General features: G+C 63.6%; 54 protein-coding genes and 3 pseudogenes (1 of these 57 running past the window's edge). 31 read left to right on the top strand and 26 right to left on the bottom strand.

Annotated features, from left to right (window positions below; translation table 11 throughout):
- The 3 genes from RM2_RS18280 to RM2_RS18270 form a co-directional block, all read left to right on the top strand.
- Window positions 1-241 carry part of the coding region annotated (locus RM2_RS18280; protein WP_139277826.1) for a non-ribosomal peptide synthetase on the top strand (this coding region is incomplete at its 5' end). 2619 nt of the annotated region lie to the left of the window's left edge, so 241 of the 2860 annotated nt are shown.
- Between the two features lie 137 nt (window positions 242-378).
- A complete protein-coding gene (locus tag RM2_RS18275) occupies window positions 379-1419 on the top strand; it encodes an alpha/beta hydrolase (RefSeq protein ID WP_072690969.1) in 1041 nt (346 codons plus the stop codon).
- An 89-nt stretch (window positions 1420-1508) separates the two neighbouring features.
- Complete coding sequence (locus RM2_RS18270; protein ID WP_072690963.1) at window positions 1509-3347, top strand: alpha/beta fold hydrolase; 1839 nt, start codon at window positions 1509-1511, stop codon at window positions 3345-3347.
- 16 nt (window positions 3348-3363) lie between these two features.
- On the opposite strand, the gene paaI is transcribed toward RM2_RS18270, so the two are convergent.
- From paaI to paaZ, 3 genes are read right to left on the bottom strand one after another with little or no spacing between them, the layout of a single operon-like run.
- The gene (gene paaI / locus RM2_RS18265; RefSeq protein ID WP_072690962.1) at window positions 3364-3774 is read right to left on the bottom strand and encodes a hydroxyphenylacetyl-CoA thioesterase PaaI; all 411 of its coding nucleotides are present in this window, start codon (window positions 3772-3774) and stop codon (window positions 3364-3366) included.
- Between the two features lie 7 nt (window positions 3775-3781).
- A complete protein-coding gene (locus tag RM2_RS18260) occupies window positions 3782-4099 on the bottom strand; it encodes an EthD family reductase (protein WP_072690961.1) in 318 nt (105 codons plus the stop codon).
- Entirely contained in the window at window positions 4096-6135 is a 2040-nt protein-coding gene (paaZ, locus tag RM2_RS18255) for a phenylacetic acid degradation bifunctional protein PaaZ (RefSeq protein ID WP_072690960.1), read from the bottom strand. The genes RM2_RS18260 and paaZ overlap by 4 nt, the downstream gene beginning before the upstream one ends.
- A gap of 221 nt (window positions 6136-6356) precedes the next feature.
- On the opposite strand from paaZ, the gene RM2_RS18250 reads away from it, so the two are divergent.
- From RM2_RS18250 to paaK, 10 genes are all read left to right on the top strand, one after another.
- On the top strand, window positions 6357-7082 hold the full coding sequence (locus RM2_RS18250) for an enoyl-CoA hydratase/isomerase family protein (RefSeq protein WP_072690959.1): 726 nt from the start codon (window positions 6357-6359) through the stop codon (window positions 7080-7082).
- Entirely contained in the window at window positions 7079-7933 is an 855-nt protein-coding gene (locus RM2_RS18245; RefSeq protein WP_072690958.1) for a 3-hydroxyacyl-CoA dehydrogenase family protein, read from the top strand. The genes RM2_RS18250 and RM2_RS18245 overlap by 4 nt, the downstream gene beginning before the upstream one ends.
- A 63-nt stretch (window positions 7934-7996) precedes the next feature.
- On the top strand, window positions 7997-8788 hold the full coding sequence (locus RM2_RS18240) for an enoyl-CoA hydratase-related protein (RefSeq protein ID WP_072690968.1): 792 nt from the start codon (window positions 7997-7999) through the stop codon (window positions 8786-8788).
- Window positions 8789-9334: 546 nt separating this feature from the next.
- Window positions 9335-9682 carry a hypothetical protein gene (locus tag RM2_RS18235; RefSeq protein ID WP_072690957.1) on the top strand — a complete coding sequence of 116 codons (348 nt, stop codon included), beginning with the start codon at window positions 9335-9337 and terminating at the stop codon, window positions 9680-9682.
- Window positions 9683-9841: 159 nt separating this feature from the next.
- Window positions 9842-10795: a 1,2-phenylacetyl-CoA epoxidase subunit PaaA gene (gene paaA, locus RM2_RS18230; RefSeq protein ID WP_072690956.1), complete on the top strand. Its 954-nt coding sequence runs from the start codon at window positions 9842-9844 to the stop codon at window positions 10793-10795.
- A complete protein-coding gene (paaB, locus tag RM2_RS18225; RefSeq protein ID WP_072690955.1) occupies window positions 10792-11097 on the top strand; it encodes a 1,2-phenylacetyl-CoA epoxidase subunit PaaB in 306 nt (101 codons plus the stop codon). Before paaA ends, paaB begins: the two co-directional genes overlap by 4 nt.
- A gap of 49 nt (window positions 11098-11146) precedes the next feature.
- Window positions 11147-12064 (top strand): 1,2-phenylacetyl-CoA epoxidase subunit PaaC, encoded by a 918-nt coding sequence (paaC, locus tag RM2_RS18220; RefSeq protein ID WP_072690954.1) that lies wholly within the window; start codon window positions 11147-11149, stop codon window positions 12062-12064.
- A gap of 1 nt (window position 12065) precedes the next feature.
- Window positions 12066-12590 (top strand): 1,2-phenylacetyl-CoA epoxidase subunit PaaD, encoded by a 525-nt coding sequence (gene paaD, locus RM2_RS18215; protein WP_072690953.1) that lies wholly within the window; start codon window positions 12066-12068, stop codon window positions 12588-12590.
- 2 nt (window positions 12591-12592) lie between these two features.
- Complete coding sequence (gene paaE / locus RM2_RS18210; protein WP_072690952.1) at window positions 12593-13690, top strand: 1,2-phenylacetyl-CoA epoxidase subunit PaaE; 1098 nt, start codon at window positions 12593-12595, stop codon at window positions 13688-13690.
- A gap of 35 nt (window positions 13691-13725) precedes the next feature.
- The gene (gene paaK / locus RM2_RS18205) at window positions 13726-15066 is read left to right on the top strand and encodes a phenylacetate--CoA ligase PaaK (protein ID WP_072690951.1); all 1341 of its coding nucleotides are present in this window, start codon (window positions 13726-13728) and stop codon (window positions 15064-15066) included.
- Here the strand turns inward: paaK and RM2_RS18200 are convergent.
- The 6 genes from RM2_RS18200 to RM2_RS18175 form a co-directional block, all read right to left on the bottom strand.
- Entirely contained in the window at window positions 15011-15421 is a 411-nt protein-coding gene (locus RM2_RS18200; RefSeq protein WP_072690950.1) for a hypothetical protein, read from the bottom strand. The two genes, paaK and RM2_RS18200, sit on opposite strands and share 56 nt — an antisense overlap.
- 25 nt (window positions 15422-15446) lie before the next feature.
- The gene (locus RM2_RS18195) at window positions 15447-15872 is read right to left on the bottom strand and encodes an NAD-dependent epimerase/dehydratase family protein (RefSeq protein WP_084721870.1); all 426 of its coding nucleotides are present in this window, start codon (window positions 15870-15872) and stop codon (window positions 15447-15449) included.
- 28 nt (window positions 15873-15900) lie between these two features.
- Entirely contained in the window at window positions 15901-16746 is an 846-nt protein-coding gene (locus RM2_RS18190; RefSeq protein WP_072690948.1) for a fumarylacetoacetate hydrolase family protein, read from the bottom strand.
- A gap of 34 nt (window positions 16747-16780) precedes the next feature.
- Entirely contained in the window at window positions 16781-17515 is a 735-nt protein-coding gene (locus RM2_RS18185) for an SDR family NAD(P)-dependent oxidoreductase (RefSeq protein WP_072690967.1), read from the bottom strand.
- A gap of 97 nt (window positions 17516-17612) precedes the next feature.
- Window positions 17613-18647 (bottom strand): mannonate dehydratase, encoded by a 1035-nt coding sequence (locus RM2_RS18180; protein ID WP_072690947.1) that lies wholly within the window; start codon window positions 18645-18647, stop codon window positions 17613-17615.
- A gap of 56 nt (window positions 18648-18703) precedes the next feature.
- Window positions 18704-19435, bottom strand: coding sequence for a GntR family transcriptional regulator (locus RM2_RS18175; RefSeq protein ID WP_072690946.1), 732 nt, complete (start codon window positions 19433-19435; stop codon window positions 18704-18706).
- A gap of 47 nt (window positions 19436-19482) precedes the next feature.
- Here RM2_RS18175 and RM2_RS18170 point away from each other — a divergent pair, with 47 nt between their 5' ends.
- The 3 genes from RM2_RS18170 to RM2_RS18160 all read left to right on the top strand — a co-directional run bounded on the left by RM2_RS18170 (window position 19483) and on the right by RM2_RS18160 (window position 22477).
- The gene (locus RM2_RS18170) at window positions 19483-20292 is read left to right on the top strand and encodes an SDR family NAD(P)-dependent oxidoreductase (RefSeq protein ID WP_072690945.1); all 810 of its coding nucleotides are present in this window, start codon (window positions 19483-19485) and stop codon (window positions 20290-20292) included.
- Between the two features lie 10 nt (window positions 20293-20302).
- Window positions 20303-21157, top strand: a complete 855-nt coding sequence (locus RM2_RS18165; protein WP_072690944.1) for an SMP-30/gluconolactonase/LRE family protein — start codon at window positions 20303-20305, stop codon at window positions 21155-21157.
- 75 nt (window positions 21158-21232) lie between these two features.
- On the top strand, window positions 21233-22477 hold the full coding sequence (locus tag RM2_RS18160; RefSeq protein ID WP_072690943.1) for an AGE family epimerase/isomerase: 1245 nt from the start codon (window positions 21233-21235) through the stop codon (window positions 22475-22477).
- A gap of 73 nt (window positions 22478-22550) precedes the next feature.
- On the opposite strand, the gene RM2_RS18155 is transcribed toward RM2_RS18160, so the two are convergent.
- Together RM2_RS18155 and RM2_RS18150 are read right to left on the bottom strand one after the other, a co-directional pair.
- Window positions 22551-23516 carry a hypothetical protein gene (locus RM2_RS18155; protein WP_072690966.1) on the bottom strand — a complete coding sequence of 322 codons (966 nt, stop codon included), beginning with the start codon at window positions 23514-23516 and terminating at the stop codon, window positions 22551-22553.
- On the bottom strand, window positions 23513-23893 hold the full coding sequence (locus RM2_RS18150; RefSeq protein ID WP_169846760.1) for a hypothetical protein: 381 nt from the start codon (window positions 23891-23893) through the stop codon (window positions 23513-23515). The genes RM2_RS18155 and RM2_RS18150 overlap by 4 nt, the downstream gene beginning before the upstream one ends.
- Window positions 23894-24397: 504 nt before the next feature.
- On the opposite strand from RM2_RS18150, the gene RM2_RS18145 reads away from it, so the two are divergent.
- Window positions 24398-25165 (top strand): hemerythrin domain-containing protein, encoded by a 768-nt coding sequence (locus RM2_RS18145; RefSeq protein ID WP_072690941.1) that lies wholly within the window; start codon window positions 24398-24400, stop codon window positions 25163-25165.
- 88 nt (window positions 25166-25253) lie between these two features.
- Here the strand turns inward: RM2_RS18145 and RM2_RS18140 are convergent, their stop codons facing one another.
- Window positions 25254-25847 carry a TetR/AcrR family transcriptional regulator gene (locus RM2_RS18140; RefSeq protein WP_072690940.1) on the bottom strand — a complete coding sequence of 198 codons (594 nt, stop codon included), beginning with the start codon at window positions 25845-25847 and terminating at the stop codon, window positions 25254-25256.
- 79 nt (window positions 25848-25926) lie between these two features.
- Here RM2_RS18140 and RM2_RS18135 point away from each other — a divergent pair, with 79 nt between their 5' ends.
- On the top strand, window positions 25927-26313 hold the full coding sequence (locus RM2_RS18135) for a DUF1304 domain-containing protein (protein WP_072690965.1): 387 nt from the start codon (window positions 25927-25929) through the stop codon (window positions 26311-26313).
- Between the two features lie 28 nt (window positions 26314-26341).
- On the top strand, window positions 26342-27349 hold the full coding sequence (locus tag RM2_RS18130) for an NADP-dependent oxidoreductase (RefSeq protein WP_072690939.1): 1008 nt from the start codon (window positions 26342-26344) through the stop codon (window positions 27347-27349).
- Between the two features lie 4 nt (window positions 27350-27353).
- On the opposite strand, the gene xylB is transcribed toward RM2_RS18130, so the two are convergent.
- Genes xylB through RM2_RS18110 form a run of 4 tightly spaced genes read right to left on the bottom strand, consistent with a single transcriptional unit; the run spans window position 27354 to window position 32161 of the window.
- Complete coding sequence (gene xylB / locus RM2_RS18125) at window positions 27354-28748, bottom strand: xylulokinase (RefSeq protein ID WP_072690938.1); 1395 nt, start codon at window positions 28746-28748, stop codon at window positions 27354-27356.
- Window positions 28745-29668 carry a carbohydrate kinase family protein gene (locus RM2_RS18120; RefSeq protein ID WP_072690937.1) on the bottom strand — a complete coding sequence of 308 codons (924 nt, stop codon included), beginning with the start codon at window positions 29666-29668 and terminating at the stop codon, window positions 28745-28747. The genes xylB and RM2_RS18120 overlap by 4 nt, the downstream gene beginning before the upstream one ends.
- Window positions 29665-31146: a mannitol dehydrogenase family protein gene (locus RM2_RS18115; RefSeq protein WP_072690936.1), complete on the bottom strand. Its 1482-nt coding sequence runs from the start codon at window positions 31144-31146 to the stop codon at window positions 29665-29667. The genes RM2_RS18120 and RM2_RS18115 overlap by 4 nt, the downstream gene beginning before the upstream one ends.
- Window positions 31147-31156: 10 nt before the next feature.
- Window positions 31157-32161, bottom strand: a complete 1005-nt coding sequence (locus RM2_RS18110; RefSeq protein ID WP_072690935.1) for an NAD(P)-dependent alcohol dehydrogenase — start codon at window positions 32159-32161, stop codon at window positions 31157-31159.
- A 154-nt stretch (window positions 32162-32315) separates the two neighbouring features.
- Between RM2_RS18110 and RM2_RS18105 the strand changes: the two genes are divergently transcribed.
- Complete coding sequence (locus RM2_RS18105) at window positions 32316-33338, top strand: sugar-binding transcriptional regulator (protein WP_084721869.1); 1023 nt, start codon at window positions 32316-32318, stop codon at window positions 33336-33338.
- Between the two features lie 25 nt (window positions 33339-33363).
- A pseudogene (locus RM2_RS18100) lies at window positions 33364-34072 on the top strand (ABC transporter substrate-binding protein); the annotation flags it as partial.
- Between the two features lie 457 nt (window positions 34073-34529).
- Here RM2_RS18100 and RM2_RS18095 read toward each other — a convergent pair.
- Window positions 34530-35033 (bottom strand): hypothetical protein, encoded by a 504-nt coding sequence (locus RM2_RS18095; protein WP_139277825.1) that lies wholly within the window; start codon window positions 35031-35033, stop codon window positions 34530-34532.
- Window positions 35034-35248: 215 nt separating this feature from the next.
- On the opposite strand from RM2_RS18095, the gene RM2_RS24615 reads away from it, so the two are divergent.
- Window positions 35249-35389, top strand: a complete 141-nt coding sequence (locus RM2_RS24615) for a hypothetical protein (RefSeq protein ID WP_169846759.1) — start codon at window positions 35249-35251, stop codon at window positions 35387-35389.
- Window positions 35390-35417: 28 nt separating this feature from the next.
- Here the strand turns inward: RM2_RS24615 and RM2_RS18090 are convergent, their stop codons facing one another.
- Window positions 35418-35639 carry a transposase gene (locus RM2_RS18090; protein ID WP_072690932.1) on the bottom strand — a complete coding sequence of 74 codons (222 nt, stop codon included), beginning with the start codon at window positions 35637-35639 and terminating at the stop codon, window positions 35418-35420.
- Window positions 35640-35772: 133 nt separating this feature from the next.
- Between RM2_RS18090 and RM2_RS18085 the strand changes: the two genes are divergently transcribed.
- The 5 genes and pseudogenes from RM2_RS18085 (at window position 35773) to RM2_RS18065 (ending at window position 39715) form a co-directional block, all read left to right on the top strand.
- A complete protein-coding gene (locus tag RM2_RS18085; RefSeq protein WP_072690931.1) occupies window positions 35773-36153 on the top strand; it encodes a DUF4180 domain-containing protein in 381 nt (126 codons plus the stop codon).
- A 94-nt stretch (window positions 36154-36247) separates the two neighbouring features.
- Window positions 36248-36940, top strand: a complete 693-nt coding sequence (locus tag RM2_RS18080) for a formylglycine-generating enzyme family protein (RefSeq protein ID WP_245814035.1) — start codon at window positions 36248-36250, stop codon at window positions 36938-36940.
- Window positions 36941-36978: 38 nt separating this feature from the next.
- Window positions 36979-37533, top strand: a pseudogene (locus RM2_RS18075) (MFS transporter); the annotation flags it as partial.
- 281 nt (window positions 37534-37814) lie between these two features.
- A complete protein-coding gene (locus tag RM2_RS18070; protein ID WP_072690930.1) occupies window positions 37815-38270 on the top strand; it encodes a MarR family winged helix-turn-helix transcriptional regulator in 456 nt (151 codons plus the stop codon).
- 5 nt (window positions 38271-38275) lie between these two features.
- The gene (locus tag RM2_RS18065; protein WP_139277827.1) at window positions 38276-39715 is read left to right on the top strand and encodes an MFS transporter; all 1440 of its coding nucleotides are present in this window, start codon (window positions 38276-38278) and stop codon (window positions 39713-39715) included.
- Window positions 39716-39767: 52 nt separating this feature from the next.
- Here RM2_RS18065 and RM2_RS18060 read toward each other — a convergent pair whose 3' ends face one another.
- The 6 genes from RM2_RS18060 to RM2_RS18035 all read right to left on the bottom strand — a co-directional run bounded on the left by RM2_RS18060 (window position 39768) and on the right by RM2_RS18035 (window position 47104).
- Window positions 39768-40601, bottom strand: a complete 834-nt coding sequence (locus RM2_RS18060; RefSeq protein ID WP_072690928.1) for an oxidoreductase — start codon at window positions 40599-40601, stop codon at window positions 39768-39770.
- Between the two features lie 276 nt (window positions 40602-40877).
- On the bottom strand, window positions 40878-42338 hold the full coding sequence (locus RM2_RS23550) for an RICIN domain-containing protein (protein WP_084721867.1): 1461 nt from the start codon (window positions 42336-42338) through the stop codon (window positions 40878-40880).
- Window positions 42339-43280: 942 nt separating this feature from the next.
- Window positions 43281-44114: an oxidoreductase gene (locus RM2_RS18045; protein WP_072690925.1), complete on the bottom strand. Its 834-nt coding sequence runs from the start codon at window positions 44112-44114 to the stop codon at window positions 43281-43283.
- Window positions 44115-44305: 191 nt separating this feature from the next.
- Window positions 44306-45427, bottom strand: coding sequence for a thiamine pyrophosphate-dependent enzyme (locus RM2_RS18040; protein WP_245814034.1), 1122 nt, complete (start codon window positions 45425-45427; stop codon window positions 44306-44308).
- Window positions 45428-45916: a thiamine pyrophosphate-binding protein gene (locus RM2_RS25350; protein WP_245814033.1), complete on the bottom strand. Its 489-nt coding sequence runs from the start codon at window positions 45914-45916 to the stop codon at window positions 45428-45430. It abuts the gene before it with no gap.
- Between the two features lie 105 nt (window positions 45917-46021).
- Window positions 46022-47104, bottom strand: coding sequence for a nitric oxide synthase oxygenase (locus tag RM2_RS18035; protein ID WP_072690924.1), 1083 nt, complete (start codon window positions 47102-47104; stop codon window positions 46022-46024).
- A gap of 247 nt (window positions 47105-47351) precedes the next feature.
- Here RM2_RS18035 and RM2_RS25990 point away from each other — a divergent pair.
- Window positions 47352-47625: pseudogene (locus tag RM2_RS25990) on the top strand (hypothetical protein); the annotation flags it as partial.
- Window positions 47626-47751: 126 nt separating this feature from the next.
- Here the strand turns inward: RM2_RS25990 and RM2_RS18030 are convergent.
- On the bottom strand, window positions 47752-48357 hold the full coding sequence (locus tag RM2_RS18030; RefSeq protein WP_072690923.1) for an RICIN domain-containing protein: 606 nt from the start codon (window positions 48355-48357) through the stop codon (window positions 47752-47754).
- A 516-nt stretch (window positions 48358-48873) separates the two neighbouring features.
- On the opposite strand from RM2_RS18030, the gene RM2_RS18025 reads away from it, so the two are divergent.
- Window positions 48874-49857: an MDR family oxidoreductase gene (locus RM2_RS18025; protein WP_072690922.1), complete on the top strand. Its 984-nt coding sequence runs from the start codon at window positions 48874-48876 to the stop codon at window positions 49855-49857.
- Window positions 49858-49865: 8 nt separating this feature from the next.
- Here the strand turns inward: RM2_RS18025 and RM2_RS18020 are convergent, their stop codons facing one another.
- Window positions 49866-53084: an acetyl-CoA carboxylase family protein gene (locus RM2_RS18020; protein ID WP_072690921.1), complete on the bottom strand. Its 3219-nt coding sequence runs from the start codon at window positions 53082-53084 to the stop codon at window positions 49866-49868.
- Window positions 53085-53854: 770 nt separating this feature from the next.
- Between RM2_RS18020 and RM2_RS18015 the strand changes: the two genes are divergently transcribed.
- Window positions 53855-54340 (top strand): transglycosylase family protein, encoded by a 486-nt coding sequence (locus RM2_RS18015; protein ID WP_072690920.1) that lies wholly within the window; start codon window positions 53855-53857, stop codon window positions 54338-54340.
- 519 nt (window positions 54341-54859) lie between these two features.
- Window positions 54860-57671 (top strand): amino acid adenylation domain-containing protein (locus RM2_RS18010; protein ID WP_139277824.1); only part of this gene is annotated, 2812 nt, incomplete at its 3' end.

Genomic DNA, 57671 nt, shown 5'->3' with positions numbered 1-57671 from the left:
GATGTCGGAGTATCGGCCCGAACGCTTCGACGGCGACATCGTGTTCTTCACCGCGACCGCCGACGATGCCACCGGTACGCGAGCCGTACGAGGATGGGACGGGGCGGCTACCGGCAAGGTGGATAACCACCCGGTGCCGGCTACGCACTGGCGGATGACCTCCCCCGACGCATTGGCCGTCGCCGGCCCGATCTTGAACGATGCCCTCGCGGTCGCCCGCGCGGTGCCGGGCGGGGCGTGAGTGGCCGGGTCGGATCGATTGGGTAGATGGGCGATTCGTAAATGGCGCGGACTGGGGCCGGGTTGGGTCGGGTTGGTACCATCCAAACCCGGTCACCGGGGTCGGTTACCTACAAACAGATGAAGGCGGAACTGAAGATGCAGGGACGTTCACCGGGGTTGCGGTCGCCGCGCCGACGTTGGCTTGCGGGCGTGTTGAGTGCCGCCACGGTCACGATGAGCCTCGCCGCGGCGGCTCCCGCAAGCGCCGAACCGCAGCCGACACAGGCGGCGTCGGGCGCATACGTCGATCACATCGACAAGATCGACGATCGCCGGTGGGATGTGTCCGTGTATTCCCCGTCGATGGATCGAGTGATCCCGCTGCAGGTGGTTCGGCCGGACGACACGAGTGTGCCGAGGCCGACCCTGTATCTGCTCAACGGCGCGGGCGGGGGTGAGGACGGAGCGAATTGGTTGAACCAGACGGACATCCTCGGCTTCCTCGCGGACAAGAACGCCAATGTCGTCATTCCTGCTGAAGGAATGTTCAGCTACTACACCGACTGGGTGAACGACGATCCGGTAATCGGGCGAAACAAGTGGACGACTTTCCTCACGAGCGAACTCCCGCCGGTGATCGATTCTGCGCTCGGCACCAACGGGATCAACTCGATCGCCGGGCTGTCGATGGCCGCCTCATCCGTGCTCGACTTGGCGATCCAAGCGCCGGGTGTGTACCGAGGTGTCGCTTCCTACAGTGGATGCGCGCAGACCAGCGACCCGCTCGGGCAGGCCTACGTCCGCCTGGTCCTCGAGATGATGGGTGGAATCGACCCGCAGAACATGTGGGGTCCCTACGGCGGGCCCGGCTGGGGTGAGCACGATGCACTCCTCAACGCCGAGAAGTTGCGAGGTCTCTCGCTGTACATCGCGAATGGCAACGGGCTCCCCGGGCCCCATGAGAACCCCGCCCTGCCGCGCACGCCGCAGGCGTCGCCGCTACTGGATCAGGTCGTAGTCGGTGGCATAATCGAGGCCGCTACCGACGTGTGCACGCATAACCTTGCGGATCGCCTGCAGGAGTTGAATATTCCGGCGACGTTCGACTTCCGGGACGTGGGCACACATTCCTGGGGGTACTGGCAGGACGACCTGCGCAACTCGTGGCCGCTGCTGTCGGCGTCAATGGGCCTGTAGGCGTAGCCCACTTGGTGGGTCGGGAACGCCCGCGCTTGATTCCGTCGTACGGCCAATAGCGTTCACGATCTTCAGAGATACTCAGGTATATGGGTGGACGGCGGGGGACTGTCAAACGCAGGGCAGGTAGATCGGCGCTGGTGGCCGTGCTGACGGCTGCGGCCGCGGTGCTGGTGCCGATTGCGGCGGCCACTCCGGCCACGGCAGATCCGGTTGGCTTCTCGAAGGCCACTCTTCATTTCCAGGTCTCCGTCGGACCGAACCGCGACGAACCCTGCGACGCGATCGGCGACGTGTACAAGCCCGACTCGGCGTCCGTGTCGAATAGGGTGCCCGCCGTGCTTACCACCAACGGCTTCGGCGGTTCCAAAGACGATCAGGCCGGGATCGCGACGTACTTCGCGTCCCACGGCTATGCAGTACTGGCGTATTCCGGGCTCGGCTTCGGTGGTTCGGGCTGCAAGATTTATCTGGACAACCCCGAATATGACGGTCGGGCGGCGAGTGAGTTGGTGAGCTTCCTCGGTGGAGAGGACGGCATAGCGTTCGGGGACCCCGGGCACACCCTCCCGGTTTCGGGACTCGATTACATCGTGCAGGACGCGACCGCGCACAACGGCAAGGCTGAGGCCAATGATCCGAGGGTCGGCATGATCGGCGGATCGTATGGCGGGTCGGTGCAGTTCGCTGCGGCGGCGGTGGACCCCCGGATCGATACGATCATCCCGATGATCACCTGGAACGACCTCAGCTACTCGCTCGCTCCCAACAGCACCGGTCAGACGACGGGGGTCAGCACATCTGTTCCCGGCGCGACGAAGGTGCTGTATGCGCTCGGGTTCGGGGCCTTCGGAGTCACCGACCCGCAGGTCTCGGGGTATGTGCAGGACCCGGCACGGGCCGCGGGCTGCCCCAACTTCGCGAACGATGCCTGCCCGGCGCTGAATCAGACTGTGGTGCAGGGTTACCCCAACCCAGCATCCGTCGACTTCCTGCGGCAGTCCTCCGTGGTGTCGTATGCGGATCGGGTGAAGATTCCGGTTCTTCTGATGCAGGGCGAGAAGGACACCCTGTTCGACCTCAACGAGTCGCAGGCGACGTTCGAGACGCTGCAGGCTCAGGGCAACGACGTCAAGATGATCTGGCAGAGTTGGGGGCATTCCGATTACGCTCCCGCCGAGGGCGAGTTCAGCTTGGACCACCTCGACCCCGAGGCCCAGTACGAAACCGGCCGGATCGTCGACTGGTTCGACCACTACCTGAAGGACACTGGAGTCGATACCGGGCCGGTGTTCAGTTACTTCCGCGACTGGGTCGAGTACACCGGCAATGCCGCGCCCGCCTATGCGGAGTCATCGAAAATTAAGGTGGGGAAAGATTATTCGCTCTATCTCTCGGGCGACGGTTCGTTGGCCGGTCGCCGTGACGGCATTGTTCCCGGCACGCAAACACTGAACACGCTCCCCGGCGGACTCCCCACCGACGTGGAAGCACCGAATCTCCGGCCGGACCTCCGGGTTCCGCAGGGCACGATTCCCGGCACCCAGGCGCAGTGGTCTTCCGGATCCCTTGTCGATCCGCTCTACGTCGTCGGCGCGCCGACGCTCAACGTCCGCGTCACGGCCACGCCCGCAGTCGCCGGTGTCGAAGACGCGGTAGTGGTGTTCGCCAAGTTGTTCGACGTGGCCCCCGACGGCGGCGAAAAGCTGATCAACGGTTTGGTCGCTCCGGTCCGGATCACGGCGCCCGGTGAGCCGGTCAAGGTCACGATGCCGGCGATCGTCCATCGCTTCGATGCGGGCCACAGCGTCCGCCTCGTGTTGGCAGGTGGAGATCCGAGTTTCCGCGGGGGACTGGCACCTCACCAGGTCACGATCGCCGCGGGTGATCCCGGCCAGGAACTGGTACTGCCGGTCACGGGCGGCTGAATTCGCCGAAGGACCGTCAAGTGCGGGGGATGGTCCTGCTGTCGCCGCGGAATTCGGCGATGACGTCTTCGCCACGCCGGACGGTGACGTCGTAGATCCCGTTGCGCCCGAAGCGGGCCCGCTCAGTGGCCTCGGCGACGAGGGTGTCACCGAGGCGTGTCGAAGTCAGGAATCGGATGTCGGCGCGTGCCGCGACAGCGGGTTCGTCGTATCCGTTGCACGCCATCGCGAATGTGGTGTCGGCGAGCGTGAACACGAAACCGCCGTGCGTGATGCCGTGACCGTTCACCATGGTCTTGCCGACGACCATCGACGCGACCGCATGCCCGGGGGAGAGTTCGCGAATCTCGATGCCGAGGGCCTGCGACGCGGTGTCGGCCTCGAACATCTCCCGCGCGATGCCGCACTCGGTCGTGTCGACGGTCATGGTTCTCCTACGGGTGGTAGACGGATTCTTCCTCTTGGACGTACATGGTGACGCCGCCGGTGGCGAAGTTCGGGACGTCCGCGCTCGCCTGCTTCATCTCCTCCGACTGCAGTGCGGACTGCATGGTCGCGGAATCGGGGAAGTGGAGACCCGCGATCGCGTAGTACGGAGGTTCACTGCCGTCGAGTGTGCTGCACTTGCCCCAGGTGTAGTCGGAAAGTCCGGGCGCCTTCCGGGCCAGCGGAATGTGGATGTCACGGTAGTGCGCATCGAACGTGTCCGGGTCTTCGGGACGTCCGTAACAGACGACAATCTTAACGCTCACGAGTTGTCTCCTTTGGCGACGAGGGTGAGGACATCGTACGTCGCAACGGGATCGCCGTCCTGGTTGATCACCACCGCATCCCAACGCACTTCGCCGTAGTCGGCGCTGCTGCGCGGGGTGATGAGCTTGGCGGTCAGAGTGACGGTGAGGCTGTCGTCGGCTTTGACCGGGGTGAGGAACCGTAGGTTGTCGACGCCGAAATTGGCGAGGACCGGGCCCGGGTTCGGCTCGACGAACAGGCCGGCGGCGAGCGAGACCACCAGGTATCCGTGGGCGACGATGCCACCGAAGAGTGGGTTCGCTGCCGCGGCCTCGGGGTCGGTGTGCGCATAGAACGTGTCGCCCGTGAAGTCGGCGAAGTGATCGATGTCGGCGCGGGTGACTTGACGGGGACCACCGACGATCGTATCGCCGATCCGCAACTCCGCGAGGTTCTTCCGGAACGGGTGGATCCCGTCGTCGTTGCGTTGCGAACCGGTGACCCACAGGTTCCCCACCGCCGTCAGGATGTCGGGAGTGGCCTGGATTGCGGTGCGCTGCATGTGATGCAGGACGCCGCGGATACCGCCGAGTTCCTCACCGCCGCCTGCCCGTCCTGGTCCACCGTGCACGAGGACGGGCAGCGGTGAGCCGTGCCCGGTGGACTCCTTCGCGTCGTCGCGGTTGAGGACGAGTACGCGACCGTGGAACGGGGCGAGGCCCAAGACGATGTCGCGGGCGAGACTCGAATCCCGAGTGACCAGCGAGGCCACCAGGCTGCCCTTGCCGCGGGCGGCGAGTTCGATCACCTCGTCGGTGCTGTCATACCCCATTACCGTGCTGACGGGGCCGAATGCCTCGATCTCGTGGGGTTCGACGGCGTCCTTGTCGTCGGATCGCAGCAGGATGGGCGGTAGGAACGCGCCCACCGACTTGTCGGCTCCCACGACCTCGAATCCCTCCGGGTCGCCGACCACGATTTGCGCCGACTTGGTGAGACCACGAAGCGATTTGAGTACCTCGTCACGCTGCTCGAGGCTGGCGAGAGCACCCATTGTGACGCCCTCGGCGTCGGGCGCACCGACCACGACGCGCGAGAGCCGTGCCTCGGTCGCCGCGATGACGTCGTCCATCAGTGCGGACGGGACGAAGGCGCGCCGGATGGCGGTGCACTTCTGGCCGGCCTTGACGGTCATCTCGGTGACGAGCTGTTTGACGAACAGTTCGAATTCTTCACTGCCCGGGGTGACGTCTGAGCCGAGGATCGATGCGTTGAGCGAGTCGGCCTCGGCGTTGAAATGCACGCCTTCGCCCACGACGTTCGGATGTGCACGCAGGGTGGCGGCGGTGTCGGCCGATCCCGTGAACGCCACGGAATCCTGTCCGCCGAGGTGGTCGAGCATGCCGCGGGCGCTCCCGGACAGCAACTGCACGGAACCCTCCGGCAGCAGTCCGGATTCGATGATGCGGCGGAATACGAGTTCGGTGAGGTATGCGGTCTGGCTCGCCGGCTTGACGATCGACGGGACACCGGCGATGAACGCGGGAGCGAGCTTCTCGAGGAAGCCCCACACGGGGAAGTTGAAGGCGTTGATCTGCACCGCGACTCCGCGGCGGGAGGTGTAGATGTGCTGGCCGAGGAACGTGCCCTTCTTGCCCAGTTGTTCGAGCGCGCCGTCGAGGTAAACGGTGTCGTTGGGGAGTTCGCGCCGGGCTTTACTCGCGTAGCTGAGGAGGGTGCCGAAACCGCCGTCGATGTCGACGCCGGAGTCACGCTTGGTGGCGCCGGTGACGGCCGACAGGGCATAGAACTCGTCTTTGCCGGCCATGAGAGTCAACGCGAGCGCCTTGAGCGCGCCGGCGCGTTCGTGGAAGGTCAGCTTCGCCAGCGCTGGTCCACCCACCTCGCGGGCGTAGGTCACCGTCTCGCCGAGGTCGAGACCGGTCGCGGAGATGCGCGCCACCTCGGAGCCGTCGACCGCGCTCAGCAGCGGCGTTCCCTGGTCGGGCGCGGTGTACCAGCGTCCGGCGGCGTAGCTTTCCAGCAACTTGCTCACGACAACTCCATTTCACCGTACGTTCGGTCGGTAACTAGAATCACCGCACCGGTTGCCGAATGTCAAGGGTGTTGGTCAAGTGCCTAATTCCGTTTCGCTCTTGCGTACCTACCGAAGATTCGGTTATTAATAGAGGTGACCACCGTGAAGGAGAAGGCTGTGCGTGAAGTGTTTCTGGTGGATGGGCCACGCCGCCCGGTCGCGATGCTGATCGGGGCGCCGTGCAAACGCTGAAGATCGCGGACCTGGACGATCGCATGGTGGTGACGCTCAACCGGCCTGCCCAGCGGAACGCGATCAACGCCGAGATGATCGGCGAACTGCATGAGGTGTGCGCGGCGCTCGAGGCGAAGCCCAAGCCGATGCTGCTGATCGGTGCGGGCGATCACTTCGCGGGTGGCGCCGACATCGGCGAACTTCGGGCGCGCGGACGCGACGAGGCGTTCGCGGGCATCAACCGTAATCTCTTCGACCGCATCGGCAGGCTGCCGCTGCCCACCATCGCGGCAGTCAGTGGCTACGCACTCGGCGGCGGCGCCGAACTGTCCTACGCGTGCGACATTCGCATCGCCACCGAGACCGCGGTCTTCGGCAACCCGGAGCCCGGACTGGGCATCATGGCCGCCGCCGGGGCCAGCTACCGACTACCGGAACTGGTGGGAAAATCCGTCGCCAAGCAGGTTCTTCTCGGCGGACGCAACCTCGACGCACCGGACGCGCTGCGTAGCGGACTAGTCATGAGTGTCGTCGCTCCCGGCGAGCACATCGCCGCCGCGCACAAGGTCATCGACAGGATTGCCCGTTCCGCGCCGCTGGCACTCAAGCTCACCAAGATGATCGTCGACGCTCCCGGCTCACACCCATTCGCCGACGACATCGCCCAGGCGGTGCTGTTCGAAAGCCGCGACAAACACGACCGCATGACCGCATTCCTGGAGAAGAAATGACCAGCACAGTTCCGCAGAACATCGGCGTGGTCGGTGGTGGCCGCATGGGCGCCGGCATCGCCCAGGTATTCGCCACCCTCGGATCCACCGTCACCATCGCCGAGAGCGGCGACCGGCAGGCGGCACTCGCCCGCGTCTCCGACGGACTCGACCGCGCGCACGAGCGCGGCAAACTTGGTGACGGCGACCCGGCGATCGTCCTGTCCCGCGTCCACGTCGTCGGTGCGCCCGACGACCTCCCCACTGCTCTGGATCTGGTGGTCGAGGCGGTGCCGGAATTGCTGGACCTGAAGCTCGGTGTGCTGTCGGTGGTCGAAAAGACGGTCGCGCCCTCGACGGTGATCGCCAGCAACACCAGTTCGATCTCCATCGCCGACCTCGGAGCGGCGCTGAACGATCCCTCACGGCTGGTCGGCATGCACTTCTTCAACCCGGTGCCGGCGTCGACGCTCGTCGAAATCATCCGTGCCCCCGCGACCGATGCCGGGGTGGTCGACCGCGTCCGAGGCTGGGTCTCTCAGCTCGGTAAGACCGAAGTGCTGGTCAACGACTCCCCCGGATTTGCTACCAGTCGTCTCGGCGTGTGCCTCGGGCTCGAAGCGATCCGCATGCTCGAAGAGGGAGTTGCGGACGCCGAATCCATTGACCGAGCAATGGAACTGGGATACCGGCATCCGATGGGACCGTTGCGCTCCACGGATCTGGTCGGGCTCGACGTCCGGCTTGCGATCGCCGAGCACCTCACGAAGACGCTGGGTGACCGTTTCGCGCCCCCAGCGCTGCTGCGAGAGAAGGTCGGGCGAGGCGAACTCGGCCGGAAGACGGGCCAGGGGTTCTTCACCTGGCCATGAGTGGCCAGCCACAACACAATCAGCAGGAGGCACCTTCTCATGAGTACTGACGACGGGTCGTCCATGAGCACCGACGACGTGGTCGGACTTTCCCTGGATGCGGGACTGGCCACCATCACGTTGCGCCGCGGCGGCGCGTCGAACGCACTCGACCGTGCGGTGAAGGAACAGTTGCTGACTGCGGTGGAAAAGGTCGCCGCCGCCGACAGCGTGCGAGCCGTGCTCCTCGCGGCCGAAGGCAAGAACTTCTGCGTCGGCCAGGATCTCGCCGAGCACGTGGCCGGACTCGAGGCCGGCGCCGCTCACGCGATGGACACGGTCGGCGAGCACTACAACCCGCTTCTGCGAGCGCTGGCCGGAATCCGAGTGCCGGTCGTCGTGGCGATCAACGGGGCGTGCGTCGGCGCGGGCCTCGGTATCGCTCTCGCGGGTGACATCCGGGTGGCGGGCGCCGGCGTCAAGTTCGCGACAGCCTTCACCGGTATCGCGCTGGCCGGCGACTCGGGGTTGAGCCACACTCTGGTGCAGGCGCTGGGCCCGAGTCGCGCGACCGGGCTGATGATGCTCGGCGACCGGTTCACCGCCGCTCAGGCGCTGGATTGGGGTCTGGTGCACCGCGTGGTTCCCGACGCCGAACTCGACGACACCGCCACGGCACTCGCGCGGCAACTCGCAAACGGGCCCACTGCGGCGTATGTGCAGGTAAAGGCGCTGGTCTCGGCTGAGTCTGCGGGATTGCCCGAGGCGCTCGAGCGAGAACGCGACGCCGCGGAACTGCTCGGGCAGTCGACGGATCACCGCAGCGCCGTCGACGCGTTCCTCGCGAAGCGCACGCCGACATTCGAAGGCCGCTGAGTCTCGAAAGCCGCTGAGCTCGAAGGCCGCTGAGGTCGGAAGCCGGGCTGCACCCCAACAATTTTGTAGCTTTCCGACATGTCGCACACCAACACTGGGTCTCTTCTGCGGCAGGGTGTCCCTCATGACTTCGCCGGGACCGGTCCTCAGGGTCGGGGTCCTTCGGAGGCGGCGCAACGGATGGCCCGGGCCGGCAAGTGCCGGAGGAACAAATCAGGTTCGCCGAGGAATGCCAGACCAAGTTCATTGAGGAACGCACCACCGAGCCAGGCGGCGCCCGAAAAATGAATACTCCGGAAAGCCAGAATTCGTCGACGCAGTTACTACCTAGACAAGATATCGCCATACCTGCCGTGGCAATCGCCGGGCAGTTTGGTGCGCAAAGGGGGTTGTGGGCAGCGCGCGACCTCGGTTCTCGAGGACATAGTCAGGTTCTCGAGGACATAGTCATGGGTGGGGAAGGAATTTCGCGCGCTAGAAATGCGATCATCCGGTCAGCGGCGTTGTCGGCGCTTTCTCGCACCTTCTTGAGAGTAGAAAACTTCGATGGACACCTTACTAGCACTTCTGTTCCTGATCGCTGCGTTGATGAGCGGTTATGGCGTATACATCGGGTACCGGGGTTGGGTCACCGACCCGCAGAAGCATGGCTGGCCGATTCCCGACAAGGTACGCGACAGCCCCGAGCTGACTCGAGTCGCGAATTCGCTCGTCACCCGCTGGTCCGCGGTGTCTTTCGTGCTCTCGCTGATCCCCGTGGTAGCCCTGATGCCCAGGGTCTTGTCGGAGTTCCAGATCGAAATGCCGATCGAAGAACTCATTGCCCTCGCCGTCTACGCCACGGCCGTCGCCGTGGTGGGTACGTACCCGTTCGAGCGCATCAAAAAACTCTGAACTGGGACGACCTCGCACACCTGGTACGCCACGATGGGGACTGTTCGAAGACCGCTGAGTTCGATGGCCAGGACGTAAATTGCTCTCCGCTCTTGTGTGGGTGCGGGTCTCCATGCATACTCGATACCAACCGATCATTCGGTAATGAAGGCAGGATATATGACCACGTCACAAGCCCCGGATGGGCTACAAGCGCTCTTCGATGACACGATCGCAGCTGACCAGCGGATCGAGCCGAGGGACTGGATGCCGGACGGCTACCGGAAGACGCTGATCCGGCAGATCGCTCAGCACGCGCATTCGGAGATCATCGGCATGCAGCCCGAGGGCAACTGGCTCACTCGGGCGCCGTCGCTGCGCCGAAAGGCGATCCTCATGGCGAAGGTGCAGGACGAGGCAGGCCACGGCCTGTACCTGTACTCGGCCGCCGAGACGCTCGGAGCCGATCGCGCCGATCTCACCGAGAAACTGATCGACGGCAAGCAGAAGTACTCCTCAATCTTCAACTACCCGACGCTCACCTACGCCGACGTGGGTGTCATCGGCTGGCTGGTCGACGGCGCGGCAATCTGCAATCAGGTTCCATTGTGCCGCAGCTCTTTCGGTCCGTATGCGCGAGCAATGATCCGGGTATGCAAGGAGGAGTCCTTCCATCAACGTCAGGGTTTCGAACTGCTGATGACGATGATGCGCGGCACCGACGCCCAGCGCGAGATGGTCCAGGAGTCGGTGAACCGTTTTTGGTGGCCGGCGCTGATGATGTTCGGGCCGCCGGACGACCAGTCACCCAACTCCGAGCAGTCGATGAAGTGGCGCATCAAGCGGCACACCAACGACGAACTCCGTCAGCGGTTCGTCGACATGTCCATCCCGCAGGCCGAGGTGCTGGGCGTGAGCTTCCCGGACCCGGACCTGAAGTGGAACCCCGAACGCGGCGCCCACGACTTCGGTGAGCCCGACTGGAGCGAGTTCATGCAGGTGATCAAGGGCAACGGCGCATCGAGCGTCGAGCGCATCGCCAACCGACGGGCGGCCCACGAGAACGGAGCGTGGGTGCGAGAGGCCGCGACCGCATTCGCGCGCCGCGAGAGCACGAAGGAGAACGCACGATGAGCACGGACGACACCACGGTGCGCGCGGACTGGCCACTGTACGAAGTGTTCCTGCGGGGTAAGCGCGGACTCAACCACGTGCATGTCGGCTCATTGCATGCGGCGGACGACGAGATGGCCGTGCGCCACGCCCGCGACGTCTACACCCGCCGCAACGAGGGCGTGAGCATCTGGGTGGTGCGGTCCAGTTCGATCGTGGCGTCCAGCCCGTCAGAGAAGGATCCCTACTTCGCACCGAGCGGCGACAAGGTGTACCGGCACCCCACCTTCTACGAGATCCCCGACAACGTTCCCCACATGTGATCCGGCCCCGATTTTTTCGCAGGCCGACGAGAATACCGAGGATGTACCGATGACCGACCACGAGAACGCCTACGACAGCCTCGTCGACGAAGACAGCCACGGCCAGTGGGCGTTCGGCACCAGCTTCGACGACCCGTTGGCCGGCGTCGACACCACGGTCCCCGATGACGTCGACCTCGCCGCGCTGGCGGTCTACTGCCTGATGCTCGGCGACGACGCGCTGATCAGCTCTCAACGCCTGGCCGAGTGGAGTACGCGCGCACCGGAACTCGAGGAGGAGGTGGCGCTGGCGAACATCGGACTCGACTTGCTCGGCCAGGCGCGACTGCTGCTCGCTCGCGCGGACGCGGCGGACGCGACCGTCGTGCCGCACATCTCGGACACCTCACCGATTCCCGCCGAGGATGCGCTCGCCTTCTTCCGTGACGAGAACAAGTTTCGCAACACCAGGCTCGCCGAACTCGACAACGGCGACTTCGCGCAGACGATCACCCGACTGCTGGTGTTCTCCACGTGGCGCCTCGCCCTGTTCGACCGACTCCGCACGTCACGAGATCCGGTCCTCGCGGCTGTGGCGGTGAAGGGCGTCAAGGAACTGACATATCACCGCGACTACGCGGCCCGGTGGGCGGTCATGCTTGGCTGCGGAACTGCGGAGTCGCGGGCGCACATTGTCGACGCACTCTCCCGGGTGTGGCCGTACGTCGAGGAACTGTTCGTCCCGACCACCGAGGAGCTCGCACTCGCTGCCGTGGGTGTCGGGGTCGATCCAAGGGATACTCGCGACGAATTCGATTCCGTACTCGAACAGGTGTTGCATGCCGCCGAACTCACCGCACCCACCGGCCGGACCGCCGGCACCGTCGGTGGCAGGGCGGGTCGGCAGGGACTGCACACCGAGGCATTCGGATTGCTGCTCGCCGAGATGCAAAGCGTGGCCAGAGTTCATCCGGAAGGAGTGTGGTGAAATGTCCGCCCCGTTCGTGACCCCCACGCGGGCAATCGAAGCCCGCCGACTCGCCGAATCGGTCCTGGACCCGGAGATGCCCATGCTCACCCTCGCCGATCTGGGTGTGCTGCGCGACGTCGAGGAACGTGCCGACGGATCGGTGGTCGTGACCATCACTCCCACTTACTCCGGGTGCCCCGCAATGGCCACGATGCGCGACGACATCGAGCACACATTGCAGGACGCGGGATTTGCGCGCGTCGAGGTGAAGACCGTGCTCACACCGCCGTGGAGCACCGATTGGATCAGCGACGCCGGCAGGCGCACACTGCGCGAGAACGGCTATTCCACACCTGGTCCCGCGCCGCGCCGATCGTCCGGACCCGTCCCGCTGACTCTCGTAACCAAGCCGAGGGTCGTGGAGTGCCCGGTGTGCCGCTCCGCGAACACCCGTCTCGACTCGGAATTCGGGGCGACTCTGTGCAAGGCGCTCTACCGGTGCCTCGATTGTCTCGAACCCTTCGATCACGTGAAGGAAATCTAATCATGACCACAGCGGTCTCCCCGAAATCCGGTGCTGCATCGCGTAACAGGGCATTCCATACCCTGACTGTCGCCGACGTAGAATCCCTGTGTGACGACGCCGTTGCCGTCACGTTCGACGTTCCGGTCGAGCTGGCGGAGGAGTTCGCATTCGGTCCCGGGCAGTCCCTTACGCTCCGCCGGACGGTCGACGGTGTCGAACACCGCCGCTCGTACTCCATCTGCGCATCCGCCGGCTCCGCTCCGCGGGTGGGCGTGCGCGAGGTATCCGACGGGCTGTTCTCGACCTGGCTCGTCCACCAGGTTCGCCCCGGCGACCGGATCGAGGTGCAGGGCCCGAGCGGAACGTTCGTCGCCGACCCCGCCGCCGGTGGTCGTCACGTCCTGATCGCCGCCGGTTCGGGGATCACGCCGATGCTGTCGATCGCAGCGTCGGTGCTCGCCAACCCTGAATCCGAAGTCGTTTTGCTGTATGGCAACCGGCGCACCCGTTCGGTGATGTTCGCCGAGGAGATCTCCGACCTCAAGGACACGTACGGGTCGCGCTTCGAAATCATTCACGTCCTGTCCCGTGAGCCACGCGAGGTCGAGTTGTTCACCGGCCGCCTCGACGCCGACCGGCTCCGCGAGATCTTCCGTGCGGTCGTGCCGATCGCCGACATCGATCACTTCTGGTTGTGCGGCCCTTACGGGATGGTGACCGACGCGGAGACGGTTCTCGGCGAGTTGAAGATCGACAAGGGTCGCGTTCACCATGAACTGTTCTTCGTCGACGACATTCCCCCGCCAATGGAAACCCATCGCGAACCTGGAGTCACCGGGCCGAGTAGCGAGGTGACCCTGATCCTCGACGGCCGCTCGACCACCGCGCCGTTGCCGCGGGACATGTCGATCCTGGATGCGTCCGAAAAGTACCGTTCCGACGTACCATTCGCGTGCAAGGGTGGTGTGTGCGGAACCTGCCGCGCCAAGATCACCCGCGGCGACGTGGACATGCGCCGCAACTATGCGCTCGAGGACTACGAGGTCGATTCCGGCTTCGTGCTGACGTGCCAGACCTACCCGGTCAGCGACAACGTGACCGTCGATTTCGACGCCTGACCCGACTCTGCCCCGCTGACCCCCCGGAGACTTGGATGACGAGTATCGCCGCTGCGCAGAACATCGAGTTCGCTTCCCGTGACCGGATTTCGTCGCTGCAACTCGAACGTCTGCAGTGGTCACTTCTTTACTCGTACAACAACGTTCCGCACTACCGGAAGGCGTTCGACGACGCCGGTGTCCACCCTCGTGACCTGTTGGACCTAAGCGATCTGTCGAAGTTCCCGTTCACGGCGAAGGCGGACCTACGGGCGAACTACCCATTCGGAATGTTCGCGGTGCCTCAGGATCAGGTGTCGCGCATTCATGCATCCTCGGGGACGACGGGGCGGCCGGCGGTGGTCGGATACACCACGGGTGACCTGAACAACTGGGCCGATCTGGTCGCTCGGAGCCTGACCGCCGCCGGCGTCAAGCCGTCCGACAAGGTGCATATCGCCTACGGCTACGGCCTGTTCACCGGCGGACTCGGCGCGCACTACGGCGCGGAACGACTGGGCTGCACGGTGATCCCGATGTCAGGCGGTATGACCGAACGCCAAATCCAGCTGATCGAGGACTTCGAGCCCGACGCCATCATGGTGACACCGTCCTACATGCTCACGATCGTCGACGCGATGATCGCGAAGGGTATCGACCCGGCCAAGACGTCGCTGCGTACCGGCGTGTTCGGCGCGGAGCCGTGGACGGAGGAGATGCGCACCGAACTCGAGAAGCAGTTGAACATGGATGCAGTCGACATCTATGGGCTGTCCGAGGTGATGGGGCCGGGTGTCGCGATGGAATGCGTGGAGACCAAGGACGGCCTGCACGTCTGGGAGGACCATTTCTACCCGGAGATCATCGATCCAGTCACCGGTGAGGTGCTTCCCGACGGTGAGGAGGGTGAGCTCGTCTTCACGTCGCTGACGAAGGAGGCGATGCCGATCATCCGCTACTGCACCCGCGATCTGACGCGACTGCTGCCCGGAACCGCGCGGTCGATGCGGCGGATGCAGAAGGTGACCGGGCGTACCGACGACATGATCATCCTGCGGGGGGTGAATCTGTTTCCGACCCAGATCGAGGAGTTGATTCTCACGGTGCCTGCGTTGGCTCCACAATTCCAGTGCATTCTCGACCGTCCCGGTAGGACGGACGAGCTGACCGTGCGAGTCGAATCGCGTCTCGATGCGTCCGCCACCGATCGTTCCGGTGCCACCGCCGAACTCCAGAAGCTGGTGAAGAACCGCATCGGAGTGACGGTCGCCGTGGACGTCGTGGAACCCGGCGCACTCGAACGCTCCATCGGCAAGGCAAAGCGACTGATCGACAACCGCGCTATCGGTCGAAGCGTCGGACAAGGTGGCGGTCGACGAGTTGGACATGTTCCGTAAGGACGTCGGCACCTATGTCCGCCAGTACGAGTTCCTGTCGCAGCTGTTCGACTAGGAGAACCTGTGGCTCGAGAAGCTCGCGATCTACCTCGAGCTGCTTGCACCCCAGCTCACCGGCGGCGAGAATGCCATTCCGGTGGACCTGTCTGCGGTCACCATCGACTATCTCGGCCATCATCGGATGGACGTACAGCACCCCACCGTCGATGTCTGCGTGCAAGTCGAACCGGGGAGGGACGGCCGGCACCGGCGCGGTTCGCGATCCCGACCTCGTCGCCCTCGACGAGGTCATCGCTAAGATCAACGGCTTGTTCTCGGGCGATCGCCCCGACTCGTCGGTCCGCAACTTCGTCACCCACGTCCTCCACCAGCTCGAGGACTCATTCACCGGGGACATGCCAGAAGGGTGTCTCGGCCATGACACCGGTGTGGTGGTCCTCGAGCGGGCCCGTGTAGTGCTTGTGTCCGGTCGAGAGCGCCACGTGCCGCATCGAGCCCCCGCCCGCGAGCGCGCGCAGCGTGTTGCGCAACATGACGCTGTTGACCTCGATGTTCTCGCGCTCGGTGTTTTGCCGCTTCCAGGCAGTGAAGAACACGACCTCGGGGTTGATGCCGCGCAGGGTCTGCGCCAGGGCGGTTTCGTCGAGCAGGTCGGCCCTGACCGCGTCGACGCCGATCATCTGTAGGGACGTCTGCCGGGACAACCCGTAGGTCCTCCATCCCGCGTCCACGAGTTGACGGCTGATTGCCTGTCCGGAAATGCCGGTGGCGCCCACCACGAGCGCCGTACCAGGGGATGGTGTCATGACGATGAACCCTTCTGCGCGCGCAGAATTACGCCCCTGCGGCGACGAATGTGTGTCGCATGGTCAGGTCACCTACACGACTGACAACTTCGTCGCCGGCGGTCAGGAATCGATTGGGAGTCTGTCCGAGGCCCACACCCGACGGTGTTCCGGTGAGGATGACGTCGCCCGGAAGGAGTATCACGATCCCGGAGAGATATTCGATCAGTTGCCCGACATCGAAAATGAGGTCGGCGGTCGAGCTGGACTGCAGTGTGACACCGTTGAGATCGCACGACAGCGTGATGTTGTCCGGATCGTCGAATTCGTCGGGCGTGACCAGAACTGGGCCGAGCGGCGTGAACCCCGGAAACGACTTGCCGAGATTGAATTGAGGTAGACCTGCCGGACGCATCTGGACATCACGCGCGGAAAAATCCTGGGCAGCAGTCACACCGGCGACATAGGACCAAGCATCCGAACGCGAGACCTGATGCGCACGTGCTCCCATGACGATCGCGACCTCGACCTCCCAATCGACCTGATCGGTAGGGAGCGCAACCTGTGTGAAGGCGTTCGTGATCGAGGTCGGGAACTTGGTGAAGACCAAAGGGACCTCGGGTGCTGGGAGACCGGATTCGATCTGATGCTCGCGATAGTTCAATCCGATGCCGAACACCTGCGGGCTGGGCGGCACGGGCGCGTCTGCTTCCGATTCGTTCAGAGGTGTGTCGCCCTCGGTGGTGTCGTGTGCTGCCCAGTCACGAAACTGGGTCCATTGTTCGAAGACATCGGCCGCCGTTGGACCGAACCTGCCGTCGCTGACCTTGTGAACGTCGATCAGCTTGCTCTCACGGACGAGTTTGATCCGCCCGCCAACTGAAGCGATCCGCATGTGGGTCCTTCCTTCTGATCAGATGTACTGGATGTCAGCTAGCGAGGATTCCGCCGTCAATGACGAGTTCGGCACCCGTGACGAAGGCGGCGTCGTCACTTGCCAGATAGAGCACCGCCTTCGCCACTTCTGTGGGTTCGGCGAGCCGGCCCATCGGCTGCCGAGCAGTGAGCTCCGCGCGGTAGGCATCGGGATCTTCCGCTTGTTGAAGCAACCGTTCGACCCACGGTGAATCGACTGTTCCCGGGCATACGCAATTGCAGCGAATGCCGGCGGCCGCCCACTGGACCGCGGCTTGCTTGGTCAAGGCGACCACCGCGCCCTTGCTGGCCGAGTAGGAGGCACGATCCCGCAGGCCGATCATCCCTGCCACCGAGGCGGTGTTCACGATGACGCCGAACTTTTGTTCAAGCATGCCGGGGAGAAAGCTCTTCATGCACAGGAAAGTTCCGCGTGCGTTCACCGCGAACACGCGGTCCCACTCCTCGACGGTTGCCTCAAGGATGCTGGTGGTCGATCCGATGCCGGCGTTGTTGCACAGGATGTCCACACCGCCGAGCAGTTCGTATGCACTCTTGCGGAGTTGGTCGATTTCGTCCGGTGAGCTGATGTCGACTTTGACGGGAAAGGAGCCCGGGGGGACGGACCTTGGATCCCTGTCAGCGGCGACCACCTCGCCGCCTTCCGCGAGGAACAATCGGCTGATCTCATATCCAATTCCTGAGCCGGCGCCTGTTACTACAACACGTCGCCCATCAAATTTGCCCATTTCCATTCCTTGTTCTTGCTAGGGGTGTCTCGACGCAATCCGTACGTCGAGCACTGCATGCGTTCGTGTTGAATGCCCTGTGCCAGTAGAGGTCGAGTCAGTCGAGATCGAGCCCGCGTAGCACCCCCTGCAAGTACCCGATCGCGTAGGCCCTGCCGCGGCTGCAGTATGCGGCCGACGAGGTATCTCCCCAGGTGGCGATGTCGCCGACCATCGCGGGCACATGATCGTCGATGAGAAATCCGTCGAAGCCCACGGAGTGAAGTCGGCGAATAACCTGCGCTGGGTCGAAGTTGCCTTCGCCGAGGAAGCACTCGGCGAAGTGGGGGACGGTTCCCTGCACGTCGCGGAAGTGAACGTAGAAGATGCGTCCCTCGGGGCCGAGTAGGTCGATGACTTGGTTGACGGCATCCTCGCCGCCCATCTCCGACACCGTTCCGAGGCACAGGTTCAGCCCCCATGCGGGACTTCCTTTGGCGCGTTGGTGCGCTTCGGCGATGCCTTCGGGAGAGATGAAGATTCGCTCGAGACCGCCCAGGGCGTCCCGCACCGGCGGATCGTCCGGATGCAGTGCCAGGCGGACGCCTTCTTCTTCAGCGACAGGCAGGACGGCGTCGAGGAAGTACTGGTAGTTGTCCCACATGAGTTGGGCATCGAGGACGCCATCAATCGGCTCGGGATGGGTCAACTTGTGGGACGCGAGCGCGTTTCCGTGGTGGGCGCTGTTCGCATCGAACGCCGTAACGCTCGCTCCGCCACGGCCTGCGGCATTCATATCGGTACGCCAGACGTAGGTTGGCAGGAAGTTGAAACCGAGAAGGTCATATCCGGTCTTTGCCATATTACGGATTGTCCGGTGATAATTGTCGATCTGCTCGTCGCGCCCGGGTAGTCCGCGCTGAATCTTCCAGAAGTGCTCAGCTGGAACGTTTTCCAGTCCTTCAATGCGCAGACTCTGGTGGTCGCAGTATTCCCGAAGAGCCGCAAGCTCTTCGATCCCCCAGTACATCTTGTCTGTTGCCAGGTTGCTCGGGGTGTGGAACTGCACACTCGGTAGTCCCAGTTGATGTGCGAATTGGGCTACCGTGTCGTCGAATTCGTCGATATGGCCGAGCGACAGCCGGATTGGCATGCTTGACTCTCCTGGGTGTCCGAGGGTGCCCCGTTGCCGGTGAGGCTGTGGCGGCGCTATTGATCCGTGAAGTAGTGAGGGTGCTCATGCTGTAGGCGTGGAAGCTGAGTGAGGACTCGTCGAACGTGGCCGCAGATGACCTCTCGCCCGGCGGCGGCGTCGCGGGCCTTCAGTGCGTCGACGATGGCCGTGTGTTCGGTGATCAATTCGCGGGTGGTCGAATGCTCGGGCAAGGTCAGACGACGTAGGCGGTCGAGTTGCAGCTTTTTCGATTGAACGACCTCCCACGCTCCGGGGTAGCCCGCGAGTTCGAATATCGTGCGGTGTAGTGCCTCGTCACTCGCGAAGAAGAGTTCCTCGTCGAGGTCGTGAAACGCCCGTTCCTGCTCTTCGATGAGGGCACTCAGCTGCGCATGATTCGTGGTGGGATGTGCGCATGCGGCCTCGAATGCTCCTAGCTCGAGGTGCTCACGGATGAACTGCGCCTCGCGGACCTCCGCCGGTCGGATCCGCGCTACCCGAGTGCCGACCTGAGGGGTGACCTGAACCAATCCCGCGTCGACCAGTCGGGCTAGAGCTTCGCGCACCGGGGTCCGACTCACCGCGAACTGCTTGGTCAAGGCGCTCTCGGATAGTTCCAGGCCGGGAGCTAGGCGCAGGTCCCGAATGGCCCCCTGGAGTTCCTGAAAGACGAGGTCCGAGGTGCGCTCACGAGTCGGCCCACGGCGGATCGGCGAAAGTTCGAGCGCCGATCCGCCCTGCGTGTGCGGTGGGGGAGTCGTGATCATGGAGAAATGGTTGCATACCTCACACCTTGTATGCAAGTATTCAAGTTGTGTCTGAACTGGCAAACAGGACCGCCATAGTGACCGGCGGCACCAGCGGTATCGGTCTGGGATCCGTCGAGCGCCTCCTCGCGCGCGGGGCAGCGGTCGCCTTCTGCGGAATCGACGCCGAAGAGGCCGAGCAGTCGGCAAAGAATCTCGCGCGCGACTATGGCGACAATCGGGTCTTCGGGCAGGTCGCTGATGTCACGGATGAGCGCGCGGTGCAGCGCTTCGTCGACGAGTCTGCGGAGCAGCTCGGCGGCCTCGACATCGTGGTCACAGCCGCAGGTATCCAGACGTACGGCTCCGCCGCGGACACCGACCTCGCAACCTGGGAGCGCACTCTCGCGGTCAACGTCACCGGGTCCTACCTGACCGCCAAACATGCGATTCCCCACCTCCGCCGTCGCGGAGGAGGAGGCTCGATCGTGGTGGTCTCCTCAGTCCAGGCGTTTGTCTGCCAGGAAGGTGTGTCGTCCTATACGGCCAGCAAAGGCGCACTCAACGCCCTCGTCCGGTCCATCGCGATCGATGAAGCACGACACGGAATCCGCGCCAACGCCGTCTGTCCCGCATCCGTCGATACCCCGATGCTGCGCGCCGCGGCGCGCCAATTCTCCGATGGCACGCCGACCGGCGAACAAGCGCTTATCGACAAATGGGGGGCCGCGCATCCGCTGGGCCGTGTCGCGCAACCCTCGGAGATCGGCGAGGTCATCGCGTTCCTGTCGAGCGACCGGGCAAGCTTCGTCACCGGCATTTCGATGCCTGTCGACGGTGGATTGCTTGCGAACGTAGCCGTCGCACTTCCGGAGTAGTCGAGTCACCATGCGTGTCAGCACTTTTGCGGATTTCGACGCTCGTGTCGGTGAAGGGCCGGTGTGGGACAACCGCACCGGGGTGCTCCACTGGGTAGACATTCCTCGAGGTCGAGTCCATGCGACCGACTTCGAGACCCGCCAGACACAGACGCTGACGGTCGGCACCACTGTCGGAGCTGTTGCACCCCGCTCCACAACCAGCGGCTACATCGCCGCGATCGGCGAAGGGTTCGGCGTCGTCTCATCCGAGCGCGGACTCGAGGTCACGAACGCAATCCTCCCCAGCGGTGTGCGGATGAACGATGCCAAGTGCGACGCGCGCGGCCGGCTGTGGGCTGGTAGTTGCGCGCTCGACTTCGCGTCAGGCGGCGGCGCTCTGCACGTTCTCGACGCGGACTTCACCGCCCGCACCGTGCTCGACGGCTGGACTCTACCGAACGGACTCGGGTGGAGCCCGGAATCAGACCTGTTCTACCTGGTGGACAGTCTCGAGCGGTCGATCTCGATATGGGACTACGACCTCGAATCGGCAAGACTCTCGGACCACCGGATTCTCACGACTTTCAGCAGCGACGAAGGCCTGCCCGACGGCCTGTGCGTCGACACGAACGGGTGCATTTGGGTGGCGATGTGGGGAGGCGGGCGCGTCGTCCAACTGTCTCCCCAAGGCCACATGCTCACCTCCATCGAACTGCCGGTGCAACAGCCGTCTTCCTGTGCGTTCGGCGGCGCGCAGCGGGACATTCTCATCGTGACATCGGCTCGCGAGGACCTTGCGCGAGCCGCTCCGATCGACGGCTCGATCCTTGCTCTCCACGACACCGGATCACGCGGCACCGAAGTTGCGTTCTTCAGTGGCTGAGGCCGCCAGCAGTACACGCCCACGCCACTGCCAAATAGCGCGAGAAATCTTTGAACTGGAAGGACAGATACGGAAATGGGCTTGAACCCAGATCTTCACATCACAGCCGACACGGTGTACGACGACACCTGGCTCAGGAACGAAACTCACCGACTTCTCGATTTCGGGATCAGCTCGGCTCAGCCTGGCCGGGGCTTCAACTGGCTCGATGACCACGGCAACGCGCGCCACGACATGCCCGTGTACACATGGCTGACTTGCCGGATGACACATGTGTATTCGATTGGTGCTCTGTTCGGGCACCCCCACGCCCGAGATGCAGCCGGCCTCGGAGTCGATGCTCTGCGAACAGCCCTCCATGACGACGAGCACGGAGGCTGGTTCGCTTCCGTCTCCGACAACCAGGAATCCCCTGAGGTCAAGGACGCCTACGATCAGGCCTTCGTCCTCCTGGCCGCATCGAGCGCAGTCGTGGCAGACATCCCCGGGGCACGGGAGTTACTCGACGATGCCATATCGGTCTTCGACGCACACTGGTGGGACGAATCCGCTGAACTGGTTGTCGACCGTGTAAGCCGCGACTGGACCACGACAGATTCCTACCGCGGCGCGAACGCAAACATGCATACCGTGGAGGCGCTGCTCGCTGTCGGTGACGTGACAGGTGACCGAATCCACCATGACAGGGCTCTCGCCATTACCCGTCGCCTCGTGCACGGGTTCACCCGAAACAACGCATGGCTCATGCCAGAACACTTCGACGAGAACTGGACGCCGCAACTCGAGTACAACAAGGAATTGCCCGAGGACGCCTTCCGCCCGTACGGGGTCACCATTGGTCATCTGCTTGAGTGGTCCAGATTATGTCTGCATGTGCACGCCGCACTCGGCGACGGCGCCCCAGACTGGCTGGTGACCGACGCTGAGGCGCTCTTCGATGTCGCCGTGGAAAGTGGTTGGCGCGCCGATCAACTGCCAGGATTCGTCTATACCATGGACTGGCAGCGGGAACCGGTGGTCGCGACACGACTGCACTGGGTGATCGCCGAGGCCATCTCGGCAGCTGCTGCGTTGAATGCCGTTACCAAGGACGCGAAGTACGCGCGCTGGTACAACACATTCTGGGAGCACGCGGAAACGCACTTCATCGATCGAGTCCACGGCTCTTGGCATCATGAACGCACGCCAGAAGGCGGACCCGCCAGCACTGTGTGGTCCGGAAAGCCGGATCTGTATCACGCACTGCAGGCGACCCTCATCCCACGGGCACCCCTTGCCCCAAGCCTTGCGACGGCCCTGTCGAGGGAACGCAAAACCTGAACACGAGACGGGCACTGGGGTGACTCGCGGCGATAGATGGCGGTGTTCTCGCGTCATCAAGTGGCACCGACGGTTATTCCGATGCACCGAATCTGATCCAGGTCACGCCGTCGATCACTGTTGGTTCGCGGAACCTCGGCTGGTTGAAGGGCGTGGACCCGATCCTGTGTGCCGCAGTGCTCGCCCGGGGATCGTCGAACTTATGGAGGCGATAGGCGCGGACTCCGGCGAGGTCGATGTCGAACGCGTAGGCCTTGTCCCCTTCGACCAGGTGCCAGGTGTATCGCACGATGACTCTGTCTGCGCCTTGAAGACTGATCTCCTCGAATGTGAACCAGCGGCTGTTGCCCATACGTCCGAGCCGATCGGCGATGGTCGCGGTCAGGTGGGAGATGAACTGTTGCGCCCACACCTCCGGCGGCGCTGCGTGGGGGTGCGGAATCAGCTGTGCGGGGATCAGATCACCTTTCGTTCTCAGGTGTCCGAGCAGCGCTGGGTCCTCGGGCACTACCTTCTCGGGGTAGGCGCGCCGTCCACCACTGCTGGCGAGGAGCCACTTGAAGTCGCTGGGCGCGAGCCGGGGCGAGCCACCGCCGTCGACGAGAACCATGAAAAACGCCGGCCGAACACGAAGGGTGCCCATGTCGGTCACGATCCGATATGCGTAGTCCGCCAGATCACCCAGAACAACTCGCACCCAGGCGATCTGTTCTCGAAGTGGCAATTCGACCGGTGGCGGTGGCGCAATGGTCCGCGTCGCAACGTCGGGCCGCGCGATGATCGCCACCCGGACCATCGACGTGTCGGCGGTTCTGTCGAAGGTGCCCAAGAACGACGGATCACTGCACCCCGCCGACACAGTGACGATCACGTCTTCGAGTTCGACGCTGGAAGCCTGGATCGCCTTGGACAGATCCGGCTTCGGTGACCGTGTCGGCCCGAGGGCTGGTGCCAGATGTTCGTGGATCGGATTGAGGTCGACGTCGGCATCCGCACGAATCAGCTCGGCGATTTCGGAGGATGTCCTGTCCGCGGTCACTGTTCCCACGCCCCCGGGTTGCCGTTGTGTGAGGCCGTCCCTTCGAACTGCGCGATGCGTTTCTTCAGGTGGTCGAGTGTCACGCGTATGCCGACGATGAGTTCGGCGGTGCTCGTCCCGATCGGGCCACCGCTATCCATGAGGTCGTGTAGTTCGCCCCACAGCTTCCGCTGCATTGCGCGCTCGCCCGACAACGTTGCTTCGGCCATCACGAGCTGAACTTCCGCGGGGACCTGCTTTTTCACCTCCGGCCCGTACGGCGGCGGATCCTGGTCCTTCCATGGCGACCACTTCGACTGGACTTCCGCATCGGTCATCTTGGCCAGACGCTCGAGCAACTCCCGACACGCTGTGGGTGACCCGAAGACAGTCTCCATGCATCGGTGATAGTCCGGGGGCTGCATCTGCTTGTGTTCCGACATCGATCATCGCTCCCGCTGACTCCGTCCGAAGACGAAGAGAGCAGCAATACACCGAAAACCCAGAGTCAGCGTCGACCAAACGGAGTGTCGGCCGAAGGGTGGCTCTAGGGCGAGCATCAGATGGTGTCCTGTAAGACGCCGCAGTCACATACCCAGGAATCGACTGAGCGCTCGAAGAAGCTCGCTCGCTCAGTCTCAGATTATCCGCGCCGGGACCGTGCTACGCTCGCCGCGTGACTGCCGGGTCGGCCATTGGCCAAGAGCGAGAAGAGTTCCCGGCCGCTGCGTGATCGCGCGGCGGGCCGCGAGCCTGTGTGTTTCAAGAATTCCTGCCCCCCGAACGTGCGGGCCGCTCACCTCCATTCTCTCTGTCTTTATCTTCTGCTTCCGTGCTGTCGCACGGAGGCCAATCCTGTCTGCCTCCAGACCCTCGAATCCGAAATAGGAGAACCATCCGCAATGACTGTGGAGACCACTGCCGACCAGCTCGTGGAAGAATTCCGGGCTACCGGCGGAAGAATCAGCGGGCCGCTGTCGAACGCCCGCACCTTGCTGCTCACCACGACCGATGTCCGCACTGGCGATTCGGTCACTACGCCCGTCTCCTACCTGCCCGACACTGGAAACCGCTCGCTGTTGGGTGCGTTCGACCTGCAGTCGCGTGCAGAAGTGCTTGTCGGCCCCGACCGCGATGAGGTCTTCAGTCGGCTCATTGAAGCGGATGGTCCCGCGCTTGCGAACGCCCAGGAGCGGTTCGGTGCGCCGTTACCGGTGATCGCGCTTTATCCGGTGTCCGGGCGTCCGGCTGCGGGTAGCGGCTGGGGCAATGATCTGAGAGTCATCCACGACGGCTTCCGCCGTGAACTTGCGCTGGTGCGCCGTGAGGTGGCCAGTGCAGGACCGCGTCTGGCCGCACAGCTGAAGATCAACTGCCTGACGATGTGTGGCGGCCTGACTCACCACCACACTATGGAAGGCATCCAGATGCTCCCCATTGTGGCGGAGAAGCATCCAGAGCTTGCCGCTGTCGTGGAGAGGCTGAGCCAAGAGCACGAGGCGATGGCAGCGCTGCTCGATGAACTGAAACAACTCCTCGAAGATGAGAACGTCGACCCCACGAAGATACTGCCGAAGGTGGAGCGGATCACGAGAGACGTCGAAGCCCACCTGGACTATGAGGAGGATCAACTGATTCCGGTGCTGAACGCACTGGTGCCTGGCGACTGAAGCAAGGTTCGGGTATTCGTGGGGCTCGAACATTCGGCGCAACTCTCGAGCGGCGATAGGTTCTATGCCGCAGCAGTATTCGCTCACGTCACGTGCTGCGGCTCCATTCCTCCAACTGCGCTATTGCCGTGTTCACGACCGCGACGGCTTCGAACCGGTTGACCCGTGACAGTACGAGGGCGCTGACGGACAGGGATGTCAACAGTCGGGCCCGGTGTTCCAGAAGGTCGGGTGTCATGTCCGGGTCGAAGGCACGAAGGGCGTGGGTGAGTGCTGCGGAGAGTTCGTGGCGGTATGCATCGACGACGGCACGCTGGGTGTCGTCGTGGGCCGCGAAGCCGGCGGCGCTGTTGAGGAGCAGGCACCCACGACCGGGGGAGTCGCCGGGGAGTTCCGTGAGGGCTTCCGCGAGGCTCCGGTAGTAGCGGACCACGTCGTCCGGATGGGTGGGTTCGTCGGTCAGAATGCGAAGCCGGGGGCGGACTACTCCGCCGAGGTAGTCCTCTACCGCCGCGTCGAAGAGTCCCCGCTTGCTGGTGAACGCGTTGTAGAGACTCGAGCGATTCAACCCGGTGACGCGCTCGATCTCAGGTATCGATGTAGCCTCGAAGCCTTTGTCCCAGAACAGATCGCGAACCTTACCGATCACTTCGGCCGTGTCGAAATCTTGCGTACGCGGCATGACGATCCTCACTCACATTTGTGAAACGATCGTTTCAGTATATATTGAAACGGTCAGTTCACAACGAATGGGAGTGTCCGTGGTCGCAGCAGGCCTAATTCTCGCCGCACTTGCCGGTGCACTACACGTGTATATCTTTGTGCTCGAGTCTCTGCGCTGGACCGCGCCGCGCACCCGCGCGACGTTCGGCACCAGTGTCGAAGAAGCGCTCGCCACCAAAGAGCTTGCCTTCAATCAGGGGTTCTACAACCTCTTTCTGGCGATCGTGACGGCAGTCGGCGTGGTCGGCGTCCTGGTCGATGCGACGGCGGTCGGTTCTGCTCTCGTCTTCGCAGGAACAGGCTCAATGGTGCTCGCAGCCCTCGTTCTGTTGCTGTCGTCGCCGGACAAAGCGCGCGCGGCCCTCGTGCAGGGCACGGTGCCGTTGCTCGCTGTTCTACTCCTCGCGATCGGGCTGACACTGTGACACCGGAGAAAGATCGAAAGGAAAACCCGTGACCTCGAGTACCCAGATTCAGTTGATCAACCGGCCGGTGGGGTGGCCGACCCAGGACGACTTCCGGACGGTCGTCGTCGAACTACCCGACCTGGCATCCGATCAGGTGCGGGTGGTCAACGAGTTCAACTCGGTCGACCCCTACATGCGCGGCCGGATGAACGACAGGGAGTCATACATTCCGCCGTTCGCGCTGGGCGAGACGATGACCGGCGGCGCCGTGGGGCGCGTCGTCGAATCCACTGCCGCCACGCATCCCGTGGGTTCCGTCGTCGTGCACGATCTCGGCTGGCGCGATGTGGCGCAAGGGGACGCGTCGGCGTTCCGCGTCGTCGAGGAGATTCCGGGCGTGCCGATCTCCGCCTACCTGGGGATTCTCGGGCTCACCGGCCTGACGGCGTACGTCGGACTGATGCACATTGCGCATCTGAAGCCCGGCGACTCCGTCTTCATCTCCGGTGCTGCCGGTGCGGTAGGAACGGCCGCCGGACAGATCGCCCGGCTCGAGGGTGCCTCCCGCGTAATCGGATCCGCCGGAACTGCGGAGAAGGTCGCGCTGCTCACCGAGCGGTACGGCTATGGCGCCGCCTTCGACTACAAGCAGGCGCCGGTGCGTGAGCAGTTGGGCGAGATCGCCGGCGAGGGCATCGATGTCTACTTCGACAACGTCGGCGGTGACCACCTCGAGGCTGCCCTCGACGTGCTGCGCCCCGGCGGCCGGGCCGCGCTGTGTGGCGCCATCTCCATGTACAACTCCACCGAGCGCACCCGTGGCCCCGACAACATGGTGAACATCATCGGCCGCAGCCTCACCCTCCAGGGCTTCACACTCGGCGGCTACACCCACGTCTTCCCCGAGTTCGCCGCCAAGATGGGGCCGTGGCTCGCGTCCGGTGAGGTGGTCCACGACGAGACCATCGTCGACGGCATCGAGAACTCGGTCGACGCGCTTCTTCAACTCATGCGCGGCGCAAATGTCGGGAAGATGCTCGTCCGCGCTTCCTGATCGTTTAGGAGTCGGTGAGATCGCGGATCTCGGAATACCGCTCGCGCACAGCGGGTGCCGGGTCCGCCTCGAACCGGTCGGCGGGTGCCTGATTCCACTCGGGCGGTTCGGGAGTACCGGCGAGTGTCCAGGCGGCCTGCCGGCCGGCGCCGATGGCGACGTATTCCGCGGGCCGCGGGACCACGACCGGTGCCCCGAAGACGGCAGGTGCCACTTCGCGCAGTGCCCGGGATCGGGCTCCGCCGCCGACCAGGAGGATGCGTCGCACCGTCACTCCCTGCGCGGTCAGGTGGTCGATGCCTTCCGCGAGCCCGCACAGCAGTCCCTCTACCGCGGCACGGGCGAGGTATGCGGGGGTCGAATTTGCAAGCCGCAGTCCGTGAATCGCCCCGGTGGCGCGTGGGCGGTTGGGAGTACGCTCGCCCTCGAGGTACGGCACCATCATCAAACCGCCACTGCCGGACGGGGCAGACAGTGCCAACCGTGACAACTCCTCGTGATCGACGCCCAGCAGCGACGCCGTCGCATCGAGTACGCGGGCAGCGTTCAGGGTGCATACGAGCGGCAGTTGACGTCCGGTGGCGTCGGCGAAGCCGACGACGAACCCTCCCGGATCGTTCGAGGGTGTCGCCGACACCGCCGACACGACGCCAGACGTTCCCACGGACACGACGACGTCGCCCTCCCTGGCATCGAGGGCGAGTGCGGCAGCGGCATTGTCACCGGTACCCGGACCCAGTACCGCACCCCACCTGGTTTCCCCGATCTGCTCGGCGGGTCCGGCGACGCGCGGCAGTTCGACTGTGCGCCCCCGCAGCGCCAGCGACACTAGATCGGGCCGGTAGGAATCCGTTGCGGCAGAGAAGTATCCGGTGCCGCTGGCATCGCCGCGGTCGGTGGCCAAGGCGCTCGGATCGGACGCGCCCGTAAGCTGCCAGCTGAGCCAGTCGTGCGGCAGGCACACCGCGGAGGTCCGGTCGGCGTTCTCAGGTTCGAGATCGGCGAGCCAGCGCAACTTGCTGACGGTGATAGAGGCGACTGGCACCACCCCGACCGCGTCCGCCCATGCGCCGGGGCCGCCGAGTTCGTCCACCAACTGCGACGCAGCGTCGGCGGAGCGGGTGTCGTTCCACAACAACGCCGGACGAACGACGGACGCTGCATCGTCGAGACACACCATGCCGTGCTGTTGAGCCCCGACGGACACCGCGGCGACGTCCTCCAATCCGCCCGCTGCCGCGATCGCGGTGTCGAGAGCCTCCGCCCACTCCTGCGGCGCAACCTCGGTGCCGTCTGGATGCGACGACCTGCCCTCTCGGACGATCTCACCGGAGTCGGCGTCGCAGACGATGACCTTGCACGACTGGGTAGACGAATCGATGCCCGCGACGAGTGTCATGGAGACGCTTCGGCGTAGTGGTCGAGCCTGTCTCGGGTGGGGAGATCGGCGCCCCGTCGCGCCACGGTGAGTGCCGAGGTGAGTGCGGCACTATCGAGCACATCGCGCAATTCGTTCGGTCCGATCGCGTGGAGGGCGTCGCGACTCTCCGCTCCGAGGAAGCCGTGCGACCAGAATCCGTCGAGGAGCCCGGCCATGAACGCGTCACCCGCGCCGATGGTGTCGACAACGTCGACCGGGTGGGCGACGATGTCGACGAGGCCCCCGGCGCAGACCGCGAACGCGCCTTCGGCCCCCTTCGTCACCACGACCACCGCGGGCCCGCGCGAGAGCCACGCACGTGCGATATCTACCGGATCCCGATCGGCGTCGTACCATCGCAGGTCCTCGTCGCTGGCCTTGACGATGTCGGCGATCGATACGAGGTGTTCGATCCGCGCCCTGGCCTGCGCGTCGTCGGCGATCAACGCCGGCCGCACGTTGGGGTCGTAGCTGATGGTTGCGCAGACGCGTCGTCGGGCGAGCATGTCCGCCACCACGCCACAGCCCGGTTCCAGGACGGCGGCGATAGAACCCGTGTGCACGAGATGCGGGACTCGAGTGGTGCTGGGCGTGGGCAGATCCCATTCGATGTCGAATTCGTAGCTGGCGGCGCCAGTCGCGTCGATAGTCGCGTGGGCGGTCGCGGTGCGCCTCGCGCAGATGCTGCCAGGTTCGAGGCTGACCCCCGATTCGTCGAGGTATCGGGCGATCGAGCGGCCATGCGGATCGTCACCGACCCGGGTCACGAATTCGACCGGGCGACCCAGCCGACCGAGGCCGACCGCGACATTCAGCGGACTTCCGCCCACATGCTCGGCGGAGTTGCCGTCGCGTCCGGTGACGATGTCGACCAGTGCCTCACCGATGACAAGGCTCATGCCCGCTCCTTCTGACGCAGAGCCTCGAGTGTCGCGCGGGCGCCGACACGATGCAGGGAGTCGAGAGCCCATAGGTACGCGTCGACGAATCGGGGTTGATCAGCTAGATCGCCGAACAGTGAACGATTTTCGATGAAGGCTGTAGGGTTTTCGCGCTGGCTCTGCGCGAGCGGAACCAGTGAATCCCCGAGCTTGTCGACTACGTCGATCGAGTTTCCATCCTCGTCGACGCCCTCTGCGTATCGCGCCCAGGTCGCGACGATCGCCGCCGACAAGACGACGGGGCCACCGGACTCGAGATTCTCGCGGATGACGGGCAGCAGCCACTTCGGGAGACGGTCGGACCAGTCGCTGCAGCACCTGGCCAAGGTGTCACCGATCTCGGGGTTCGAGAACCGAGTGATGGTTGTGCGCTTGTACTCGTCGAGGTCGACCTCGGGCAACGGCCGGAGGGTGGGTGTGGCCTCGTCGTCCATGTAAGCCAGCACGAATTCGGCGAACAGCGGATCCTGGGCGACTTCGTGTATCAGCCGATACCCCGACAGGTACCCGGAACAGCCGAGAGCCAGGTGACCGGAGTTGATCAGTCGGAGCTTCATCAGTTCGTGCGGTATCACGTCGTCGACTATCTGAACTCCGACGTTCTCGTACGGGGGACGGCCGAGGGTGAAGGAGTCCTCCAGAACCCACGACGTGAACGGCTCGGTTGCGACCGGCCACTGATCGTCGATGCCGAACCTGGAGGACAGCGACTCGATCACTTCGGGAGTGGTCACTGGCGTGATCCGGTCGACCATCGAGTTAGGGAACGACGTCTCGGCGCGCATCCAATCGGCCAGTTCCGGATTCTTCAGTTCCGCGTAAGAGAGGAACATCTTGCGGGCCACCGAACCGTTGCCCTCGAGGTTGTCGCAGGACATGATCGTCGGCGACGGGATGCCGCGGGCGCGACGGCGGGCGAGTGCTTCGACGACGAGTCCGAAGACGGTCCGCGGCACCGCGCCGTCGGCCAGATCGTGTGCAACGTCCGGGTCCCGGGCATCGAACTCGCCGGTGTCGTGGGTGCTGTTGTAGCCGCCCTCGGTGATGGTGAGCGAGATGATCCGGGTGGTGGGTGCCGCGATCTTCTCGATGACCGCCTCGGGATCGTCGGGGGCGAAGAGATACTCGACGATGGAACCGATGACGCTCACGTCCCACGTGCCGTCGGGATGGCAGAGCGCCAGGGTGTACAGGCCGTCCTGAGCGTCGAGTACTTCGCTCATCCTCCGATCACCCGGCAAGACGCCGACGCCACATATTCCCCACTCGAGCGCCTCGCCGCGCCGCATCAGTTGGTCGACATACATCGCCTGATGCGCACGGTGAAAGCCGCCGACGCCGAAATGCACTATCCCCACAGTGATGTCGTTTCGATCGTAGGTCGGCACCTGTACGGTGTCGTCGAACTGCCGCAATGTCTGAGCGTTCAGTTGCATCGGTCTTTCCTCATTCCGGAACGCGAACGACGGCTTTGAGGCTGCCGGGCGTCCGATCTGCGTTCAGTGCTTGCTCCGCTTCGGAGAGCGGAAATCTTCCGGTGACCATCAAATCGAGGTCGACGCGTCCGGACCGTGCGAGGGAGATCGCCGTCGGCCAGGTGTTGGCGTAACGGAATACCCCGGTCAGCACCAACTCCCGGTTCTGGATTGTCTGGACGGGCAGTGTCATTTCCGTGGCGCCCATACCGACAAGGACGACTGTGCCCGCGGGACGAACGGCCTCGATCCCGGCCGAGACCGCACTGGGGGCGCCGGACGCGTCAATGAAGGCGTCCACGTGGAGTCCGGCGACATCCTGCTCGCGCGGATCCAGCACGGCGGCGGCACCGAATTTCGTTGCGATGTTGCGCCGCCGGGAGTCGAGATCCGAGACGATGACCTCGGTGGCACCGAACGCGAGGGCAGTCTGCAACGTGGCGATGCCGATCGGGCCCGCCCCCGCGACAAGCACGCGGGAACCGGCCGTTACTCGGGCCTTCCTGTTGGTAGCGATGGCCACCGACAACGGCTCGCACAGCGCCGCGGCGTCGTCGGACATCTCGTCGGGGACTGGGTGCGCGAATCCCGATCCGATGGTCACGTACTCGGCCAGTGCCCCGTCGATCGGCGGCGCTGCAAAGAACTGCATGTGCGGGCAGAGGTGGTAGAGACCTCGCCGGGATTCCTCGCTCGAGGGGTCGGGGCGCTGCGGTTCGATGGACACCCGTTGCCCGATTCTGTCCGCGGCGACACCGGCGCCGACAGCGACGATGGTGCCCGACGATTCGTGGCCCAGAACGACCGGCCGATCGGCCACGAGATCGCCGATGTGGCCCTCGCGGTAGAAGTGGGTGTCCGACCCGCAGATCCCCACCGAGGCCACTTTCACCAGCACATCGCCGGGGTCTGGGGTCGGGACGACGCGTTCTTGCATCTCGATCCGACCGGGTTCGACGAGAACGCTCGCGCGCATCGTCGAGGGGATAGTCGGCCGGAGTGTTGTGTGGGTCACATGACGATGTTAACGTGCTGAGCAGATGAACGCATGGTGAGCATTTGCTCATCGCTGTCCGGGGGTTCCGCAACACCCGTATATGCGAGCACCGGGATCGTGCCGAGGAGAATGAGTGACGTCCATAGACTCGACGGCCCAGGCGCCGTCTCGGATGGGTGTGCCGCCGCAGTCCACCGCGGAGGATCTACGTCTGGCGCTGCGCGCTGCGACGCTGTACTACCTCGACGGATTGACCCAGGCGGATGTCGCCGCACGGCTTGGAGTCTCCCGCCCGACGGCGGGCCGACTCGTCGCCCGAGCGCGTGCTCAGGGGCTCGTGCGGATCGAGGTCGAGGTGCCTGCCCATCTGCGTGATGCACTGCGCTCGGAGGAGGAACGTGCCCTCGAAGAGAAGTTCGGACTCGTCGAGGTCGTTGTGATCGCCGATTCCGTCGACGCCGCGGGTGCGGTGGACGACCACCGCAGTTTCGCCGAGGTCGGTCGCGCCGCCGCGTCCCTGCTCGTTCGCCGGGTTCGGGAAGGGGACACGCTGGGCTTCACCTGGGGTCCGGAGACGGTGGCCGTCGCGCAGGGCCTGCCGTCGGGTGCGGCAACGTGTTCCTCCGTCGTGCAACTCGATGGCTCGGTGAGTGCGATCAACTACCAGACCGGCATCGAGTATGTTCTCGGACGGTGCGCAGAGAAACTGCAGGCCAATCCAATTCGACTTCCTGTTCCGCTCTACGCGGACGCGTCCACCGTCCTCGCCATGCGCGGCGACTCGGTGATCTCCGGGGCGCTGGAAGCGGGCCGGACGGCCGAGATGATGATATTCGGCACCGGCGCTGTGTCCACGTCTACCACGCTGTTCGAAGGTAGTTTCCTCGATACCGACATGCTGTCCGTTCTCACCGATCTCGACGCGGTGGGCGAGGTGGGTGGCCGGTTCTATCGAATCGATGGGACCGAGGTCCGGAGTCCTCTGGACGAACGGGCCATGTCGGTTTCCCTCGATGACATCCGGGCCTGCGAGGGATCGATCCTCGTTACCGGAGGCGCCGCCAAACATCAAGCGGCACTGGGTGCCCTCCGCGGTGGACTGGCCAGAATACTGGTTTGCGACATCGAATGCGCGCGTTGGTTGTTGAGCCAATAGCGCCACGCAAGAGAGGTGAAGATCGATGAGACGACGCAAGAAGCGTGGGGCAATGCTGGTGGCGGGCGTGGGCGCCCTCTGCCTCACGCTCACTGCTTGCGCGGGCGCCGGTTCCTTCGGTGCCTCGGATCAGACCGACACCATCGCGATGGTCTCCAACTCCCAGATGCAGGACGCGCGCGCTCTCTCTGCGCAGTTCGAGGAGGAGAACCGGACATCGACCTGAAGTTCGTGACGCTGTCGGAGAACGAGGCCCGCGCGAAGATCACGGCGTCCACTGCGACCGGGGGCGGCGAATTCGACGTGGTGATGATCAGCAACTATGAGACTCCGCAGTGGGCCAAGTATGGCTGGTTGAAGAACCTCTCGGAGTACGCGGAGGCGACCGAGGGCTACGACCAGGATGACTTCATTCCCACTCTGCGCGAATCTCTTTCGTACGAGGGGGGAGCATGTATGCGGTGCCATTCTACGGTGAGTCCTCATTCTTGATGTACCGCGAGGACTTGTTGGAGCAGGCCGGGATCACACTGTCGGAGAAGCCGACCTGGACGGAGGTCGAGGAGGCGGCCGAGCAACTCGACACTGATCGCGTTGCCGGAATCTGCCTGCGCGGCCAACCTGGTTGGGGGCAGGTGCTCGCGCCGTTGGACACGGTCATCAACACCTTTGGTGGACGGTGGTTCGACGAGGACTGGAACGCGCAACTCACCAGTCCCGAGGTGGAACGTGCGAGCGAGGCGCTGCGTTTCGAGGCACCCGGGGCAACCGCCTTCGCCCGCAACTCCGTGCGCTCCTCGGTTGATGGGATCGAATCGCTGCTCGAATCGAACCCGCCGGGACTCGTGCGCACCCGGATGACCGTGCTGGCGGTTCGGTAGTCGCGGTCACTGACTCGGTGGTCATCACTGCGACGGATGTCGAACTGCGCGCTGCCATGTCGTCGGATTCGCCCGACGAGCAGCCTGCGAGGAGTAGTGCGGCGGGGGCAATCAGTGCGAGTGCGGGCCGTTTCATCCGCGCATCAAACCGCACGCCCTGCTTCGTGGCATGACAACGCCCCCGCCTCGGGATGAGGTGGGGGCGTTTCGTCGTCTCTACGACTCGAGGTCACTACTCACATGCGAGCGAGCAGATCCGACTTCTTCGACTCGAACTCGGCATCACTCAAAGCGATGCATTCAGGCTTAATCAGCTACCGAAGATGCGCTGGAGATTGATCAAGACTTCGAAGAAGTCCGCCATGCTACCTAAGCTACTGAGTACGAGGTCAGAGCCTAGCGACATCGTTTGTGGGGTGTCGTAATCGCCAGCATCGGGATTACCATCGACAGGCCCGACCTGGATCGAGAGTTCGCCATCGTAGATTGCTGCGTTACCGTCGGTGCACTCCCAGGTGCCGAGGAAGAGGCCATCGTGGGCGTCTGTCTCGATGGTCTTCGACTCACCCGCGTTGACAGCAACGTTTTCCGCCCCGACCACGTCAAAGGGGGCCCGGGTGTTTGTCGCCTCAAACTCGCACTTCACATTGTTGGTGGAAGTGTTGTCAAAATTGACAACGACCTGCTCCGGGTGCGGTCCGATCGTGACGATGACGTTGCCCGGCTCCACTGCGGTGGCCGGCGCAGCGAACGCGGCGGCGAGGAGTGGAACTGCGAGAACGGCGGCGGCTGCGGCGCGAACTGATTTCTTCAAGGATTCATCCTTCACTCCATGTGACTGCACACAGGCATGCGCAGACGGTGGACATATGCCCCGGCTGGTATCGGCCTTGGGCCACAACAGATCCGCCCCGTCAGTTTCTATTGGGGCCTGCTCTGAAGAGAATTCAACATCGAATTACCTTGGGGTGGATATGCCACACCCAAGCTAAGGGGAACCGACGCGCGGGCCGCTGCGTCACACCAGATATGGACCCCGATGAATCCGCCGCGATCCGTGATGAAGGCGGCGACCCAGACGCCCCGAAACTGCTGGAGGCCATCGACTTCGTGCGCTGGGAATTGTTGATGCTCCGTGACCGCGACGACGACGCCCCCACCCTGAGATAGGGCGGGGGCTTCTCGTCCGGGTCGTGTGCTACACCGCTTGCGCCTGCGCCACCCACGCGCGCACCGTATTGCCGGCGCATCCCATCCGCCGACCGATTTCGCGCAGCGGAACCCCGGCCGCGACGAGCGCGAGGGCTTCTTCGATCTGCTCATCTGAGTACTTCGCCGGGCGCAGTGTCAGCGGGGTTCGGTGTGGTGCCTGTTTCAGCGGCGCCAGCTTGAACACCAGCGGCGCCAGCTTGAACCACACTGTCAACCCATTCGGCAACGTGCTCGTCCACTACCTACTCGTGAAACGCAAAGTTCTTTGGGGAGTTGATTTCGTGCACTACGCTCGACCCGGAAAGTAAGGGATCACGCTCATTCGAATTGGAGATCGACAGTTGCAGGATCTACTGCAAGAGCGGTACGGGGTGCAGGTGCTGATGTGCGATCCGGCAGGGCCCAAAGTGGTCACCGTGCAGGATGCGCTGGACCTCATCGGCGCGGTATTCCTCGGCGCCGAGGTTGTGGCCGTACCTGCGTACCGCCTGGACGAGCGATTCTTCTCGCTCAGCACCGGTTTCGCCGGGGAAATCATGCAGAAGTTCGTCAACTATCGGCTGCGGCTGGCCGTCGTCGGCGATATCTCCCGCCACTTGGAGGCCAGTGCCGCACTGCGCGCTCTGGTTCATGAATCCAATACGGCAGATCATGTCTGGTTCCTGCCTGACATCGAAGCCCTCGACGCACGTCTGAAGGCCAAGTCCGCGCAGACGTCGTGATCCGGGATCCGGTCTCGGTGCCGGCGGCGAACATCTGAATGAGCCGAAGGTCCACTGTAGCCCGGATCCACTCGAACAGAGGGGGAGAGCCGTCGTGAGCGTCGGACGAGCGTTGGGTCTGGTATCCGCCGCCCCGTTGATCTGTGTGTCCGCTGGCGAGGTCGTGCTGCGAGACGAGGGTACGACGACGGACTGGAACGTTGAAGTGGCGGACTTCCGATTGGCGCCGCACCCCGTCACCCGAGAGCTCTACACGGTCGTACTGGGCCAGATACCGGAAACCCCAGAGGTGCAACGTAAACCGGTGGCCGAGGTCTCCTGGATCGAGGCCGTGCGATTCTGCAATCTGCTCTCGCGGTCGGTGGGGCTCGAACCCTGCTACTCGGACGTCGATGAGCCGGATGCAGAGGAGGCGGTTTGCGATTGGGGGGCCGACGGCTACCGCCTTCCGTCCGAGGCTGAATGGGAGTACGCCTGCCGCGCGGGCAGTGCCGACGTCCGCCATGGAGATCTGGACGAAATCGCATGGTATCGAGGTAATTCGGGTGGCGAAGTGCACGACGCTGCCACGCGGCTGCCTAATTCCTGGGGATTTCACGACATGATCGGCAACGTGTGGGAGTGGTGCTGGGACGTCTACGACCCGGCAGTCTATGGGCCGTATCGTGTCTTTCGCGGCGGAGGTGCCTATGACTCACCCCGGGCATGCAGGGCTTCCTGCAGGCGAAAGAGCCACCCGACTTTCCGCATCGACGATCTAGGTTTCCGGGTCGCGCAATCGGGATGATCGCACCGCGGTCGGTGAAAGCGCACACTCCCAGGGAAAACCGTGCGCTCAGTGCGACACTCGCCCGGGTGCTGTTTGCTTACGCGGTGTTCTACTGCGTCTTCTTCGGTGTTCCGCAGTGGTTTGCAGTACTCGCGTGGGATGAGTGCCACGTAGACGGGTCTGACGATGCTTCCCATTGCTGGAGTGGGTTTCGGATCCACGTTTCTCGCGTAACGAACGTACGCACGTCACGGGGTGCGTAGAACGCTCCCCGTCGGGACCTGCGCAATTCTCGTGGGTGGCCTGCTAATGGCCTCGGTGGAGAGCAGTACGGCCCCGATTGATGTGCATCTCCTGGTGGCGGTAGTACTGGGAATTCCCAGTGGGTTCAACAATATCGGCAATCAGAATCTGGTCAATTCGGTGACATCCGTCGGGAAGTGGGCACCGCGATCGGGACGTACCGCACCGAGCAGTACATCGGAGCGAATCTCGCCGCCGTCGTCCTGGCGACCACTTCCGGTCCCGTCATCGGTGACGACGGCCTGCACCGCACGGGGTGGTTCATCGCCGTAGTAGGAACCATTCTCCTGGCAGGCGTCCTGACCTCGCCAGCATGGACGGCCACCCGTTTCGGGAGACGTCGAGGTCTGTGTAGGACTGGCGCGGGCTGCGAACGGCTGCGCAATCTGGCAGGCACAGTATCGCTGCGCAAGACAGGAAGGGCCCGGTGCATGAGCTCCGATCGGAGTTGGGCGAGTGGCTGGATAGGCAGCAACACTGATGAATGATTGCCCGTTGATCGGGAAATATCGAACTAATTGGTACTTGATGCGCGGTAAGAAGACAGCTAGACTGGCTAATGAAAAAGCCGAAGGTGAGAGGATGAACAATGGACGAGAAAGTCAATCAACTCCGCGAAGACGTCGTTCTGTTCTTGAGGCGTATCCGGGCTCAGAGGGCGGGTCACCAGCTCACGCCCTCGCAGTTGCAGGCACTCTCCCATCTCGACCGCGAAGGGCCGATGAGTGCCCGCGCCTTGGCCGGGTTGGAGCAGGTGGCCCCTCAGTCGATCGCCCGGACCCTCTCGATACTCGAAGACGCGGCAATGGTTTCGCGCACGGCGGACCCGCACGATGCACGTGCGAGCATCATCGCGATCACCGCGCTCGGGTCGCAGACCCTGGTCGGCGACCGGTCCCGGCGCAGCGAATGGCTCTCGGCGGCGATCGCCTCCGAATGCACCGACGCCGAGCGCGACCTGCTCTTCATCGCCGGACGGCTACTGCGGCGCCTCGCCGAAATCCCTGACCCTGCACCGCAACGCGAGTCACTGATGACCCCGTGAGCGCCATGGTCACGGGTGCCAACAACGCGCAGCAGGGTCGGCCCGTCCCCTTCCGGATCAGCGGTTCGGTCGCTACCGGAAGTATTCTGCAGCCGTTGAACTCGTCGATGATCGCTGTGGCGATCGTCGGTATTGCCGCGCAATTCGGCTCCTCGTCCGGGATACCCTGGGTGATCTCGGGGCTCTACATAGCGACAGCCGTCACGGCCCCGATGGCGGGCAGGCTGGGCGCTCTACTCGGCGCTCGACGGGTCTATCTCGGTGGGCTCGCCCTGGTAACGGTCGGTTCGATCGCCGGCATCCTGGCGCCCACCGTTGGCTGGCTGATCTTCTCCCGCGTTCTGGTCGGAATCGGAACCGCCACGCAGTATCCCAATGCAATGACGATGATTCGCGACTACGCGGAGCGGCATGGGGCGCAGCCTAGAACCGCGATCACGACCCTCAACATCTGCAGCCAGGCAGTCGTGGCCCTTGGCCCGGCGCTCGGTGGTCTGCTGGTGGGAGCATTCGGCTGGCATTCGATCATGTGGGTCAACCTCCCGATCGCCGCGTTCGCCGCTGTGGTCGTCACGCGATTCGCGGGCGCCGGCCTGATCGGTGGGACGCCCGTGAGCCGTCGGCAGTTGCTGCATTCGCTCGACGTGGTGGGAGGACTGCTGCTTCTCGTACTGATCTCGTCGACGATGCTGTTCCTGCTGTCGCTCACCACCGGCCCGGTCTGGTGGCTCCTCCCCGTCTGGGCACTGGCGTTCGCCGCGTTCGTCCAATGGGAGCGGCGGGCAGACGAACCGTTCATCGATGTTCGTGCACTCGCCCGAAACCGTGCGCTCAGTGCGACACTCGCACGGACGCTGCTCACCTACACGGCGTTCTACTGCGTCTATTTCGGTATTCCGCAGTGGTTGCAGTATTCCCGGGGGATGAGTGCGACGCAGGCAGGCCTGACGATGCTGCCCGTCGCCGCCGTCGGTGTCGGCACCACAATACTCGCGTCAAGAACCTACGTACGTCACGGGGCGCGCAGAACACTCACCGTCGGGACGTGCGCGCTTCTGGTGGGAGGTGTGCTGCTGGCCTTAGTGGAGAGCAGCACCGCCCCGATCCTGGTGCTCCTGCTGGTTGCCGGAGTATTGGGAATTCCCAATGGATTCAACAATATCGGCAACCAGAATCTGGTCAGCTCGGTCACGTCCGTCGAGGAAGTGGGCACCGCGATCGGAATGTACCGAACCGCGCAATACATCGGAGCGAACCTCGCGGCCGTTGTGCTGGCGACCACCTCCGGTGACGTCATCGGTGACGCCGGTTTGCACCGCACGGGCTGGTTCATCGCCGTAGCGGGAACAATTCTCTTGGTCGGTGTCCTGACCTCGCGCAACATGGGCGATCGGCGGCGGGCGCGCACCCGCCCATTTGAGGAAAGGCCGGGCTTGTCTGCGTAGGACTGACGTGGGCGACCATCTCTCGAAGGCTCTGTTTCAGTGGGACCCGCTCCTACGGGGCGTCGAAGTCAGTGCCGATGGTGAGCTCACGCCATTTTTCGACATCGGCACGTTGCGCTTCCTCGACCTCGAAGTACCGGCCGAGGGCGTCTTTGCCGAGCAACAGCATGAATGGCGGGTTGGGGTCCTCGACCGCGGCGATAATCGCTTGTGCCGCCTTCGCGGGATCTCCGGGCTGCGTGCCGTGGGTGGAGTCGATTTCCTTGCGCCGCTTTCCCGCTGTTTCGGAGTAGTCTGCAATGGCTTTGGCTGGTTGGACCAGTGAGCGGTCCGAGAAGTCGGTGCGGAATGAACCGGGCTCGACGACCGTCACCGAAATACCGAGTGGCTGGAGCTCCTTTCGCAGGGATCCCGACATCCCTTCGAGTGCGGCTTTCGTGGCGGAGTAGTACCCGAAGCCGACCGGCGAGAATCGTGCGCCTATCGAAGAGATGTTCACGATTGCACCAGTACGTCGGACACGCATGTTGGGCAACAAGGCTTCGATTGTTCCGACTGCGCCGAAGAAGTTGGTCGCGAACAGCCGCTGGATGTCCGCAGCCTCGCCTTCCTCGACGGCGGCGCAGTAGCCGTATCCGGCGTTGTTCACGAGCACATCGATACCGTCGAAGCGGCTTTGTGCTTGCTGCGCAGCCTCAACTACCTGATCGGGGTCGGTGACGTCGAGAGGAAGCGCGAGCGCGGTGTCCGGATATGCCTCGGACAGTTCCGCCAGTTTCGCGGTGTCGCGGGCGGTGACCACTGCATTGTGTCCACGAGCGAGTACTGCCTCGGCGAGGGCGCGGCCGAGTCCGGTCGAGCAGCCTGTGATGAACCATGTCGCCATGTCTATTCGTTCCTCCGCTTTGATCTGTCGGGTCCCCACCAACAGTAGGCACGTTGTGGTGTGTGCACAGAAAGTGTTGTCGAGCCGGCGGACTCCCCAGCAGGGCTGGGCTGGCGTCGGCAAGTTGGTCGGTCAGGAACTGATGCAGGTCGAGAACAACCCCCGACTGGGGTGCGGGCTATGCAAGGCCACACACCAATCGGGGGTTCTCTATTCAAGCTGTCACGCCTTGAACCAGCAACGCCTTGGTGTCTTTCCGGACCAATTCACAGTCGATCAGGAGGTGGTCTCTGGAAGGACGTTCCACTGCTGATTAGGTTCGCCGGTGCAGTCCCAGAGCTGAAGCCGGGCACCGTTGGCAGATACGCCATCAGTCACATCCAGGCACTTCTGGCTGCCTGAGTGGAATATCGCGAGGCCGTCCCGGCTGCCGTCGGTGACACCGCCGCCGGTGACCTCGGAAACGCTATCCCAGTCGCGCAGGTCCCAGCTGGAAAACCCGACATTTGCGCAGTCGATGATCTGTACTGGTGTTCCATTGGGGTAATCGGGGAAATCGGTGCCGTTTGGCTGTCCGGGCGCGTACAAGCATTTTTGAGTGCGTGGGTTGATGAATTCACCCGTCGAAGTGTCCCACTGCTGGTTCTGCGCCCCAGGTGAATAGTCCCACATCTGCACAGGAGTGCCGTCAGCAGTTCCATTGTCGACGATGTCGATGGCTCGGCCATCCAAACCGAAAATTGGTGAATCAGGCAGAACTTGAATAGTCGTCAGCGGTAAGCTGCCTGCGTCCAGGGAGGGGGCCTGGAGATCGGGCCCAATTGTTTGGTCAATAATCACGACAGGATCGGTGCTGAGTAGGGGGGCGCAGCGTACGCTGTGATTCGATTTAGAACCTGATCCGTCTTGTGATCCCTCATCAGTCTGGTATGTGAAGAAATTTTCCGGTCGACCGTAACCCGTAGACTCCGTGTCATTGATACGGAGGGTTGGTTGGATGGATCCTTGATCCGGGGCCTTCATGGTCACATCAATTGCGGGAAACCAAATGAATGAATCCTTGGGTGTTTGCAGCCCCAGTTCCTCAGTCGTGGAGTGGTTAAAATCGGCGAATAGACTATTGGGGCCGTTTCCTGTGGGAGATTTTTTCGTGCCTTCGGTGTAGTTTCCCATCGACAACCTCAGAATGCTGCCCAGGGGATCCTCGTTGCCATCGGAACCTATTCTGGTCACTTCCGGTGAACCGACAAGCTTTGCCGCTGTAGCTCCACGGTCGTCTACAGCGGGCGGAGGATCCGTATCGACCGATTCCGCACTTACCAGCTCTGCTCCCGGAGGGATATCGATGTCGTACTTCATCCGAATCCAAGAAAGACGAGGATTTTTGATCCCGGCTGGGTCAACAATTGAATTGTGCACAAGATCGGGTTGTATACGGTAAGTGAATACGTCACCCGGAATTACCGACTTCGGCGCCGCAACCGTGACCCCCCATTTGTTTGTCGGGTTGCTCCCCGCTGCCTGATTAGTGGGCGTCGGAGGCTTCGCCGCACCGTCGTTGAAGGGCTGATAATCGCCATGTGATGACCAGCACTTGACGTTGAAGTCCACGTGCGTAGTTGTCAGATCGGCGCCCGACGGGTCGTCCGCGAACGCGACGTTACTGGGCATCAGGAGCGTTCCGGCTGTGAGTGTGACGGCTGCTGTGCTGGTGCACCAGCGGTGATTGCGATTCATAGTTGATGTTCCTTAGTTCTGCACCCGGATTGTTCACAGCACAGCTCGGTTTATGTTCCTTGGGGGTTGTGTCTGAAACTCAAGTGGTGCCGTAAGAGGTTGAACCCCAATAAGTTTGGTATGATTCGTGGTTGCTGAGATGCAACCACGAACACAAAAACTCGCGGGTCATGCCGTAGGTGGTGTTCGGAAATGGCTGGGGATCACTCTCTTGCTACCGCACACGCCCTCTGATTTCAGGATGTTCCCAAACGTCTCGCTCGTGGCATCCACCATGGTTTTTCACCATATGGGTAGTTACCGTTGATAAGCAATGAACTCGCTGGAATTTCCCCCGATGACTTTGTGGGTGTCCCCCGAATGGTGGATGCCGGTGCTACACCGATGGTTGTCCCAGGTCTCGCGGAAGTTGAGGTGGCCGTCCCCCGCACGAGACCTGCTGTGTGGTCGGTGTCGGGTATTCCGGCAATCCGGTGTGGTGGATGCCGTCGGGTCCGAGTTTTGCGAGCGGGCCGTCACGATGATGCCAGATCCACAGACCGTCCGTGTCGGAGACGATCGCCAGAGGATATCGAGCCGCCGGTCCGGTCGGAAGCGGTGTCCGGTCGACAATCCGAGCGATCTGTTCGGTAGCCGGATCGAGAAGCGCCGCTACGGGTTGGGTCTCGTCGACAACCCAGATGTAGCCGCACGAGAAGAAGACGTATCGGGGGCGCAGTGCCAGGTACGCCGTTTGCAGTACTGGTCATGGGCGCTTCCACAGCGTCATGCCGACCGGGATACCACCGCCCACGCGCTTGGCCCGGTGAGGGTGCGGCGAGTCGCGGATCAACGACTCGCCGATCTCCCATCACTCATCCGGAACCAAACCGCAGAGGCAATTTCGTTTGCCACTCGTCATGTGCTGCACCACAAGTCACTTCACCGGCATGAGATCCACTCTTACTGGGATCCGTAGTCTGTGCCGACGGTGAGCTCCCGCCACTTTTCGACCTCAGCATGTTGTGCCTCGTCGACCTCGAAGTACCTGTCGAGGGCGTCCTTGCCGAGCAACAGAAGAAACGGTGTTTCGGAGGCCTCCACCGCGGTGATGATCGCTTGCGCTGCCTTCGCGGGGTCTCCTGGCTGTGTGCCGTGGGCGGTGTCGTTCTCTTTGCGTCGCTTTCCCGCTGTTTCGGAGTAGTCCGCGATTGCCTCGGCCGATTGGCTCAGTGAGCGGCCCGCGAAGTCGGTGCGGAACGCGCCGGGCTCGACGACCGTCACCGAAATACCGAGTGGCTGAACTTCCCTCCGCAGGGATCCCGACAGCCCCTCGAGCGCGGCCTTCGTAGCAGAGTAGTACCCGGATCCTACGGGTGTGATCCGCGCGCCGATCGAGGAGATGTTCACTATCGCGCCGGAATGCCGGGCGCGCATGCCGGGCAGCACCGCCTGGATTGTCCCGATTGCGCCGAAGAGGTTGGTTGCGAACAATCGTTGGATCTCGGCGTCCTCGCCCTCTTCGACGGCGGCGCGGTAGCCGTATCCGGCGTTGTTCACGAGCACATCGATGCCGCCGAAGTGGGCTTGCGCTTGCTGCACAGCCGGGGTCACCTGAGCGGGGGCGGTGACGTCGAGAGGAAGTGCGAGCGCGGTGTCAGGGTACGCCTCGAGGAGTTCCGCCAGCGTCGTGGTGTCCCGTGCGGTGACCACTGCATTGTGCCCTCGAGCGAGTACCGCCTCGGCGAGGGCGCGGCCGAGTCCGGTTGAGCAGCCTGTGATGAACCATGTGGCCATATTTTTGTTCCTTCGCTTTGATCCGTCGGTTCGGGGCGACACCCCGCAGCCAGTCCGGGGGATCCTCACACGACCCCTTACAAGACGTCCCCAACAACATTAGGCGCGTTGTGACGATGCATACAGAACGTACTGTTGAGCCGGGTACGGGCAGACCCTCCCCGGCGGTGTCTTTCGCAACGCGTTGCTGATCAGGGTTCCGTGAGTTGGGTCTCGACCTCGATCAGGGCTGGCCTTCCGCTTGCGAGTGCGTTATTGAAGGCATGAACGAAGCCGTGTCCAGTACGTACCGCGGTCGACGCCACTCCGTAACCCGTTGCAATGGAAGTGAAGTCGATCCCGGGGACGTCCATGCCGGGGGTCTCGCCGACGTCGAGTACCTTCGAGAACCAGCGCAGCGCGCCATAGGTTTCGTTCTTCAGGATCACAATGATCACCGGAATATCGTACTGCGCTGCGGTCCACAAGGCGGTGATGCCGTAGTTGGCAGAACCGTCCCCGATCAGACCGATCACCTGACGGTCCGGATGTGCCAGTTGCGCTCCGACGGCGGCGGGTAGCCCGAATCCGAGCCCGCCCGCGGCGGGGAAGAAGTAGCTGCCCTGGTGGGCGAGGTCCGCCTGCGACCAGAACGCTCCGGTGGTAGACGTCGATTCCTTGACGTACACGGCGGCGTCCGGCGCAGCTCCGCGTAGCAGCTCGAACAGTTCCTCGGGGTGCACCCGCTCCGATGACGTTCGGGCCGCGGGGAAGTCGGGGAGCGCAGCCAGGGGCGGACAGCGATTGGGGGTCACGCCGCCCGCGAGTCGCGACAGGGTGTCGCGGACACCGCCTACCAGCGCTTCGCCCATGGGGGCGCGGGCGGCCTCGCCGGGATCGCTGGTGAGGTGGATGAGCCGGGCGCCGTCGGGCAGGTATTCGCCAGGGACGAATTGGTGGTACCGGAACACGGGGGCGCCTGCGACGAGGATCAGGTCGTGCCCGTCGAGGGAGTCGGTGATGCCCTGCACAGCTGCGGGCAGCACGCCGCGGAAGCTGCGATGCCGGGTGGGGAACGGGCATCGGGATGGCGACGGCGCGATCCACACCGGCGCGTTCAGTGCGTCCGCGAGCCGTACTGCGTCGTCGTTGGCCGACTCGGCATCGACTTCGGGTCCGAGTATGAGGACTGGGTTCTCGGCACTGTCGAGGGCGGCGACGAGGGAGGCGAGTTGGTCTTCGCCGAGGCAACTGGCAGTGGCGGTGGTGCGGGCGAGGAGGTGCTTGGTCGCGGCCGGCGCTTCCTGCGCCCAGTCGTCGTACGGAACCGACACTTACACCGGACCCTTCGCGGGCAGGTTCGCGATGTGGATTGCCTGGCTGATCGACCGCGGCACGTCCTGCGCGCACGCAGGTTCGCACGACCATTTGACCAGTGGTTTCGTCAGCGACTGCGCGTCCACGTTGGCGAGCATCACCTCTTGGCCGATGGTCGAGCGAACCTGCTGGCCGGCGGTGATCACAAGTGGGCTGTGCGAATACACCGCGTTGGTGAGCGAGCCCATCGCGTTGCCGGTGCCCGCGGCGGCGTGCAGATTGACGAAGGCCGCGCTGCCGCGGGCCTGGGCGTAGCCGTCGGCCATCGCGAGGACAGCGCCCTCGTGAAGTCCCAGGATATAGCGGAAGTCGTCGGGCATGCCGGCGAGGAACGGGAGCTCGTTGGATCCGGGGTTTCCGAAGATCGTCGTCAGGCCGCGCGCCCGCAGTAGGTCGTAGGTCGCGGTGCTTACGTCGGCCATCTGGTGTTCTCCGGTTCTCCGCATGCCTCGCGCAGCCTCACCTGAACCGCGGTAGTGAGATCCACCTTATTGACCCAATGTATGCCCTCGCTCCACGCATCGGTGGATAGGCGTCGACGCCCAGTCGGTTCACTGGCCGGTGATCGGGCACCCTGAACTTTTCGCGAGCGCGACGAAGTTGGGGCGAATGTCCATGTCGGGTGGGTCGTAGTATCGGTGGAACGTGGGGGTGAGTGCCGCCGATATCGGAGGGTTGATCCACGACCAGTCTGTGGGGCACTTCCGTCCGAGTGCTTCCTCATGTTCTACATGGCTGATGAACTGTCTGGCGACGCTGTGGTGATCGACCATGACGACGCCCGCACACCGGTAACTGTGGATCACGGCACGGTTGAGTTCGACCAGTGCACGGTCGCGCCACAGGGTGCGCTCCGATCTCATGTCCAGGCCCAGTTGCTGGGCAATAGTGGGCAGCATGTCGTACCGATTCTCGTCGCTGAGGTTGCGGGCTCCGACCTCGGTGCTGACGTACCACCCGCTGAACGGGGCGAGCGGGTAACTCAGCCCGCCGACCGACAAGCTCATGTTCGACACGGCTGGGACGGCGTGCCATCTGAGACCGAGATCGGCGAGCCAAGGGTAGTCGGGATGTGTGATCTCGACCTCGAGGACCAGTTCTACGGGAACGTCGTACCAGCGCAGCGGCTCGTCGGGCGTGCTGATCAGCAGCGGTAGCACGTCGAATGGCGTCCCTGCGCCGCGCCATCCCATCCTGGTGACGGACTCGGTAATGTCCACCTGCGCAGGGTCACCGGTCACCGTCCCGTCCGAGTTGCGGTAGCCCGCGTACCGGATCAGCTGGGGGCTGATGATCTTGTACTCGCGACCGTCGGCGAGAGGTAACGGGCCGACGGTGATGACAGAACGCAGTGCACCGCCGTTGGTTGCCACCCGCAAATGCTCCCAGCATGCTTCCGCGATCTCGTCCGCGGTGGTGGCGTGGCGGGCATCGAGGAGTTTGAGCATGCGCCAGTGCTTGCGGCCCACGCAACGTGCGTGATTGCGCCAAGCCAGCCGGGCCCCGACCTCGAGTTCCTCGAAGGTCTGCTCATATCGCCCGGTCGCGGCGAGAGACTGTAACGAGTTCTCGAGCCGTGAATCGGGCAGGTGGTCGAGTTCCGGCTGATGGAAGAAGTCCGAACACTCCTCCATCTGAGCTTTGTATCTCGCTCTGGCACAGGCGAGTCCACTTTTTGGTGCCTCAGCGCCAGACGAGGACGGAAGCGTATTCGTGCTGCCCATCAAGACCTCCGACGATTGTTGATCTCGTCCAGGGCAAGTATGCCAGAAGGTCATTGCTGAGCCTAGGTATGGATTCGCATCGGGACCGGCGATCCGGTGTTGGTAGCCCTTCAGGACAAATCGCTGGCGATCGCTCCGATCTCCACCGCACAATTCGATGTGGATCGCCCGTGAGAACAGGGATGGCATCGAACTCTGTCGAGAGAGCGTCGACGAGTCGTTCTTGCCGGCGGGCGAGGCGACGATCCAGGTCGAGGGCACTGACCGCCATAGTGGGTACGCGCAGTTCGCTCACATCCCAGCGGACTCGGCGTTGTCGGCTCGGGGAATCGAGCCCGGCAAGGCTCCGATGCTCGTCACTGGCGCGAGCGGCGGTGTCGGCAGTCGCCGTCGATTTGTTGTCAGCGGCGTCCGAGGTGGCAGCCTCGACCCGATCGGCAACCCTTGGTTGGGGTGTGGGCCTTTACAAAGCCGCAGTCCAACCAGGGGTTCTCTGTTTTCAAGCCGCCGTGTCCGATAGCGACGTCATGGTGTCGTTCTGAGCCAGTTCACGTCGATCAGGAGGTGGACGTTGGAGGGAAATTCCATTTCTGGTTGAAGCCGCCGGTGCAGTCCCAGAGCTGCAGCCGGACGCCGTTGGCAGATACGTTGTCGATCACATCCAGGCATCTCTCGCTCGGAAAGTTGGCAAGCGCGCCGCCTCCCGGGCTGCCGTCGGTAACCGCGTCATCCAGCACCCACGAGTCGGCTGACCCAGCACTCGCGCAATCTTGTAGCTCTACCGGTGTTCCGTTGGGGTAAGGATCACCCGGATTGGGCTGTTCTGTTGCGGCCAAGCATTTTTGGCTGATCTCGTTGTAGAGTTGTTGGCTGAGCTGGCCGGGGGGTCGAGGCACTGGAAATAGTGTCCATTGCTGGTTCTCTGCCCCTGTGAGGTCCCACATTTGCACAGGAGTGCCGCTAGCGGTTCCGTGATCGAGAATGTCGGCGACCCGGCCATTCAATCCGTAGAGGGGGGAAACGGGCCCAGGAATAGCACCTGTCAGCGGCATTCCGCCCGGTGAGTCCTCGTCGGCGAACGCGATGTTGCTGGGCATCAGGAGTGTTCCGGCGGCGAGTGCGGCGGCTGCGGCGATGGTGGACCAGCGGTGACTGCGATTCATAGTTGGTGTTCCTTGGTTCCGAGCGTGGATTGTTTACGGCACAATCTGGTTCACGGTTCTGAGGAAATGCGTGAACTCAGCTGGTGCCATAAGAGGGGGAACCCTCACGAGTTGGGAGAGGGTGAGCCCCCATGAGTGTGGTGGTTTCGTGCAGTTGATACAGCAACCATGAACATGAGGACTCGCGAGCCATACGACAGGTGGTGTTCGGGATGGGTAGGGTCAATCTCCCGCCACTGCAAATGCCCGATGATGTCGGGATGTTCCCAAACGTCTTGCTCTTGGCATCCACCGTCTCGACAGACGTTATAGGTAGTTGCCGTGAGTAAGCAACGGACGTTGTCCAGTTTCCCCCGGATGGTCCAATGTGGATTCCCCCGAATGGTGGATGCCCGGACTACACCGGAGGCTGGCCCAGGTCTCGTAGAGGTTGGCGTGGCGGCCTCGGCATCGGTGACCCGGTAGGGCTGGCGCACTATGGTGAGAGGTGCACTCTCGAGGTCAGGAGGCCCGCTGATGAAGGAATTCACCGCCTGGATCGCCCGCGAGAACGAGGGGAGCATCGGACTCTCCAAAGAGAGCGTCGACGAGTCGTTCCTGCCTGCGGGCGAGGTGACGATCCAGGTCGAGTACTCCAGCGTGAACTTCAAGGATGCCCTGGCACTGACACCGAAGGGCGGCGTGGTGCGCCAGTACCCGCTGGTACCCGGCATCGATCTCGCGGGCACCGTCGTTCAATCGCAGTCCCCGGAGTTCTCCGTCGGTGACAAGGTTCTCGCTCACGGCTACGACATCGGGACCGCCCGTCACGGTGGGTACTCGCAGTACGCTCGCGTACCAGCGGACTGGGTGGTCCGCCTCGACAGCATGTCGACTCGCACGGCGGCCGCGATCGGAACGGCTGGTTTCACGGCCGCGATGAGTGTGGAGGCGCTCCTTGCTCGAGGAATCATGCCGGGCAACGGCCCGGTGCTTGTCACCGGCGCGAGCGGCGGTGTGGGCACGGTCGCCGTCGATCTGCTGGCGACGGCAGGCTTCGAGGTGGTGGCGTCGAGCGGGAAGCCTGAGAAGGCGGAACTGCTCACCCAGTTGGGTGCGAGCAAGGTGATCGGCCGTCTGCCGGAACCCGGCACGAAACCGCGTCCGCTCGGCAAGGCGCAGTGGGCCGGCGCGGTGGATTGCGTCGGCGGCGCGACACTTGCACACGTGCTCAGCACCATCGAGTACGGCGGGTCGGTTGCGGCGAGCGGACTGACTGGCGGGTCGGGTTTGGACACCACAGTGCTGCCTTTCATCCTGCGCGGTGTCAGCCTGCTCGGGATCGACTCGGTGTTGTATCCGATCGACCAGCGCCGTCGGTTGTGGGGCCGCCTCGCTTCGGACCTTGCGCCCGCTCGACTCGACTCGATCACTCACGAAGTACCAATCGCCGACGTTGTGTCGGTGATCGATCAGGTGCGCGCCGGAAGCTACTCGGGCCGAGCGGTCGTCGCGGTGTAGTAACACACTCACGGGCGGAGCCGACTGATCCAGGCGCGCGAATCGGCCGGGTCGATCACGTCGTCGAGTTCGAAGATTGTCGCCGCGTTCAGCGCCTTCCCGTGCTGGTAGGCCGAATCGACGAGCTGGGTGAACGCCGTGTGCCGTTCGGCCGGGTCGTCGATCGCCTCGAGCTCCTTCCGGAACCCGAGCCGTACGGCACCCTCCAGGCCCATCGCCCCGATCTCACCCGTCGGCCATGCGATCGTGAACTCGGACGCATGGAAAGAACCGCCCGCCATCGCCATTGCGCCGAGGCCGTAGCCCTTCCGCAATATTATGGTCCCGTACGGCACGGTCATCCGTGCGCCCGCGACGAACAGCTTGCCGAAGCGGCGGACGGTCGCTTCCTTCTCGGAATCAGGGCCGACCATGAATCCAGGTGTGTCGCACAGTGAGACGACGGGAAGACCGAACGATTCGCACAACTCCAGGAAGTGCGCCATCTTGTCGGCCGCGACCGCGTCGATCGCCCCGCCGAGGTGTTGGCTGCTGTTCGCGACCAGGCCGTACGGCCGTCCCTCCACTCGAATCAGAGCGGTCACGATACCGACGCCGTGGTCGCGACGCAGTTCGAGAACAGAGTCCACATCGGCGATGGAGTCCACTGCGCTGCGAACATCGTAGGCGCGCAAACGGTTCTCCGGGATGACGTGGCGGGACAGCCTTTCGTCCGGGGCGGTCCAGTCGGAGGTCGGGCCCTGGAAGTACGACAGGTACTTCTTCGCCAGAGCGACCGCATGTGCCTCGTCGCGCGCGAGCAAATCGATCACCCCGTTGCGTCGCTGCACCTCGACCGGGCCAATTTCCTCCGGCCGATACACGCCGAGCCCGCCGCCCTCGACCATCGCCGGGCCACCAATGCCGATGTTGGTCTCAGGGGTGGCGATCAGGACATCGCACACACCGGCCAGTGCTGCGTTACCGGCGAAACAGCGTCCCGAGACGATCGACACCAACGGCACCTTCCCGTTCAGCGACGCCATCGACCGGAAAGTGTCGAGGTCGAGTCCGGCTGCCGCACCTGCGTCCGTGTCGCCCGGACGTCCACCACCACCCTCGGCAAACAGCACGACCGGAATCTGCTTGCGCGCGGCTATTTGGATCACCCGATCGGTCTTCGCGTGATTTCGCATCCCCTGGGTCCCCGCGAGCACCGTGTAGTCATACGACATAACCGCCGCCTGAGTCACGCTCGGGTCGAACACGTCCCCGTTGATGGTGGCCAGTCCGGCGATCAATCCGTCGGCGGGGGTGTTCTCGATCAGGTCCTGCTCGGACCGGCGACTGCGCTGGGCAGCCAGGACGAGAGGCCCGTACTCGACGAAACTTCCGGGATCCACCAGATCGGCGATGTTTGTGCGTGCACTGCGCCTGCCGATCTTCTCGCGCTTCGCCATCGCGGCTGGCCGCGCAGTGTCGAGGGTGACCTCGTGTCGGTGCCGGATCTCGGCGAGATCCTCGCGTTCTCGTTCGAGATCAGTGGCGCTGAACGCAATGCCGTCGGCTTCGGAACCGGTACGACGGATCACGATCAGCGGATCACCGGCGTTCACGGTCCCTCCGGGTGATACCAGGTTCCGCTCGATCACCACACCCGCAGGCGCACTGATCACGTGCTGCATCTTCATCGCTTCGAGTACCACGAGGTGACCGCCCGACTCCACATCGGCTCCTTCGCCGGCCGACTCTACGACGGTCCCTGACATGTGGGCCCGCAGTACCTCCTCACCCGCTCGCAATTCGCGTGTGTCCGGCGATGCCAGCGCCGGGTTGTGCGAGTGCCCCACATCGACGAACATGCTCATCCGCTCGGTGAGGAAGTCGGTGTCTACGCTGCCGTTGAAGAAATCTGGGTCCGCCAGAATTGCCTGGAGGAAACCGATGTTGGTGGGTACGCCCTCGATCACGAACTCGGCCAGCGCCGACACGGTCTTCCGTGCCGCAGCCGAAAATGATTGCCCACGAGAATGAACGACGACCTTGGCGAGGAGCGAGTCATATCGCGGGCTGGGCGCAAGCCCCGGTCGACCGTACGTGTCCACTCGGATGCCCGGACCAGTGGGAGCCGAGAACGTCGACAGGGTGCCCGTGACCGGGACAGCCTGACCGTCGGGACGCATGGTCTCCATGTTGACCCGTGCCTGGATAGCGATACCTCGAGCAGTAGCCGATCTGCCTGTAACGTTCAATCCGACGGCACTGATCCCCTCGGGCAGAGAGAGGTCGTCAAGGTTCGCTCCGCGGGAGATGTCGATCTGGGCGACGACGAGGTCGATTCCGGTCACCTCCTCGGTGACCGTGTGCTCCACCTGGATTCGCGGGTTGACCTCGAGGAAGACGAAGCCGTCCGGGGATACCAGGAACTCGACGGTGGCGAGTCCCAGATAGCCCACACTGGCACAGAGCCGAGTTGCCGCCTCGTGCAGGTCGGTCCGCAATTGGGTGTCGAGTCCTTGGGCAGGTGCGATCTCGACAAGCTTCTGGTGGCGGCGTTGCACGCTGCAGTCGCGGTCACCCACCGCGAGCGCACGGGTGCTTCCAGACTGCGGCGCCGCCACTACTTGTACCTCGATGTGTCTGGCCGCCGGCATCAGTGCCTCTGCGAACAGGGTTGGATTCCCGAATCCGAGCAGCGCCTCGGAGGCGCACAGCCGATACGCCTCCTCGATCCGGTCCGCGAAGTGAACGGCGCGAATTCCGCGGCCTCCTCCGCCCGCAAGCGCCTTGATCATGATTCCGTGCGGATGGCTTGCGAAGAATGAGCGGACGCCGTCGACATCGGTGGGACCGTCCGTGGCATCGAGCACAGGCATCTTCGCGGCTATAGCGGCCTCGCGTGCCGAGGACTTGTCTCCGAAGATATCTAGCACTTCGGGACTCGGTCCCACGAACGCGATTCCGGCGGCAGCGCAGGAGCGCGCAAAATCGGCATTTTCGCTGAGGAATCCGTAGCCGGGATGAATCGTGGTGGCACCGAACTCGTCTGCTGCGTCGAGGATCGCGCGGGGGTCCAAGTATGCGGACGGTCCAGAACCGGTCAGCGCGACCGCTTCGGTGGCGGCCCGGACGTGGGGGCTGTCTGCGTCGTCCTCCGCATAGAGAGCGATCGTGTCTACCGACATCTCGGCGGCGGAGCGGATGATGCGGAGCGCGATCTCGCCACGATTGGCGACAAGTAGTCTCACCTGTACTCCTCTGCAAGAGCGAATAGGTCGGCCCCGCGGACCTCCCCCGTGGCTGTCATGGGTGATGCGTCGAGAACCATCGATGATGGGCACCTTGTGGTCACGACCAAGTATGAATCGATGTTGATGTTGACGTCAATATCGAAATTTGGCAACTGGCCGGTCCTGGATAGGTATCGACTCCCTGCGGGAATTCGTCCTCGGTAATACGTCCGTGATAGCGGGTGCTCCATGGCCGGATCCGCAATTGTCACAAGCAGAAGGAGATCGAATCGATTGGAGGCTTTGATGCATCAATGCTGTTGATAGTGAACAATTTCAGCTGAAGTGGGTCGGTCCGCTCGGCTACTCCTTGTCGCTTCCTGCGTTCTGATCGATAGTGAGTTGCTCGTTGGAAATGCTTGATTCGCTTGATAATTCACAAATATTGGAGATATAACGTCTTTGTCACGGCATTATGTCGAAATCGCATCGAATTCTCCGAACCTTGAATATTTGGCCCGCATATCTCAATAGTCGGACTGTTCGTACTCCATTTTTCTGTCACGTGTATCTCGGGAGGAGGTCACGTACGGTCGCTCCTTTCCGCCGTAGATCGGGGAGGGCGAAGACCGGGGCCCGCCACTGCAGATCCGATCTGCCTGTGCGGGTTTGAATCAAAACCTTTTGAGGCGCACTGACGCGGCACGGAAAGGGATGTTCGGGAGGGTAACGGAACATCGTTGTCGGCAAGCCTGATATGTCTGCGGCGCGGAGAGGATTGACCCAGGATGACCACTCGAAATATCGAGAAGCGCGGACTCGGCTGGATCGCGATGATCGGCGTTGTTGTTGCTGTCCCGTTGGGCCTGAGTACGGGAACCGCGTCAGCCTCATCGTCCTCGGGGTCCTGGTCGCACAACTGGGACGCCGTCGCGCAGTGTGAGAGCAGCGGTGACTGGTCTATCGACACGGGAAACGGCTACTTCGGCGGCCTGCAGTTCTCACCGGTGACCTGGGCAGAGCATGGAGGAAGAGGACTGCCGTCAGAGGCCAGCAGAGCCGAGCAGATCCGTATTGCAGAGAGGGTCCTCAAAACCCAGGGCCCCGGCGCGTGGCCCGTCTGTGGCAAGTATCTGAACATGGGTGGCGTCACTTTCTTCGACGATCCTGCCGCGGTGATGGCGGCCGCCCAGGCAGCCCTGGAAATAGCCCGTGAGCTAGCTGAGCGGTACGGGTTGGATCAGATGGTCGCGCAGATGGTGACCGGATCCTGACGGTGGTCGAAGCGCTCTGACTGCTGATAGAGCAGATGCGACCAGGTCGATATTCGACCTCGAGCGCCGCAGTTTCGCGCGTTCGTCGCCAGTGCCCGTCTCCGATCCGGCGATCTTGCCCTATTGGCTTACTGGGACCGGCTGAGTCTGATTCCGAATATTTCGCCCATTCGCCGGATAACAATTTCAGCGTAGGCGGCAACAGATCCGTAACAGACAGCCGTATTCATCGATGTTTTGATTCGCCGGACTCAGGCACCTCGGACGGACCTTTTCGCCGATCCCAATGCCGGAGGGTGGCTGCTCGGACCCAGTAGTGCCCGCTGGTAGTTGCGTATACTAAAACGAGACCGATGGGTTCAATTCGGCCGCAACCGGTCCCAGTGACGGTCTCGCGTTGCAAGTAAATACTCGGCAGGGTGAATTTTCGCTACGAGCCGATCGGGCGGTTCGTGGTGCAGCGGGTAATCCACTCCCCCATTCCCGGTAAAGGCGCATGGAAGAGTTGGTGAACAAAGGGTGTCATCGTTGAACGATCTTGATATCAGTTCGGCACGTTTCGTGTCGCCACCCGCCAACTTTCCGGCACCTTCCGCCCTGTTCCCTCTTTCCGCTGCTCAGCGCGGTATCTGGTTCGCTCAGCCCCTCCTCGATGACATGCCGATCGTGATTGCCCAGTACGTCGAGTTCACCGATCTCGATCTCGACGTAGACCTGCTGGCGGGGGTCGGGCTCATTGGATCACGCGAACTCGGCACCGGAATACTGCGGATCGTCGAGCGGGACGGTGAGCCGTTCCAGGTGATCGACGAGTCGCTCGGGTTCGAGTTGATTCATCGCGACTTCCGGTCCGAACGAGATCCACGCGCGGCCGCCCACGCGTGGATGCGGGCCGAGTACAGCACCCCGATCGACCTGCTGGGCGATCGGCTGATCCGCTCGGCGATGCTGCGCCTGGCCGACAACCACTACCTCTGGTATTCGCGAATCCATCACATCGCGCTCGACGGCTTCGGAGCGATGACGTTCATGAACCGGGTCGCCGAGTTGTACACGGCTGGGGTGGAGGCGCGCGATCCCGCGAGGTTCCAGGCCAGCTCACTCCGTGAAATCGTGGAGGACGAGGCTCGCTACCGCACGTCCAGTAGGTTCGAGAAGGACCGGCAACACTGGTCCGAGCGCAGCCGCGACTTCCCGCACCCGATCAGCCTCGCCGGGCGTGCCGCGTCCCCGAGCTTGCCCTCTCGGGTGATCAGCACACCACTGCCCCCTGCCACCGACGCCGCAGTGCAGCGGCTACTGGTCCGGCAACCGGGTGCGTTGTTCGCTACCGTGGCGGTGGCCGCTGTGGCCGCGTTCTTGTCCCGACTGACGGGTGAGGACGATGTCGTGCTGAGTTTGCCGGTCTCGGCCCGCACCACGGCGAGGCTGCGCAACTCCGGTGGCATGGTCTCGAATGTGGTGCCGATCCGCTTGCCGGTAGGGGACGAGACGACCGTCGCCGACCTGATGCGGTGCGCACAACTCGAGTTGACTGGTGCGCTGCGCCACCAGCGGTACCGGCACGAGGACATTCGACGGGACGCCGGGATGGGTGGCGGTCATCGCGGCCTCTTCGGTCCGTCGATCAACATCATGCTGTTTCACGACGAAATTCGACTCGGTACCGCGGTCGGCCGACTCAACGTGCTGACCACCGGTCCGGTCGAGGATCTGGCCGTCAATCTCTACCCCAGCGTCGCCGGCCAGGTGGCGCAGATCGACTTCGAGGCCAACCCGAACCTGTATACCGAGGAGCAGTTGCGCGGGCATCACACGCGGTTCCTCGAATTCCTCGCCGCTTTCGCGGACTCTGCGGCCGATCGCCGGATCGTCGACCTCGAGATCCTGTACGAGGACGAGGTCGCGCACCTGGTCCCGGCACACGGGCCGGCGCGTGAACCGGTGCGCCTGCTGCCCGACCTGCTGGCGGACGGGGTGGCCGCGGCCCCGGACGGTATTGCGATCCGCGCGTCGGGCACGGAGATCACCTACCGGGATCTCGACGCCCGGTCCAACCGGTTGGCGCGGTTGCTCATCGAAGCGGGTGCCGGTCCGGAAACGCGCGTCGCGTTGAGTTTGCCGCGATCGTCGGAGTCTCTGGTCGCGTTCTGGGCGGTGGCCAAGACGGGCGCCGCGTTCGTGCCGATCGACCCGGACCTGCCGACCGACCGGATCGTGCACATGCTCACCGATTCGGGTGCGTTTGTGGGTATCACCCTGGGCGGGTTGGTCGTGGATCTTCCGGACACCACACGTTGGATAGTCCTCGACGCCGACGAGACGATAAGGCGGTGTGCAGGCCTGGCGGACGCGCCGATCGCCGATGAGGACCGTACTTCGGTGCTGCGACCGTACAACACGGCGTACATGATCTACACGTCGGGTTCGACTGGTGTCCCCAAGGGCGTCTCGGTTACCCACGTGGCGCTGGCGAACTTTGCAGCCGCGGCCCGACCGGAGCTCGGGGTCACCGCGCAGTCCCGGGTGCTGCGCTTCTCATCGGCAGGTTTCGACGTCTCAGTCTTCGAGATGCTCCAGGCGTTCAGCGCGGGTGCCACCATGGTTGTTGCCCCACCGGAAGTGCACGGCGGGAGCGAACTGATCGACCTTCTGCGAGACGAGATGGTGACCCACATGATTTCGGCCCCCACGGTGTTGAATACCGTCGACCCGCGGACGCTCGAGCACCTCGAGGCCGTGATGGTGGGCGGGGACGTGTGCACCCCGGACCTCGTCGAGCGCTTCGGTGGAGCCTGCCGTCTCACCAACGCCTACGGGCCCACCGAAGCGACGATCACCGTGACCGCCGGCGAGCCGCTGGCACCGGGTAGCCCGATCACTATCGGCCGGCCCCTCCAGGGTGTGAGCGCCGTGGTACTCGACCGCCGGCTCAGGCCGGTCCCGGTGGGGGTTGTGGGCGAACTCTACCTGGCCGGGCCCGGTCTGGCGCGCGGATATCACGACCGCCGCGGATTGACCGCGGAGCGGTTCGTGGCCAACCCCTTCGGGGAATCAGGGCAACGTCTCTACCGTAGTGGCGACGAGGTGCGCTGGGTTCAGTCGGACACGGGAGAAGACTATGCTCTCGAGTTCATCGGCCGGTCCGACTCTCAGGTGAAGATCCGGGGCTTCCGCATCGAACTCGGCGAGATCGATGCGGCGTTGGTCACTCAGGACGGAGTCGACTTCGCGGCGACGGTCGTGCATCAGACCACGGGCGGCACCACGACTCTGGTCTCGTACGTGCGCCTCGACACCGGCCATGAGTTCGATTCCCAGGCCATCGTGG

The organism is Rhodococcus marinonascens NBRC 14363 (genome assembly GCF_001894885.1).
Classification (GTDB): Bacteria; Actinomycetota; Actinomycetes; order Mycobacteriales; family Mycobacteriaceae; genus Rhodococcus_F; species Rhodococcus_F marinonascens.
The sequence above is the reverse complement of the archived record's forward strand: the minus strand, read 5'-3'. Positions and strand labels throughout refer to the sequence as shown.

Excerpts from the sequence above, each read along its gene's own strand:
- RM2_RS18065 (WP_139277827.1), top strand. The coding sequence starts at position 38,276 with ATGGTCACGGGTGCCAACAACGCGCAGCAGGGTCGGCCCGTCCCCTTC.
- paaK (WP_072690951.1), top strand. The coding sequence starts at position 13,726 with ATGACGAGTATCGCCGCTGCGCAGAACATCGAGTTCGCTTCCCGTGAC.
- RM2_RS23550 (WP_084721867.1), bottom strand. The coding sequence starts at position 42,338 with ATGAATCGCAATCACCGCTGGTGCACCAGCACAGCAGCCGTCACACTC.
- RM2_RS25350 (WP_245814033.1), bottom strand. The coding sequence starts at position 45,916 with ATGCGGAGAACCGGAGAACACCAGATGGCCGACGTAAGCACCGCGACC.
- RM2_RS18240 (WP_072690968.1), top strand. The coding sequence starts at position 7,997 with ATGAGCACCGACGACGTGGTCGGACTTTCCCTGGATGCGGGACTGGCC.
- paaC (WP_072690954.1), top strand. The coding sequence starts at position 11,147 with ATGACCGACCACGAGAACGCCTACGACAGCCTCGTCGACGAAGACAGC.
- RM2_RS18120 (WP_072690937.1), bottom strand. The coding sequence starts at position 29,668 with ATGAGCCTTGTCATCGGTGAGGCACTGGTCGACATCGTCACCGGACGC.
- RM2_RS18045 (WP_072690925.1), bottom strand. The coding sequence starts at position 44,114 with ATGGCCACATGGTTCATCACAGGCTGCTCAACCGGACTCGGCCGCGCC.
- RM2_RS18145 (WP_072690941.1), top strand. The coding sequence starts at position 24,398 with ATGACTGTGGAGACCACTGCCGACCAGCTCGTGGAAGAATTCCGGGCT.
- paaA (WP_072690956.1), top strand. The coding sequence starts at position 9,842 with ATGACCACGTCACAAGCCCCGGATGGGCTACAAGCGCTCTTCGATGAC.
- paaI (WP_072690962.1), bottom strand. The coding sequence starts at position 3,774 with ATGACCGTCGACACGACCGAGTGCGGCATCGCGCGGGAGATGTTCGAG.
- RM2_RS18030 (WP_072690923.1), bottom strand. The coding sequence starts at position 48,357 with ATGAATCGCAGTCACCGCTGGTCCACCATCGCCGCAGCCGCCGCACTC.
- RM2_RS18245 (WP_072690958.1), top strand. The coding sequence starts at position 7,079 with ATGACCAGCACAGTTCCGCAGAACATCGGCGTGGTCGGTGGTGGCCGC.
- paaB (WP_072690955.1), top strand. The coding sequence starts at position 10,792 with ATGAGCACGGACGACACCACGGTGCGCGCGGACTGGCCACTGTACGAA.
- RM2_RS18175 (WP_072690946.1), bottom strand. The coding sequence starts at position 19,435 with ATGATCACGACTCCCCCACCGCACACGCAGGGCGGATCGGCGCTCGAA.
- RM2_RS18070 (WP_072690930.1), top strand. The coding sequence starts at position 37,815 with ATGGACGAGAAAGTCAATCAACTCCGCGAAGACGTCGTTCTGTTCTTG.
- RM2_RS18015 (WP_072690920.1), top strand. The coding sequence starts at position 53,855 with ATGACCACTCGAAATATCGAGAAGCGCGGACTCGGCTGGATCGCGATG.
- RM2_RS18110 (WP_072690935.1), bottom strand. The coding sequence starts at position 32,161 with ATGCGCGCGAGCGTTCTCGTCGAACCCGGTCGGATCGAGATGCAAGAA.
- RM2_RS18160 (WP_072690943.1), top strand. The coding sequence starts at position 21,233 with ATGGGCTTGAACCCAGATCTTCACATCACAGCCGACACGGTGTACGAC.
- RM2_RS18025 (WP_072690922.1), top strand. The coding sequence starts at position 48,874 with ATGAAGGAATTCACCGCCTGGATCGCCCGCGAGAACGAGGGGAGCATC.
- RM2_RS18185 (WP_072690967.1), bottom strand. The coding sequence starts at position 17,515 with ATGGGCAAATTTGATGGGCGACGTGTTGTAGTAACAGGCGCCGGCTCA.
- RM2_RS18180 (WP_072690947.1), bottom strand. The coding sequence starts at position 18,647 with ATGCCAATCCGGCTGTCGCTCGGCCATATCGACGAATTCGACGACACG.
- RM2_RS18275 (WP_072690969.1), top strand. The coding sequence starts at position 379 with ATGCAGGGACGTTCACCGGGGTTGCGGTCGCCGCGCCGACGTTGGCTT.
- RM2_RS18235 (WP_072690957.1), top strand. The coding sequence starts at position 9,335 with ATGGACACCTTACTAGCACTTCTGTTCCTGATCGCTGCGTTGATGAGC.
- RM2_RS18150 (WP_169846760.1), bottom strand. The coding sequence starts at position 23,893 with ATGGAGACTGTCTTCGGGTCACCCACAGCGTGTCGGGAGTTGCTCGAG.
- paaE (WP_072690952.1), top strand. The coding sequence starts at position 12,593 with ATGACCACAGCGGTCTCCCCGAAATCCGGTGCTGCATCGCGTAACAGG.
- RM2_RS18195 (WP_084721870.1), bottom strand. The coding sequence starts at position 15,872 with ATGACACCATCCCCTGGTACGGCGCTCGTGGTGGGCGCCACCGGCATT.
- RM2_RS18140 (WP_072690940.1), bottom strand. The coding sequence starts at position 25,847 with ATGCCGCGTACGCAAGATTTCGACACGGCCGAAGTGATCGGTAAGGTT.
- paaD (WP_072690953.1), top strand. The coding sequence starts at position 12,066 with ATGTCCGCCCCGTTCGTGACCCCCACGCGGGCAATCGAAGCCCGCCGA.
- RM2_RS18115 (WP_072690936.1), bottom strand. The coding sequence starts at position 31,146 with ATGCAACTGAACGCTCAGACATTGCGGCAGTTCGACGACACCGTACAG.
- RM2_RS18190 (WP_072690948.1), bottom strand. The coding sequence starts at position 16,746 with ATGCGGATCGCTTCAGTTGGCGGGCGGATCAAACTCGTCCGTGAGAGC.
- RM2_RS18270 (WP_072690963.1), top strand. The coding sequence starts at position 1,509 with ATGGGTGGACGGCGGGGGACTGTCAAACGCAGGGCAGGTAGATCGGCG.
- RM2_RS18060 (WP_072690928.1), bottom strand. The coding sequence starts at position 40,601 with ATGGCGACATGGTTCATCACAGGCTGCTCGACCGGACTCGGCCGCGCC.
- RM2_RS24615 (WP_169846759.1), top strand. The coding sequence starts at position 35,249 with ATGGACCCCGATGAATCCGCCGCGATCCGTGATGAAGGCGGCGACCCA.
- RM2_RS18035 (WP_072690924.1), bottom strand. The coding sequence starts at position 47,104 with ATGGAGGAGTGTTCGGACTTCTTCCATCAGCCGGAACTCGACCACCTG.
- xylB (WP_072690938.1), bottom strand. The coding sequence starts at position 28,748 with ATGACACTCGTCGCGGGCATCGATTCGTCTACCCAGTCGTGCAAGGTC.
- RM2_RS18165 (WP_072690944.1), top strand. The coding sequence starts at position 20,303 with ATGCGTGTCAGCACTTTTGCGGATTTCGACGCTCGTGTCGGTGAAGGG.